This window comes from Methylobacterium dankookense (assembly GCF_902141855.1).
GTDB classification, from domain to species: domain Bacteria; phylum Pseudomonadota; class Alphaproteobacteria; order Rhizobiales; family Beijerinckiaceae; genus Methylobacterium; species Methylobacterium dankookense.
The window spans coordinates 1-43,404 of sequence record NZ_CABFVH010000046.1 but is presented as its reverse complement, the minus strand read 5'-3'; the positions used below and the strand labels follow the sequence as shown (position 1 = coordinate 43,404).

The 43,404-nt window shown below is 67.3% G+C and carries 59 protein-coding genes and 2 pseudogenes; 18 read left to right on the top strand and 43 right to left on the bottom strand.

All coding sequences use genetic code 11. From position 1 onward, the window contains the following. Positions 1–256: 256 nt before the first annotated feature. Both MTDSW087_RS24210 and MTDSW087_RS24205 read left to right on the top strand, forming a co-directional pair. Positions 257–529, top strand: coding sequence for a hypothetical protein (locus MTDSW087_RS24210; RefSeq protein WP_144767424.1), 273 nt, complete (start codon positions 257–259; stop codon positions 527–529). Positions 530–694: 165 nt separating this feature from the next. Next, on the top strand, positions 695–916 hold the full coding sequence (locus MTDSW087_RS24205; protein ID WP_144767423.1) for a hypothetical protein: 222 nt from the start codon (positions 695–697) through the stop codon (positions 914–916). Between the two features lie 84 nt (positions 917–1,000). On the opposite strand, the gene MTDSW087_RS24200 is transcribed toward MTDSW087_RS24205, so the two are convergent. From MTDSW087_RS24200 to MTDSW087_RS24005, 41 genes are all read right to left on the bottom strand, one after another. Continuing rightward, on the bottom strand, positions 1,001–1,720 hold the full coding sequence (locus MTDSW087_RS24200) for a sulfotransferase domain-containing protein (RefSeq protein ID WP_144767422.1): 720 nt from the start codon (positions 1,718–1,720) through the stop codon (positions 1,001–1,003). A 94-nt stretch (positions 1,721–1,814) separates the two neighbouring features. Further along, a complete protein-coding gene (locus tag MTDSW087_RS24195; RefSeq protein WP_144767421.1) occupies positions 1,815–3,086 on the bottom strand; it encodes an FkbM family methyltransferase in 1,272 nt (423 codons plus the stop codon). 546 nt (positions 3,087–3,632) lie between these two features. Continuing rightward, a complete protein-coding gene (locus MTDSW087_RS24190; RefSeq protein WP_186383982.1) occupies positions 3,633–4,004 on the bottom strand; it encodes a hypothetical protein in 372 nt (123 codons plus the stop codon). After that, positions 4,004–4,507 (bottom strand): hypothetical protein, encoded by a 504-nt coding sequence (locus tag MTDSW087_RS24185; protein ID WP_144767420.1) that lies wholly within the window; start codon positions 4,505–4,507, stop codon positions 4,004–4,006. The genes MTDSW087_RS24190 and MTDSW087_RS24185 overlap by 1 nt, the downstream gene beginning before the upstream one ends. 65 nt (positions 4,508–4,572) lie before the next feature. Further along, entirely contained in the window at positions 4,573–5,100 is a 528-nt protein-coding gene (locus MTDSW087_RS24180; protein WP_144767419.1) for a hypothetical protein, read from the bottom strand. A gap of 65 nt (positions 5,101–5,165) precedes the next feature. Beyond that, positions 5,166–5,864, bottom strand: a complete 699-nt coding sequence (locus MTDSW087_RS24175) for a lysozyme (protein WP_144767418.1) — start codon at positions 5,862–5,864, stop codon at positions 5,166–5,168. A 106-nt stretch (positions 5,865–5,970) separates the two neighbouring features. Further along, positions 5,971–7,989 (bottom strand): hypothetical protein, encoded by a 2,019-nt coding sequence (locus tag MTDSW087_RS24170; RefSeq protein WP_144767417.1) that lies wholly within the window; start codon positions 7,987–7,989, stop codon positions 5,971–5,973. Between the two features lie 7 nt (positions 7,990–7,996). Further along, positions 7,997–8,788 (bottom strand): hypothetical protein, encoded by a 792-nt coding sequence (locus MTDSW087_RS24165; RefSeq protein WP_144767416.1) that lies wholly within the window; start codon positions 8,786–8,788, stop codon positions 7,997–7,999. A 96-nt stretch (positions 8,789–8,884) separates the two neighbouring features. Beyond that, positions 8,885–9,115, bottom strand: a complete 231-nt coding sequence (locus MTDSW087_RS24160; RefSeq protein ID WP_144767415.1) for a hypothetical protein — start codon at positions 9,113–9,115, stop codon at positions 8,885–8,887. Continuing rightward, positions 9,108–9,410 carry a hypothetical protein gene (locus tag MTDSW087_RS24155; RefSeq protein ID WP_144767414.1) on the bottom strand — a complete coding sequence of 101 codons (303 nt, stop codon included), beginning with the start codon at positions 9,408–9,410 and terminating at the stop codon, positions 9,108–9,110. The genes MTDSW087_RS24160 and MTDSW087_RS24155 overlap by 8 nt, the downstream gene beginning before the upstream one ends. Positions 9,411–9,439: 29 nt before the next feature. Next, positions 9,440–13,378 carry a host specificity factor TipJ family phage tail protein gene (locus MTDSW087_RS24150; RefSeq protein WP_186383981.1) on the bottom strand — a complete coding sequence of 1,313 codons (3,939 nt, stop codon included), beginning with the start codon at positions 13,376–13,378 and terminating at the stop codon, positions 9,440–9,442. Then, a complete protein-coding gene (locus tag MTDSW087_RS24145; RefSeq protein WP_144767413.1) occupies positions 13,375–13,779 on the bottom strand; it encodes a glycoside hydrolase in 405 nt (134 codons plus the stop codon). The genes MTDSW087_RS24150 and MTDSW087_RS24145 overlap by 4 nt, the downstream gene beginning before the upstream one ends. After that, positions 13,776–14,324 (bottom strand): DUF1833 family protein, encoded by a 549-nt coding sequence (locus tag MTDSW087_RS24140; protein ID WP_144767412.1) that lies wholly within the window; start codon positions 14,322–14,324, stop codon positions 13,776–13,778. Before MTDSW087_RS24140 ends, MTDSW087_RS24145 begins: the two co-directional genes overlap by 4 nt. Before the next feature lie 4 nt (positions 14,325–14,328). Then, positions 14,329–14,700, bottom strand: coding sequence for a hypothetical protein (locus MTDSW087_RS24135; RefSeq protein WP_144767411.1), 372 nt, complete (start codon positions 14,698–14,700; stop codon positions 14,329–14,331). Between the two features lie 3 nt (positions 14,701–14,703). Then, positions 14,704–16,875 (bottom strand): coiled-coil domain-containing protein, encoded by a 2,172-nt coding sequence (locus tag MTDSW087_RS24130; protein ID WP_144767410.1) that lies wholly within the window; start codon positions 16,873–16,875, stop codon positions 14,704–14,706. A 5-nt stretch (positions 16,876–16,880) separates the two neighbouring features. Next, entirely contained in the window at positions 16,881–17,276 is a 396-nt protein-coding gene (locus tag MTDSW087_RS24125) for an HK97-gp10 family putative phage morphogenesis protein (protein ID WP_144767409.1), read from the bottom strand. Further along, positions 17,273–17,641, bottom strand: a complete 369-nt coding sequence (locus MTDSW087_RS24120; RefSeq protein ID WP_144767408.1) for a GTA-gp10 family protein — start codon at positions 17,639–17,641, stop codon at positions 17,273–17,275. Before MTDSW087_RS24120 ends, MTDSW087_RS24125 begins: the two co-directional genes overlap by 4 nt. 15 nt (positions 17,642–17,656) lie before the next feature. Continuing rightward, positions 17,657–17,806, bottom strand: coding sequence for a hypothetical protein (locus MTDSW087_RS30405; RefSeq protein ID WP_186383980.1), 150 nt, complete (start codon positions 17,804–17,806; stop codon positions 17,657–17,659). Between the two features lie 17 nt (positions 17,807–17,823). Further along, entirely contained in the window at positions 17,824–18,261 is a 438-nt protein-coding gene (locus MTDSW087_RS24115) for a gene transfer agent family protein (RefSeq protein WP_144767407.1), read from the bottom strand. Next, positions 18,258–18,710, bottom strand: a complete 453-nt coding sequence (locus tag MTDSW087_RS24110) for a phage tail tube protein (RefSeq protein ID WP_144767406.1) — start codon at positions 18,708–18,710, stop codon at positions 18,258–18,260. The genes MTDSW087_RS24115 and MTDSW087_RS24110 overlap by 4 nt, the downstream gene beginning before the upstream one ends. Before the next feature lie 23 nt (positions 18,711–18,733). Beyond that, a complete protein-coding gene (locus tag MTDSW087_RS24105) occupies positions 18,734–19,102 on the bottom strand; it encodes a DUF3168 domain-containing protein (protein ID WP_186383979.1) in 369 nt (122 codons plus the stop codon). Between the two features lie 29 nt (positions 19,103–19,131). Then, entirely contained in the window at positions 19,132–19,476 is a 345-nt protein-coding gene (locus MTDSW087_RS24100; protein WP_144767404.1) for a phage head closure protein, read from the bottom strand. Between the two features lie 3 nt (positions 19,477–19,479). After that, positions 19,480–19,971 carry a head-tail connector protein gene (locus tag MTDSW087_RS24095; protein ID WP_144767403.1) on the bottom strand — a complete coding sequence of 164 codons (492 nt, stop codon included), beginning with the start codon at positions 19,969–19,971 and terminating at the stop codon, positions 19,480–19,482. A gap of 3 nt (positions 19,972–19,974) precedes the next feature. Next, a complete protein-coding gene (locus MTDSW087_RS24090; RefSeq protein WP_144767402.1) occupies positions 19,975–20,604 on the bottom strand; it encodes a hypothetical protein in 630 nt (209 codons plus the stop codon). 64 nt (positions 20,605–20,668) lie between these two features. After that, positions 20,669–21,061, bottom strand: a complete 393-nt coding sequence (locus MTDSW087_RS24085; RefSeq protein ID WP_144767401.1) for a hypothetical protein — start codon at positions 21,059–21,061, stop codon at positions 20,669–20,671. A gap of 68 nt (positions 21,062–21,129) precedes the next feature. After that, positions 21,130–22,560, bottom strand: a complete 1,431-nt coding sequence (locus MTDSW087_RS24080) for a phage major capsid protein (RefSeq protein WP_144767400.1) — start codon at positions 22,558–22,560, stop codon at positions 21,130–21,132. 90 nt (positions 22,561–22,650) lie between these two features. After that, positions 22,651–23,562: a S49 family peptidase gene (locus tag MTDSW087_RS24075; RefSeq protein ID WP_144767399.1), complete on the bottom strand. Its 912-nt coding sequence runs from the start codon at positions 23,560–23,562 to the stop codon at positions 22,651–22,653. Next, positions 23,559–24,884, bottom strand: a complete 1,326-nt coding sequence (locus MTDSW087_RS24070; protein WP_144767398.1) for a phage portal protein — start codon at positions 24,882–24,884, stop codon at positions 23,559–23,561. Before MTDSW087_RS24070 ends, MTDSW087_RS24075 begins: the two co-directional genes overlap by 4 nt. Positions 24,885–24,886: 2 nt before the next feature. Next, positions 24,887–26,608, bottom strand: a complete 1,722-nt coding sequence (locus tag MTDSW087_RS24065; RefSeq protein ID WP_144767397.1) for a terminase large subunit — start codon at positions 26,606–26,608, stop codon at positions 24,887–24,889. Then, the gene (locus tag MTDSW087_RS24060) at positions 26,605–27,222 is read right to left on the bottom strand and encodes a phage terminase small subunit P27 family (RefSeq protein ID WP_144767396.1); all 618 of its coding nucleotides are present in this window, start codon (positions 27,220–27,222) and stop codon (positions 26,605–26,607) included. The genes MTDSW087_RS24065 and MTDSW087_RS24060 overlap by 4 nt, the downstream gene beginning before the upstream one ends. A 573-nt stretch (positions 27,223–27,795) precedes the next feature. Then, entirely contained in the window at positions 27,796–28,536 is a 741-nt protein-coding gene (gene nusG, locus MTDSW087_RS24050) for a transcription termination/antitermination protein NusG (RefSeq protein WP_144767395.1), read from the bottom strand. A gap of 444 nt (positions 28,537–28,980) precedes the next feature. Next, entirely contained in the window at positions 28,981–29,235 is a 255-nt protein-coding gene (locus MTDSW087_RS24045) for a hypothetical protein (RefSeq protein WP_144767394.1), read from the bottom strand. Between the two features lie 70 nt (positions 29,236–29,305). Beyond that, positions 29,306–31,057, bottom strand: coding sequence for a DNA primase family protein (locus MTDSW087_RS24040; RefSeq protein WP_144767393.1), 1,752 nt, complete (start codon positions 31,055–31,057; stop codon positions 29,306–29,308). A 5-nt stretch (positions 31,058–31,062) separates the two neighbouring features. Beyond that, the gene (locus tag MTDSW087_RS24035) at positions 31,063–31,734 is read right to left on the bottom strand and encodes a hypothetical protein (RefSeq protein ID WP_238179364.1); all 672 of its coding nucleotides are present in this window, start codon (positions 31,732–31,734) and stop codon (positions 31,063–31,065) included. Continuing rightward, positions 31,731–31,928: a hypothetical protein gene (locus MTDSW087_RS24030; protein ID WP_144767392.1), complete on the bottom strand. Its 198-nt coding sequence runs from the start codon at positions 31,926–31,928 to the stop codon at positions 31,731–31,733. Before MTDSW087_RS24030 ends, MTDSW087_RS24035 begins: the two co-directional genes overlap by 4 nt. A 56-nt stretch (positions 31,929–31,984) precedes the next feature. Next, entirely contained in the window at positions 31,985–32,950 is a 966-nt protein-coding gene (locus MTDSW087_RS24025) for a DUF2303 family protein (RefSeq protein ID WP_144767391.1), read from the bottom strand. Positions 32,951–32,986: 36 nt separating this feature from the next. Further along, positions 32,987–33,340: a hypothetical protein gene (locus MTDSW087_RS24020; protein WP_144767390.1), complete on the bottom strand. Its 354-nt coding sequence runs from the start codon at positions 33,338–33,340 to the stop codon at positions 32,987–32,989. Further along, complete coding sequence (locus tag MTDSW087_RS24015) at positions 33,309–34,601, bottom strand: DUF7146 domain-containing protein (RefSeq protein ID WP_238179362.1); 1,293 nt, start codon at positions 34,599–34,601, stop codon at positions 33,309–33,311. The genes MTDSW087_RS24020 and MTDSW087_RS24015 overlap by 32 nt, the downstream gene beginning before the upstream one ends. A 44-nt stretch (positions 34,602–34,645) precedes the next feature. Further along, positions 34,646–34,849 carry a hypothetical protein gene (locus MTDSW087_RS24010; protein WP_144767388.1) on the bottom strand — a complete coding sequence of 68 codons (204 nt, stop codon included), beginning with the start codon at positions 34,847–34,849 and terminating at the stop codon, positions 34,646–34,648. After that, entirely contained in the window at positions 34,846–35,004 is a 159-nt protein-coding gene (locus MTDSW087_RS30400) for a hypothetical protein (protein WP_186383978.1), read from the bottom strand. Before MTDSW087_RS30400 ends, MTDSW087_RS24010 begins: the two co-directional genes overlap by 4 nt. Further along, positions 35,001–35,684 carry a hypothetical protein gene (locus MTDSW087_RS24005; protein ID WP_144767387.1) on the bottom strand — a complete coding sequence of 228 codons (684 nt, stop codon included), beginning with the start codon at positions 35,682–35,684 and terminating at the stop codon, positions 35,001–35,003. Before MTDSW087_RS24005 ends, MTDSW087_RS30400 begins: the two co-directional genes overlap by 4 nt. 91 nt (positions 35,685–35,775) lie before the next feature. Between MTDSW087_RS24005 and MTDSW087_RS24000 the strand changes: the two genes are divergently transcribed. Then, positions 35,776–36,015, top strand: a complete 240-nt coding sequence (locus MTDSW087_RS24000; RefSeq protein ID WP_144767386.1) for a hypothetical protein — start codon at positions 35,776–35,778, stop codon at positions 36,013–36,015. A gap of 2 nt (positions 36,016–36,017) precedes the next feature. On the opposite strand, the gene MTDSW087_RS23995 is transcribed toward MTDSW087_RS24000, so the two are convergent. After that, positions 36,018–36,254 (bottom strand): helix-turn-helix domain-containing protein, encoded by a 237-nt coding sequence (locus MTDSW087_RS23995; protein WP_144767385.1) that lies wholly within the window; start codon positions 36,252–36,254, stop codon positions 36,018–36,020. A gap of 30 nt (positions 36,255–36,284) precedes the next feature. Between MTDSW087_RS23995 and MTDSW087_RS31480 the strand changes: the two are divergent. Then, positions 36,285–36,560: pseudogene (locus tag MTDSW087_RS31480) on the top strand (helix-turn-helix domain-containing protein); the annotation flags it as partial. Positions 36,561–36,657: 97 nt separating this feature from the next. Here MTDSW087_RS31480 and MTDSW087_RS31000 read toward each other — a convergent pair. Continuing rightward, positions 36,658–36,972, bottom strand: coding sequence for a hypothetical protein (locus MTDSW087_RS31000; RefSeq protein ID WP_238179801.1), 315 nt, complete (start codon positions 36,970–36,972; stop codon positions 36,658–36,660). A gap of 318 nt (positions 36,973–37,290) precedes the next feature. On the opposite strand from MTDSW087_RS31000, the gene MTDSW087_RS23985 reads away from it, so the two are divergent. The 14 genes and pseudogenes from MTDSW087_RS23985 to MTDSW087_RS23925 all read left to right on the top strand — a co-directional run bounded on the left by MTDSW087_RS23985 (position 37,291) and on the right by MTDSW087_RS23925 (position 43,356). After that, positions 37,291–37,521: a hypothetical protein gene (locus MTDSW087_RS23985; RefSeq protein ID WP_144767383.1), complete on the top strand. Its 231-nt coding sequence runs from the start codon at positions 37,291–37,293 to the stop codon at positions 37,519–37,521. A 1-nt stretch (position 37,522) separates the two neighbouring features. Continuing rightward, positions 37,523–37,840: a hypothetical protein gene (locus MTDSW087_RS23980; protein WP_144767382.1), complete on the top strand. Its 318-nt coding sequence runs from the start codon at positions 37,523–37,525 to the stop codon at positions 37,838–37,840. Further along, on the top strand, positions 37,840–38,145 hold the full coding sequence (locus MTDSW087_RS23975; protein ID WP_144767381.1) for a hypothetical protein: 306 nt from the start codon (positions 37,840–37,842) through the stop codon (positions 38,143–38,145). Before MTDSW087_RS23980 ends, MTDSW087_RS23975 begins: the two co-directional genes overlap by 1 nt. Beyond that, positions 38,145–38,537 (top strand): hypothetical protein, encoded by a 393-nt coding sequence (locus MTDSW087_RS23970; RefSeq protein ID WP_238179800.1) that lies wholly within the window; start codon positions 38,145–38,147, stop codon positions 38,535–38,537. The genes MTDSW087_RS23975 and MTDSW087_RS23970 overlap by 1 nt, the downstream gene beginning before the upstream one ends. 10 nt (positions 38,538–38,547) lie before the next feature. After that, the gene (locus tag MTDSW087_RS23965; protein ID WP_144767380.1) at positions 38,548–38,901 is read left to right on the top strand and encodes a hypothetical protein; all 354 of its coding nucleotides are present in this window, start codon (positions 38,548–38,550) and stop codon (positions 38,899–38,901) included. A gap of 1 nt (position 38,902) precedes the next feature. Next, the gene (locus MTDSW087_RS23960) at positions 38,903–39,391 is read left to right on the top strand and encodes a hypothetical protein (RefSeq protein WP_144767379.1); all 489 of its coding nucleotides are present in this window, start codon (positions 38,903–38,905) and stop codon (positions 39,389–39,391) included. Next, complete coding sequence (locus MTDSW087_RS23955) at positions 39,388–39,654, top strand: hypothetical protein (RefSeq protein ID WP_144767378.1); 267 nt, start codon at positions 39,388–39,390, stop codon at positions 39,652–39,654. The genes MTDSW087_RS23960 and MTDSW087_RS23955 overlap by 4 nt, the downstream gene beginning before the upstream one ends. Then, positions 39,647–40,750: a DUF5131 family protein gene (locus MTDSW087_RS23950; RefSeq protein ID WP_144767377.1), complete on the top strand. Its 1,104-nt coding sequence runs from the start codon at positions 39,647–39,649 to the stop codon at positions 40,748–40,750. Before MTDSW087_RS23955 ends, MTDSW087_RS23950 begins: the two co-directional genes overlap by 8 nt. Further along, positions 40,743–41,033 carry a hypothetical protein gene (locus MTDSW087_RS23945; RefSeq protein ID WP_144767376.1) on the top strand — a complete coding sequence of 97 codons (291 nt, stop codon included), beginning with the start codon at positions 40,743–40,745 and terminating at the stop codon, positions 41,031–41,033. Before MTDSW087_RS23950 ends, MTDSW087_RS23945 begins: the two co-directional genes overlap by 8 nt. Further along, positions 41,030–41,404, top strand: coding sequence for a DUF4031 domain-containing protein (locus tag MTDSW087_RS23940; RefSeq protein WP_144767375.1), 375 nt, complete (start codon positions 41,030–41,032; stop codon positions 41,402–41,404). The genes MTDSW087_RS23945 and MTDSW087_RS23940 overlap by 4 nt, the downstream gene beginning before the upstream one ends. Further along, complete coding sequence (locus MTDSW087_RS23935; RefSeq protein ID WP_144767374.1) at positions 41,404–41,853, top strand: ASCH domain-containing protein; 450 nt, start codon at positions 41,404–41,406, stop codon at positions 41,851–41,853. The genes MTDSW087_RS23940 and MTDSW087_RS23935 overlap by 1 nt, the downstream gene beginning before the upstream one ends. Beyond that, entirely contained in the window at positions 41,850–42,005 is a 156-nt protein-coding gene (locus MTDSW087_RS30395; protein ID WP_186383976.1) for a hypothetical protein, read from the top strand. Before MTDSW087_RS23935 ends, MTDSW087_RS30395 begins: the two co-directional genes overlap by 4 nt. Then, positions 42,002–42,166 (top strand): annotated as a pseudogene (locus MTDSW087_RS31475) (helix-turn-helix domain-containing protein); the annotation flags it as partial. The gene MTDSW087_RS30395 and the pseudogene MTDSW087_RS31475, both read left to right, overlap by 4 nt. Positions 42,167–42,186: 20 nt before the next feature. After that, the gene (locus MTDSW087_RS23925; protein WP_144767373.1) at positions 42,187–43,356 is read left to right on the top strand and encodes a tyrosine-type recombinase/integrase; all 1,170 of its coding nucleotides are present in this window, start codon (positions 42,187–42,189) and stop codon (positions 43,354–43,356) included. Positions 43,357–43,404: the final 48 nt, after the last annotated feature.

Genomic DNA, 43,404 nt, shown 5'->3' with positions numbered 1-43,404 from the left:
TCCCAAACCAGGTGCGCTACCAGACTGCGCTACACCCCGACTGCCCGTTACGGCCTCGATCTCCTACCGTTTTGCCCTTTGAGGCGCAAGGATCACGGGCCGCCAAACCGGAACGCAAGGGAAACCGGATGCACCCGTCGGGACCGTGAGTCCCGACAAAAGTCCCGACGCTGTGCATGGTCCGTTCGCTACGCTATGACGCCTTATCGTCGACGATGATCCGAACCGCGATCCGGCTGGCCCGGCCAGTGCCCGCATGACCGGCTTCGTCTGGTCGCGCACCTTCCCCGACAGCCATTACGACTTTCTGGCGCGCGACGCGGACGGCTACCTCGTCGGCCGGATCCTGCGCCACCACGGCGGACCGCAGGGCGGGAAGTGGGCATGGCACGCCAACGGGATCAACGCCGCGCCCAGCACGGTCGGATGCGACCTGAACGGGATGGCCGACACGCGGGACGAAGCGATTGAGCGCCTGCACGCCGCCTGGGCGAAGTGGATGGAGATGGGCGGGCACCGGGTGCTTTAGCCTTGAACAGAAAGATGCTCGGCCGAAACCACTCCCTCAATATGACAGGTTGCAAGCCTCCCCTGTCGGCTGGCATGTACCCTCATGCGCCGCCCTCGCAGCTTCAAGCGCCGCCTATGGCAAATGAAAGCACGGAAGGGCATTTCAGAATTGATGGAACCAATTATGAGCAAGGTCCGGTATAAGCGACTCACGGTCGATGGCGAGACGCTTGTCGAGGCAAGCGCAGAAATCGGCGCGCTCATTTTCTCCGACCGCGGTTTAACCCCCACCGAAGCGCGAGCGAAGCTGATGCATCGACTTGAGGCATACCGAGCAAGTGTCGTGCGTGCCGTTGAAGAGGCTCGCGCATGCGCCATCCCGGCCGATGACTCTTTGGTGGCATGAGGCGAAGCCCAAACCCATGGCAATGCAAAGAGCGAACACGCTCTTTGCATTGCTTGGCGTGCTATGCGAATTTGTTGCTAAGTCTTACTGATATGAAAAGCGTTCGCAATACTCCGCTGTATCATCCTTAATTGATGCTATCTGTGCGTCTGTAAGCAAAGCTGAGAAAGCGCCCACGGTGCCATCACCTACATGGCGCGGATGCCATTGGGTTTCGGCATGAACCTGCTCAGTTGGAGAGCGTTCGTCAAAATATTTAGTTTCATTTAGGTCTTCAATGAACCGCTTCACATTGTTTGGTGACAGATCAAAAGCGATTTGAGATAGAAATTCCTCACTTGCCGGCACATCAAGATAATCTGCAATGATCCGAACTGTCTTCGCGCTTCTTCCGCCTGTGTCTTCATAGCGGAGCAGGAGTGGATTGCTTCGCTTTGAGATCGCAACAACAGCGCTCGCACTGTCTTTTATTAAAATTCGGGACTCTTCATATGACATGTAAAACTGTCGCATGAGAGAGGCTACGCAATCCAGCGGGTTTCTTACAGTTATTATTAATTTCGGATTGCAGAGATAAATCATCAAACGCAGAGCATCGTCCGGCTTATGCATCTTAACAAGAGCAGCCTCGCCCATACTTGGCGCTACAGCGGTCAATTCGCAGGTATGATCAGCATATAATTTCAGCAGATCGAATTTGCTCGACAATATCCTCGAAGATACGTTGTATGCCCATGTTGAAGCACTGCGATAGACGCCCAGTGTAATTGCCAGGTACGGCGGTTCGTAGATTTTATGTTTCATAAGTTTATGGGCTTTCAGCAAACTTGTGCGGGCGATCCATACAAGACTGTCTCGCCCGCGCTCTTGATTGCCTTCGCTTGTAGGTCGATGAGCCTTAAAGCGTAGCCTCAAAATCAGGAAGATTGAGCCTAACTCCAATTTGCCGCTGGTCGCCCGGGTTGCCGAAATAGTCAGCGGAGTGAAGGACACTATCAGTTTCAACAAACAGATGCGTTACACCTGCCGGTAAGTGCAGATCCAGAGAAACGCTTCGATCCAAAACATCGACACAATATTCACGATCTCCGACCACCAGAATTGCCACACAAGACGAAAGTCGGCTTGCTTTTGAGTTTACAGAATTCAGCTCCACACGGAGGCTGGCAGGCTTAGAAAGGCTTACTACGTAGCTTGAGCGCGTTCCAGAGGAGTGCGGAGATGGAAATGACCACCCGTCACTTCCGCGATTATACGCAACCACGATACCATTCCCATCAGTCGGGATTATCCCCGTCTCGGGAATAATCGGGGACATAATAAAGTTAGGGGAGATCAGATCCTTGATTGAAGACGGAACGATATGGCAGCATAGAAGATCTTCTACTGGGTATCCGGCCAGCATCATAAATCGCAACTGGGCATAGTCTTTAACAGGATACAGTTTTTCGTCACGGCCAATAAGGAAAATGTATTTAAATGCTGTCTTCAGCTTAAGGAAGAAGCTCACATCGCGAGGCGTCTCGCGATCTTTGCGCGGGCGGGCTTGGCGTTGCGGCTCAATGCCAAACTCAAAAATGGATACAGTTCTTTCGTCACCAAAGAATGCCTTCTGGCCACCTTCGATAACTTCAAGCTCAAAACCTTCAACATCGACTTTAATTAGATCGGCCCGCTTTATATTATTCTCAGACATCCACGTGTCTAGCGGCTGCATTTTGAACGTTTCATTGTAGTGAAGTTCATCCGATGCAGCGGTTGCATCGTCTACGCGGCGAGCGTTACCGAGCAGAGATCGATCAACACGAATCGTCGCCTCTCCGACCTCATTCGAGATTCCAATGTTCGATGGAGTAACATTTTCTACCTTGTTGTTCCTTAAATTCAGCGATAAAATCGAAAAAGTTCTCTTGACAGGCTCAAAGGTATACACGTGCCCATTCTGGGCATAATGTGCCATTGCTATTGCACTGGTGCCGATATTTCCCCCAACATCCAAGCATATTGAGTCCGCGTGCACGAGCCTCGCGTATAGTTTGAGCTGCCAGGGCTCCCAGGTGTTCTCATCCCCCAAACTTCCAGCTAGCAAGCTATCGGCAGCATCGTTTGAAATAGAAAAATGCTTGTCCCCAACGATAAAAGTATGCTCTTTTAGTTGTAGATCCGACATATTATGCTCCAAGTGATGCTTTGATGTGAGGCAACACTAAATATCTGGCCGAACGCCGTCATGTGCTGGTGATGTAACACTGCTGGTTATTAATCACCGATTTCCTCGGGGCGGGGACGGGGCCTTCGGCTCAGCGCCGCGGCTATGATGGGCAGTCTCGACCTATGCGCCTTGCCGTCACCGAAAGAAGCCCTCACGCTTGTCCCCACCCGGGTGCCCTAATCTGACGGCAGCCTGCGCGCCCTTATCGCCGCTGCACCGCTGCGCTGGCAATGGGCAGGAGCCAACTCTGCGAGTCGCAAATGCTCCAACGCGGAATGGCCGGCGCTGCGGCGGTCCGATTGCCTGAGGCGACAAGGGAAGCTGAAAAACGAAAAGCCCCGCGCGGCGGATGCCGGCGGGGCTGAAGGGTCGAGCGGGGCGTGGGTCATTCTGGGCGCTGGCGGTCCTCGCGCGCGCCGAGCCACCTGCCGACAATCAGGCAGACGAGGCCGGCGATGATCGCCCAGATGGCGCACAGGTCCTGGCCTTCAGGCGGGCAGGCCATCACCCGCCCCGAGCGTGCGACCGGTTCTCCAGCGCCTGCTCCCGCTCGATCCTGTCGAGGATGTCCGTCTGCCGCTGGGCGTGGTCCCGCATGATCCGGACGCACTCGCGGATCTTGCCGGCATCCTCGGCGACCCGGCGCAGGTAATCCCTGCTCTCGCGCATCAGGTCCACGGTCTCGCGCGGGCCCTGGGCGAAGGGTAGCGGCACGTCCGCGATGGTCTGAGGTGCCGGAGGCGGCAGGGCCTCCCGATCGCCGCGCGCCCGGGTCACCATCCAGCCGATGAGGAGCATCGTACAGCCACCGACGAAGACCTGTAGCAGCGCCTGGTTGGTGATGAGGTCTTTGAGGAATGTCAGCCACTCCACCATCAGCCCAGGACCCTCTCAAGGTCGACCACGGCTCTGCCGAGCCTGCTCTTGCGGGAGACGCCGTCCAGCACGGCGATATAGACGGACAGCGCCTCGAAGCCGGCCAGCGTCCCGAAGACGGCGATGTTCAGGCTCGGGGCGTTGGCCACCATCAGCGCATCGTAGACCAGGGCGAAGGTGAACTGCGCCATGATCAGGCAGCCGATCCCAGCCCCGGCCGCCCTCGCATAGGCCCCTTTGGGTCCGACGAGCGCGTTGTTGATGAAGCCGTTCAGGAACAGCGCGCAGATGCGCACCGCCCCAACCGAGGCGAAGGCGGTGGCCATGTTAGGCTCGCTGAAGCCCATCTCGGCGATCGGCTTGAGGGCAGCCCGTTCCATCGTGTCGCCGGGCAGCGCGAGGGTGAAGGCCATGAGGACCATCATCGTGGCCATGCACCACTCGAACAGGCGGTAGGTGCTGTAAGGGCCGGCCGGGTGCATCGGCAGAAGGGGCTTGCGCATCGGCTGCTCCGCGGGATCGGACGGGGCCGACCCGCGCCGAGGCGCAGGCCGGAACAGCGGGCCGCTCACTTCGTCTGGATCGCGGCCTGGGCGGGCGCCAGCGTGTTGGCCGCGGTCGCCTCGGGGACGAGGTCGAGCTTGCGGAACACGATCTCGGCGATGCCGTTCGGGCCGCCGGCCGCCGCGACCACCTTCGCCGGCACCACGTCGATCGCGCGTTGCACCGCCTTGGCGATGACGGCCGAGCCGACGGGAACAGTGAGCTGCTGGCCCTTGGCGATGCCGCCGACCGCGTTCAGGGCGTAGTCGGTCACGGCCTGCGCCATCTGCTCAATACGCTTTTGCGTCAGGAACAGCATGGCCCAGGGTGCGACCTGGTAGACGGCCTTGCTGATCAGGCCGACGAGCACGGGCAGCAGCACGGCGGTGGCGGCTTGGCCGATGGCCACGACCCAGTCGCCCCAGGGCAGCACGACGGCGGTGGGTGCGGCCGGGGCGGTGACGACCTCGGCGGCGAAGGCTGCGAGCGGTACGACAAGCGAGAAGACGACGCAGGCGAGCGCCAGCGCCGCGAGGAGAACCTTGCGGGTCATGTCGGGTCTTTCGGTTGCGGTGAAGGGTTGCGCGGCTCAGCCCGGCCGGCGGCGGGATCTCGGGATCAGGCGGACCGACGAACGGTCGGTGCGGCGTTGTCGTTGGCCGTGGTAGTCGAGCCCGCCCCGAAGGTGTCGTCGATCCAGCGGCCGAGCCGGGCCAGCCAGTTCGGCGCTGCGACGACACTCGGGGGCGGCACGATCGGCACGATGACGGGCGTGGCGACCTCCAGATGCACCGCCTCGATCACGGGCGCGGCCAGCTTGATCGGCTTGGCGGTCGTGGTCGGCCGCGGCAGGACGGCGAGGTAGGGCGTCAGGAACTGCTCCGCCTCGGCCTTGCGCCGCGTGATGATGCTGGCCGGCTTCTGCCACATCAGGATCGCGTCGCGCGCGCCGGCCATGTCGCCCGCGTTGATGCGCTTCAGGAAGGTCGAGCCGAGGAAGCCGGTGCTCTGGCCGGCCTTCGGGTTCGGCGTGCCGATGCCGATGTTGTAGCAGACGCTCACCAGGGCATCGAAGGCGTGCTGGCCGACCGGCACCTTCAGGCCTCGGTTCACGGCCGCGACGTAGCGGGCCACCGTCACCTCGAACAGCGCATCGCACTGCGCGGCGGTGATCGTCATGCCCTTGCGCACGGGCTTGCCGTCGATGTCGGTCACGCCGATGCCGATGGTCCAGACGCCGACCGTGTCCTGGTAGGCGGTCAGGCGTCGGCCCTCGCGCGCGATCAGAACGGCCTCGCCGATGGGGCTGAGCTCCATGGTGGTCCTCACGATGTCAGGGGGTCGAAAGGCTCGGGCCGGGCGGTGCGCCTACCGCATCGTCAGCCGGCGCACGGTGGCGACCCAGCGCAAGGCGCTGGCGCCGTCACTGCTTGGTGTAGGTGAGCGAGCCGACGAGCGTGGAAGTCGCGGTGAAATTGGTGTCGGCGAGGTTGGCGGTGCCCGTAGCGCCCTGCTGCATCAGGTATGCCTGCTTGGTACCGTTCTGCACCTGAGCTATTGGGACACTGGTCAGGCCAGACATGCCCGTGATGCCGGGCACCGGACTGGTGGCGCCATAGCCCGGCGCTCCGCCCCTGGTTAAGAACGGCAGTCCAGTGATCTGAGCCACGCCTGTGGCTGTCCCCTTACTGCTCAGCGTGGTGAGAAACTGAGCGCGTACGGTAGTCCCGACCACCTCGAAGGAGCAGCCATTGGCTGCATAAGTGATCCCGGTCGAGGCCCCACCGAAGGTCAGGCCCAGAGTGCAAGGCGCCACGCCCAGACCATAGACCCGGTTTCGGTAGGAGTTCGCATCCTCTACGTAGCCGTTATAACCGACCACTGGCTGAGCAGTGTACGTCGTCACGTTGAAGACGTTGTCAACTGAACTGGCCAAGCTGATCGCGGGCTTGCTCTGGTTGGAGATATTGTAGTTCTTGATCGTGCCGTGGATATTGATGCGGGCGCTGTTATTCAGGGCGACCGCGGTCACGGTTCGCACGGCCAACAAGCTACTAATCGGGATATCCTGGCCACCGTCGATGCTCAGCCCAATGCCGGCGGCAGCATCGTAGATATTGCCGGTCCACATATTGCCGAAGAATAACTCGCTCATCTCTGACGCGTTGCCCTGGCGGAGCAAGAAACCGTATTGCGGAGCCGTGTCGGCGAGCACGTTATCGAAGTGCCCCCACTGGCAAGGCTTGTTGCCGGTCGGTGGGTCGCAGAGATACCAGTTGGAGAGACCGGCGCCACCACCCTCGACGCCGCTGAACTTCGAGCCCTGAAAGTTGATCAGACGATAGTTATACTGTGCTTGGCTGTTCATGACCACATCGGAGGCGTTCACGGCATTGTTGATCACAGGGTTCGCCGGATCAGCTACGCCCATATACAGGCCGATGTTGCTCTGATCTGCCCCTACACCGTCACCGCGGACCCGGGTCATGTTGACCTGCCAGGAGTTCGACAGGTCAATCGCGTGATTGCAGGCATACACGAAGAGATCGTGAAGCTTGCCATTGTAAGAATAATTCCACTGCACACCGTGCGCGTTGGCGTTGTCTTTGCCAGAACACCGGATCTTCATGTTGCCGAGTTCGACCTCGGCTGTGCCGGTGGTCGAGGTGCCGGCATCCTTGAACACTGAGAAATTCCCGGTGCCGCGCACTTCGGTGACGTTCATGCCGCCGCCGAGGATGCGCAGGCCGTGCTTGCCGTTCGTGTCGATAGAGCCGCTGACCGTGTACAGCGCGCCTGTCAGATCGATCTGCCCGCCGCTCGGGCCGCCGGTGTTCTGGTACTGAAACACCGACATCGCTGCGTTGATGGCAGCCAGGTCGTCTTGGCCATCACCGGGGAACCCGCCGAACATCTCGGGCCGCAGCGGTCGCGTGATGATCGCCCACCACCGACCGTCGGCCGACTGGAATTTTCCCTGGTGGACTGGCTGCGTAGCGACCGCTGCGTAGCGTGCCGCTCCCCCGTCGCCGGCTGCGGCGTAGCCGTCGAGGTTGACTGCCGTCACAGTGGAAGGAATGCGGGCCGCAGTAGCAGCAGCACGCGTCGGGTAAGACACCACGCGCGACTGGAGCGAGGACAGAACCTCCGTCACGCCTCCGGTTGTGACGGTCAGATCCTCGGCCCGCCCCTGCTCCACGGCCTTGCGGCCGGCCGGGAGCGCGTTGAGAAGCGTGGTGACGCTGGGATTATTGGACGGGTCGCAGATCGTGAGCGTGCGGTCGGCCCGGTTGAACTCGATGTTCTTCGGATCGGCGCAGAGTGGGTTGCCGGCGGGCGAGCCACGCCCGGCCACGGCCGAGGAGCGGATATCGAGCGCCTGGACCGGGTGAGGGCCGAACAGGGCGAGAAGGGCAAGGGCCTGCGGGGTCAGACGGCGCATGGGAGCCTCAGGCATCGAGATCGGTGGAGGTGACGAAGGGAAGGGCCTGCAAGGCGCCGCCGATATTGGCGATCACCGCGAGTTGCCCGTTCAATATGGCCACGCCGAAATTGCCCTGTGGGGTCGCGGTGAGCGCTTCGGCTGGGGTGGCAAAGCTCCTGACGGCGGTATCGGCTTCCAGTGCCCAAGGCGTGCCGGGCCAAGCACCGCCGACCTTCGGGCCATACATCAGGCGGCGCAGCCCGGCCGCCGAGCGATCCTGGATCCAGAAGTCGCCATCGACACCGTCCGCCGGGACCGGGGCACGATCTCCGCTCAGCACCGAGTTGCCGCGCACGCCCTGGCGGCCGGCAATGGCCAGAGGGGTGATGATCGGCTGCTGTCGGGCCGCGAAGGTGACCGCTGCGCCGATGAACCGCGACAGGTAGGAGAGCAGGCCGGAGGGCTCACTGTAACGGATGCGGACCGGCAGGAAGAGGTGGCGCTCGCCGTCGACCACTTCGAGCACGTCCGCGGTGTAGTCCTGGCGCGCGAAGGTGCGCGCGATGTCACGCGGGACGCGGAACACCAGGGTGCCGTCCGTGCCGTCCGTCTTAAAGGACAGGCCGCCGCCCTGCACCATCGTCAGGGTTCGGACCGGGTCGATCAACTGGCTGCCCTGCTGGCTCGGCGTGATCGGCATCTCGAAGGCGCGTCCGGCCAAGGAGACCGGTGGGTTGCCCGCCTCGGCCGACTGGATGACGAGCTCGCCGTACCAGTCCTCCTGTGTCGTGAAGGCGTAGAGGGGAAAGTCCGCCATGTCGGTTCACCCTGCGGGCGCGTGCGACAGCAGGCCGGCGCGCGCGGGGCGCTCCTGGGCTGGCGTCACGGAATAAGGATCGGTGTGGGGCGCCGCTCAATGGGCGGCGGAGGATCCGGCCTGAGCGGAGAGCAGGCCCTGAAGGCGCTCGACCTCGGCCTTCAGGGTCTTGATGAGGTCCAGGGCCTCCGCCTTCTCTCCGGAGAGGATGACGCACTGCGCCTGGGCCACGTCGCGCTGCCGCGTCAGTTCGTTGAGGCGACCGTTGATCTGATGCACGGTCAGCTGGCGCGAGGGCGCGGCCTCCGGGACGGGCGCCTCACTCACCTGCGACCTCTGCCTGGGCGAGGTTGTCGCTCGGGACCTGCACGACGATCTCGCGGCCCGAGGAATGCAGCACCATGACGTGCGAGAAGGGATTGCCGGGGGCGTCATAGACCATGATCCCCACGCCGCCGATCGCCAACTCGGGCGGCACGCCCGCGCTGGATCGGAAGGAAACTCGCTCGCCGGGCTGGAAGCGGGCCTTGGCGGCGTGGTCGGCGTAGCGGGCCGCCAGGTAAGCCCCGATCTCCTCCGGGGTCTCAAGTGTCCGCTGCGTCTGTTCCGTCACCGTAATCATTTCAATGCTCCGCAAGAAAGTGTGTCGGGTCAGGCTGCCAATTCCTCGTATTTATAAGAAATCGGCCCCTGATTGCCTGTATGCGTTATCGTGTAAGTGTGAGATCCAGCGCCGGGAATATCTACGACAAACGCCGTTGTCTCTAGCGTGTATGCGCCGAGGTTTTCGTTGTTGCCCGCGATATAGAAATTGATCGGGACATCTCGGATAATCGTACCATCGCGCGAGATCTGGAACCGGCCGGCAGACCCGATCGGGCGACCAATCTGGGGTGCCCCGTCAAACTGCGCCGTCACAGAAATTCGGCTGTTGGCTCGCGCATTCACGGTGAAGCTGATCGTGGAGTTCGTCGTGAAGTCCCAACCCGACTGAGAGACAGAATTGGGGAGCATGACACTGTTCGTCACGCGCAAGCTTGGGATCGTCAACGTGAACCCATCGAAGGACAGCATAGGAACTGGCGATCCGCCGGACGTGATGTAGAAGGCGTTTGCGTCGACCACGAAACGCGTCTGCCCATTGTCGAGCAGATCGAGGTAGTAGCTCGCCCCATAGGTCTGCCCCCCACGCGTGGCGGCAATCAGCGCCTGGATACGGGCCGTCACGCCTGCGGGGCCGGATGCTACCTGCATCGAGAACCGGCCGACCGCCGTCCCCGCATCCGAGCGGGCGTAGAGATCCGTAATCTGCGAGGCGGAGGCACCGGCCGCGTCGGCGAGCGCCTGCGTCGAGGACAGGAGATAGGCGCGGTCGCTGTTCGTCTGCGCGATCAGCGCATCCGTGCGCGAGGCCTGGACGCTATCCCCATCCGCGCGCGCCTGCTGCTCGGAGATGATGGCCGCGGTATTGCTGCCGACCGTCGCGCTGAGGGCGTCGAGGCGGGTCGAGAGGGCCTGATCTCCGTCAATCAGCGCGTTGGTGGTCGACAGGAAGTAGGCCCGGTCGTTGTTCGTCTGAACGATGAGGAGATCGGTTCGCGTCGCCTGGGCACTGTCGCCGTCGATGCGGGCCGTGCGCTCCGTCGCGACCGCCGCCTCAGTGTCGCCGACACGCACGACCACAGCGGAGAGGTCGCTCGCCAGTGCCTGATCCCCTTGGAGCCGCGTCTGGCTCTCCGAGATGATCGAGGCGGTATTGGCATCGCCGACCGCGGCAGCGGCCAGGACGCGCGCCAGCAGGTCGGCCGCCTTCGCGTTCGCCTCGGCCTCCACGTCGAGGATATGGGCGATACGGGCCTGCACGTCGGCCGTCAGGCCGGCATAGTCGATTGGCGGCAAGCGCACGATCTCGGTCTGGTCACCGTCGACGAGGGGCGCCACCGTGGTAAACGTCGTCTGGATCCAGTTGCCCGGCAGCCCGGTCCGTCCGTAGGCGCGGGCGCGCACCGTCACAGGTTGGTCGGATTGCCGCATCTGAGCCCGCCCACTGGATGCAGGGCTCAGTGCGGAGAGGGTGTCCCACGACTGACCGGCATCGTAGGAGATTTCGGCCTCGTAGGCGCGGGCGCCGCGGGTCGTGGAGACGCCCCACACCACCTCAATCCCGGTCTCGACACGTTGGCAGCGCGCGTGCAGCACAGCGATCTGCGGCACCAGCGGCTCGGCCAGAGGGTCGGTGTTGACCGGAGCTGGCGCGATTACCTGCTCGTCGAGCAACTGCCAGACGCGCGGATCGTCGGCCACCATCTCGATTTGGACGTGGTCGGCATCGCTCGGCAGCGCCGCGCGGGCCACGTAGGTCTCCTGCAGCTCAACGAGATCGCCGAGCACCACCGTCGTCGGGTCCTGCGTATCCCGCGCCAGCACCGCCGACAGGCTGATCCCTGTCTGCCCAGCGAGCGCGGCCACGTCCGCGGCGTGAAGCTCGAGCCCCCGCGGGCCGGCCCCGCGCATGCGCAGGATGCCCCATTCGCGGCCCTGCCGTGTGCGGACCGAGCCGTAGCCCCACTCGGCCGAGAGATCGGCCGCGGTGTCGAGCTGCAGCAGGTTGCCCGACGCGGACGCCACTCCGAACGTCTGCTTGCCTTCCAGATACCAGAGGTCGGAGAGGATGTGATCGCCCGGCACCACGAGCCGGCCGTCCCATTCGGTGGTGATCTTGCGCTCGTTCCCCCGGAACACGGCGACTGCGGCCAGCCAGGTCGCATGCTTCAGAGCATGGAGGCCGTCGCGGATGCCGTTGACGCGGTAGCGCTTCGGCGTGCGGGTCGGTGGCCCGTAGCTGAAGCGGGCCTCATCCGGCCGGGCCGGATCGCCGTCGCGGTCGAACTCCACGATGACATCGCCGCCCTCGACCTTGGTCTTGAAGGTGGCGCCCGTGCTGTCCCGGACGATCTGTCGACGGGTGAGCACGTGACGGGGCTCGGCCCGGCTCTCGTCCCGGACAAAGGAATGGGTCGGCCCAATCTTGACGGGATCGGCCCGCAGCGGGAGCAGGATCTCGCCAGCCGCCTCCCAGAATGAGGCGACCTCGGGCAGGACACCGTCGAAGGTGTCATTGGCCGCGAGCAGGTTGGCGTAGTAGCGCGCCTTGTCCGCGTCGAAGCCGGAGGGCAGCGCCAGGCCGTGCTCGGCCCGCACGAGGTCGGCGAAGGCCCACACCGCCTTGCTGGTCGGCTGCTCGACCCAGGCCGCACCCGTCCAGACCGGGACGATGCGGGTGGCGTCCACCCAGATCTCCGAGAATGCGGTGACGGTCAGGCCCTTCCCGGCCCGCACGCGCATGACGATCTCGGTGGTGGCGGGCCGCACCCGGGTGTCGTCCTTGAAGGCCGTCATCCCGTCCCAGGACGCGGTGTTCTTCTGATCGAAGCCGACCGCGTCCTGGTACATGTTCTGCCCGCGGACCCGGTAGCGGGCGTCCTTCGGCAGCCGGAAGTAGGCGCCGCGCCGCAGGGGCGAGGTGGTCAGCGCGTTCGTGCCCTCGCTGGAGCGCCACATCTCGAATTCGGGCCCGATCGGGTCGCCCGTGTTCGGGTCAATCTCCTGCCCCTGGAAGACGACGCCCGCCACCGTGCCGACCTGCCGACCGGCCGAGGACACCCGGTAGATCTGCGGGTAGGTCCAAGCCATCTGCGCGGCGTCGGCCGTGACGCCCGGCGGGGTGAGGCTGAACCATGGCGTCCATTCCGGGTTGCCGCCCGGCCGCGGGAACTCCTGCCCGCCGACCGAGGGCGAGGTGATGGCGTCGCCGGGGGAGATCGTCGAGGGCTGCTCGTACAGGAACTCGATCTGCGTCCCGAGCGGGCCGCCGGTGGCCGTGAACGGCGCTTGGTAGCCGCCTTCCTCATCCCAGAAGGCCGCCTCGCCGACGCGCACGGCGTGGATCTGGAATTTGCCGATCCCGAGCGTCATGCGCTTGACGAGGACCATCGAGTCCCCGTCGTAGTGGAAATAATCCTTCTGGCTGAGCGGCGGCGACGACCAGCAGCGCCCGTAGATGAGCGGGCGGCGCGCACCGGGCTTCGGCAGGTTGCCGCCCCCCGTGACGCTATAGAGCTCGCGATCGGTCTTCTTCTTGGCAGCCGCCGAGGCCTGAGCGGCGAAGGAGAGCGCGATGCCGCCGACGACGAGGCCGGCCTGGACCACACCGGCCGAGACGGCAAGGCCCGCCCCGGTCAGGCCGGCGGCGATGGCTGGCGCGGCATAGGGCGCGATGGCGATGAGCGCGATCGAGGCGATGGCGAGCCCGATCGAGGCGATACCGCGGCCGAGCGGCACCACCGTGATCAGCACCACGTCGTGGGGGCCGACCAGCGTCCGGCGCCACGCGGCCCGCAGGCGCACCGAGCGGTCGCAGGGCCGCACGAACTGCTCGCCGCGGCGGTGCACCGAGACGACGAAGCGCCGGCCGGGCGGAGGCCGATGTCGGGCGACGATCGTGGAGAGCCGGCGACGCCGCCGATCGGGCAGCCGCACGGGCTCGCCGCGGGCCTGCCCGGCGATGTTCGCGGTGACGATGAGGGTCATTGCGCCTTCGGAACGAGATATGTCAGCCGCCAGCGCCGGGCCGCGGCCAGTTCCAGCGGGGGGTCGAGCACCACTCCGTGGCGCTCATCGGTGTGCAGGATCAGGCCGCCGTCATCGGCGAGCCACACCCCGCAATGGGTCTCCGCGCCGGCCACCCGGCCCATCAAGACGAAGGCGCCATCGCTGGGCTGGGCGACCTCGCGCCAGTCCAGGCGAGCGGGATGCTCGGCCAGGACACGGGCCCGCGCGCGGAGATCGCCGACCAGGGCCGGATCCGCCGCCGGCAGCGCCCGGCCGAACAGCTCGGCCTGCGCCAGCGCCGCGATGTGCCAGCAGTTCAGGCGCTCGCGGTCGTAGGGCCGCCCGCGCAGGCCGGCGAGGAAGGCGCGACGGTCGCTCACGAGAACAGGGCCGGGTACTGGTCGCGATCGAAGAAGGCGTTCGGGCCCGAAGGCACGTTCTGCTGTCGCCCGTCCGGCCATGCGATCGTGCCCTCGGCGCGCTCGGCCGAGAGGTCCACCGTGGTCATCTCCAGCCCATCGAAGCTGTCGTCGTCTGGACCGGTCACGGCGTCGATCTGGCCGGGCAGCACCCGATAGAACCGGATCGTGACCCGGATCGCCTCGTTGTAGCCGATCACGCCCTTGAGCAGCCCATGGATCAGGTGCGAGACGGCGTCGATCCGGATCCTGCCCTCGGTTGGCCCGTCGCTGTCGGCGCCGGGCGCCACCACGTCGAAGGCACAGAGCAGGTGCGGCAGGCGCGCGCCGCCCGCCTCGACCGGCAGCGCCAGGGTATCGCCGGGCTGGCCGAGCTGGCTGTCCACGTTGCGCACGAGCCGAATGGCGGCGTCGAGCGAGGCGTGATCAATCTCCAACGTCTCGATCACCACGCCCTCGGTATCGCCGGAGGCATAGGCCTCCCGCAGGGCGGCAGTCACGGTCATCGGCTCACCAGTCCTGAACCACCAGGGTGAAAGAGACGATCGAGGTCCGCCCCTGATCCTGCTCGGAGACCGCACCGCGGATCCGACAGATCCGCGTTCCCAACCTGCCGTCCGGCGCGCGCACGTTGGCCTGGAAGCGCTTGGCGCCCATGCCGAGGTCGTTACGCACGAAGTTCAGGAAGACCACGAGTTGCCGCCGGGTGAGGGTCAGCACGATCTTGCGCGGCGTCTCGTCGTAGAGCCGGCGGCGCCGGACACGGTCCGGACCGTCATCGAACTGCGTCTCCTGCGGCGGTTCGTAGAGCTGATCGGTGCCAAGCGTCCCGACCTGACCCACGAGACGCGGAAGATCGAAGGGCCAAGTGGGCAGCGCCATGTATCACCCGATCCGGGAGCCGGCGCCGCCCGCGACGCCGCGGAAGGGCCCCTGACTGTTGAAGGCGCGCTTGCCGAGTTCGCCCTCCATGCCGCGGATGAGCACGTTGAGGCCACCATCCGAGCGACGCTGCGCCACGGGCGCGATGTCGGGCGATCCGGCCGGGCGCTGATCAATGAAGTTGATCGGTGCGGCACCCACGAGCGCGGGCCTGACGCTGGGAACGGCACCCACGGGGCCGCCCGCCGCATAGCCGGGCAGACCACGGCGCACCGCCTCGACGGCAGCAACCCCGCCCAGGCGCCGCACATCGGCCTGCGAGAACACGACCTCGCCCGCATGCACGACGCCCCGCGGCGTGTCGCGCCCTCCGTCGCCGGTATAACCGCCCCCGGCGAAGCGCGGGATCGGACTGACGCTTCCGGTCAGGAACCCGAAGATCTCAGACAGACCGGTCCCGCCGCCGCTGCCCGAGGAGCCGAACAAGCCTCCCAAGAGCCCGCCTTGCGTGCTGCCGCTTTTCCCGAACAGCATTTCCGTCAGCGTATTCACGCCTTGATCGGCAAGGCGATCGAGGAGGCGGTTGACCGCGTTCGTCAGGACATTGAGCGCGGAAGCCCCGTTCCGGGCATCCGACACGATGCCGCTCAGAACGTTGCGCCCCGTCGAGCGCTGGTTTTCAAGCGTCTCGCGCACGTCCTCCAGCTTGTCACGATACTCGGCCGTCGCGGCAGAGGTCTCCCGGATGCGCCGGACCTCATCGGCCGTGAGTTCCCGGTTCTGCTGCCGGGCCAGCTCTTCGGCCCGCTGCAGGTTGATCGCGATCTGGCGCTCACTGTTGCTCTTGCCGATCGCGTCGACCTCGCCGCGCAGAGCCGCCGTCGAGCGCTCCAGGCCGTTGATGTACGTCTCGATCGCGTCGAGGCTTTCGGAGGATGAGGACGAGCGCGGAGAGCGAGTCGTCTGGATCGGCTTCGTCAGATCCTTACGGAAGCCATCGGTCAGGGCGCGCGAGGCGTCCTGCGCCTGCCGGACGAGGGTCTGATTGCCGAGGTTGCCGCGCAGGCGGTTCATCGCGTCCTGCATCTCGCGCTGCTCCTGCGTCGGCTGGGGCTGCCCGCCGCGCGTCGCCACCGCGCCCAGCTCGCCGCCAAGGCTGGGCGGCCCTCCCGACGAGAGCCCGGCGCCACGGTTGTATTCCTCGCCCGCGCGTCGGACCGCCTGCATGATGGCGACAGCGGCGCGCGCACCTCTCGCCATCAGCTCCGTCCAGGCGACGGCGTCCTCTTTGAGCCGCGCTCCGGCATCCGCGAGCTGCCTGTTGAACGCTGCGCCGGCATCCGCGAGCTGTCGATTCGCCTCCTCCTGACGGCGCTGCAGCTCTTGCGCCCGCGCAATCTGCTGCGGATCGTCAAGCCGCAGTTCGGGGTTGCGGATGTTGTCGAGGTTCTGCCGGAAGCGGTCGATCTCGAACGTGCCCTGCCGGATCCGGTCGACGATCTCCGGCGGGAAGATCTTGGCCGCAAGATCGAGTGCTGCGAGCTGGCGGCCCTTGGCGATCAGCTCAGCGATCAGGTCGAGCGCCACGCGCTCCTGCTGCTCGAAACCGATCGCGCCATCAAACCGGGCCACCTGCGCCGCGGTCAGGTTCCCGGCAGCCCGCTGCTGGCGGAGGCGCGCCGCAAAAGAGCTGTCGTTGCGGGCATCCTCGCCGCCGTCGCCCTGGCGCAGGGTGAAGGCGTTTCGGGCCATCTGGAGCGACTTCGTCAGTTCGTCGACCTCGACGCGGAAGGCGCGCGCCTGCCCCTGGTAGGTTTGCAGGAAGGTGGTGGAGACGCCGAGCCGTTCGGCATCGGCCCCGACCTTCGCGAGCCGGTCGACCTCGGCCGTGGCAGCCGAAGCGGCGGCGGTCACGGCCTCGATCGCGAGCTTGGCCCCCTCGAATGCCACGAAGGCGAGCACCGTGGCCTGCGCCGCCTGCTTGATCGTGTTGAGCGCGCCGGGGATGCGGTTGAGGCTGGCGACGCCCGCCAAGGCCACGTCGATCCCGCGGGCCGCGCCCTGGAAGGAAGTCAGCATGTCGGCCGAGCGCTTCGCCGCGAGATCTCGCACCCGGCTCATGGCGCTCTCGAACGCCGTGATGTTCGCGCCGACGCTATAAGTCAGGCCTGCCATCAGCCTCAGTCCTCCATCGCGCTAGCGACAGCGTCCGTCCCCGCGCGCTCGAAATCGTCCTCATGCGCGCGAATCGCCGGCCAGAAGAATGGCCGCGGCGCTTGCTTGACCGTGCCGTATTCGGTCAGCAAAGCCTCATCGTAGGTGATGCCGTTCGAGGACGGCCGCTCCGTCGCCGGGACGCCGCCGGCCTCGATCGTCACCTGCAGCTTGCCGGGGTTCTGCTCGACCCGGACGCTCTCGCGCAGCGTGCCGCTCTCCTCGGGCGCAGCCTCGCGAATTTCGTCTGCCACCGGCTCGGCCACCTCCGCCAGATGCTCGACGATGCGTCGTTTCAGCCGGGCCTTGCGGGTCAGGCTGAGACCGAGAGAGGCGATCCCCTCAACCCCGAGCGTAATCACGCGGCAGCCCCGTAAGCATCGCGCTCGTCGAAGGTCGCATCTCGCGGGTCGATCCCGAACAGGTACGCCTCAAGGATGCGCAAGACGAGCACGGCATAGGTGCCGGCCGGGCGACGCTCCAGCACGTCGTCGACCTCCGGCACCTGCATCGCTGCGCGCAGCGGCGCGCCGACATAGGCGAGCTTGAGCACGGCAGCGATCTCGGCCGGCGACCACTGGCCGGCGATGGCCCGGTGCTGGAGCGCCAGGGGCGGCCCGAGCCACGCCGTGATGATCTCGGACCAGTGCGCGCCCGGCTCCAGGCGGAACGTCACCGACCGGCCGCCGAACACGGCGGTGATCTCGCTGCAATCTCTGTCAGACATGCGGGTTCCTGCCGATCACCGCTCGCCGGCCACAAAGGCGGCATTGCGCTCCAGCATCGCGTCGAACTCGTCGAAGCCGAGTTCCGGCGGCTCCTCCTCTGCCCCCTGCGCACGGTTGTATCCGTCGATCGCGGCGGCGAGCTGCCACAGGCTGGCCTCGTCCACGTCGGCTACCGACCAGCCTATGGCTGCGCCGTTGCCGTAGAGGCGGGAGAAGACGAGGCGGCTGTCCCCTCTGTCGCGGTCTCCCCCGCCAGCGGTTTTCCCCCGGCGGGATCCTCCGGCACGCCGATCAGGGCGGCGAGCAGGATGCCCCGCGCGAGCGGGATCGATTCCCGAGGCGGCCGGACATCGACGTAGCGCGTGGTCAGGATCAGGGCGCGGGCCGGGGTCGCCCCGCCGCCGATCAGGCCGAGGCGGATCGTTTCGCGCAGATCGTCGACCCACCATTCACCTGATCCCAGCCCGGCCAGGATCTGCGCAGGACCGACCGACGCCGTCCCAGCCCGAGCACGCGGCAGGTTGACCGCCTCCTGCAGCTCGCGGAGCTGGCCGATCGCCAGCCGGAAGCGATGCTCACCGTCCGCGAACGGCAGCGTGATCGAGCCGTCTGCGCTCATGCCGAGGCCGCCACCCAGGTCACGGGCCCGTCGTTCTGCAGCTCGACGGCATCCAGGCGGATCTTGTTGCCGATCTCGCCCACGATGCCGAAGCGCGTCAGGATGAACCGGCCCTGGAAATAGCCGCCATTATTGGCCGCCGGCACGTCGAGCTTGACCCGGCAGTTCCGCGCCAAGCCACTGAAGAAATAGCCCTGCCAATCGTCCAGGCTTTCCAGGGCGAGCACGCCGCTGCCGTTGATCGTGCTCGACAGCGCCCGGATCACGCGCTCGGTCCAGGCGGGCAGATCGGGATCGTCGCAGTCGGGCACGGTCACGTCGTTCGATTCGGCCGCGAAGTTGATGCCCTTGGTGGTGAGGCCGCAGGGCGCGGCGAAGGTGCCGGCCGTGGTGGTGCTCTCCAACAGGACGAGCAGCTTCGACGCCGACGCGGTGACGGGCTTTGCCATGACAGGCCTCCGGTTGTGGCCGTTCAGTCGGCCGGTTCGATGAGGGTCTGAAGGGTGAGGACGGCGCGCGAAGTCAGGCCGTCCGCGTCGCGCAGAAAGCGCGTGTCCGTCACGGCGATCGACACGATGCGATAGCCGGGCACGGCCATGTCGTCGTCGATCGCCGCCTCGACGGCCGCGGCGAGGCGCTTGATCTCCGGATAGCCGACCGCGCGCGACCACAGGTAAAGGGTCGAGCGCACGTCCTCGCCGTCGTAGCAATCGGCGCCGTCCGGAAGCACCTGGTCCTCGCCCAGGCTGACATAGGGGAAGGCCGCTTCAGCCGGCACGGCGTCGAACACGCGCCCGCCGACGATCACCGTTACGTCCGCATCGGCCTTCAGCCGGGCCACGAGGGCACCCTGCAGGGCGAGGGACGTGCTCACTGCGCCGCCCCGGCGAGGCAGACCAGCGTCCACCATTGCCGCTTGCGCTCCATGTCCGCGGCGGCCTGGATCGCATAGACCACGCCCGTGCGCTTATCGATCGCCCGCCAAGCCGGCGTGATCGTGCACGTCTGGCTGTCAAAGCGGACGATCATCGTCACGGGCTGCTGCCCCTCCAGGCGCGCAGCGGTCACGGCCTCGCTGCCGGGCCTCATGAGGAACTGCGCGGCTCGCTCGAATCGCGAGGTCCAAGCGCCCGTGACGGTATTGCCGTAGCCGTCATCGGTGGCGGCGCGGGACTGGAACACCACGCGCTCGCGGAGATCACCGGCCTGCGGCATTGCTCAGCCGAAGACCCGGAGGGGGGAGAGGAGTGCACTGACGCCGAAAGGCAGCTCTTCCGGCTTGGCCGGCAGCGCACTGACCGCCTCGCGGTTGCTGTAGAGATGGCCGACCATCAGCAGGATGGCGTGACGGATCGGAGCCGGCACGGTGGTCTTGCGATCCGCTCCCGTGCCGGTCGACGGGTAGCCGGCCCGATATCGCACCGTCACGGTCCGCGTGATCACATCCGGGATCTCGCTGACGATGCCCAGGAAGGGCGGGCACGGATACCGGCGCAGCGTCGGATCGAGGTCGGCCGGAAACGCAGTCTCAAGCACCTGTTCGCCAAGGCAGCGGCCGAGCCAGCCATCCGGCCCGTCGAGCCAGCCAGTCGCGACCTCGACAAGGTCGGCGATATAGACGTCGTCGTCACCGTGCTCGACGCGCAGATGACGCTTCGCCTGCGCGAGCGACACAATTGGCTCGGGCGGGGTGGCGACGACGGCAGGCATGGATCAGACCGCCTGCGCGCGGTGCGCCCGGATGGCAACCGCCATCTCAGCCTTCGAGTTGGCATCGCCGAGATCGACGCCCTCGGCCCTCGCCAGCTCGCGCAGCTTTGCGGTGCTCAGCTCGCCGAGATCGTCGGCCACGGTCTGCTGAGCGTTCGGCGCTTGGCTCGCGCTGGCGGCGGCCGGGTCGTTGCCGGCATGCTGCCGCACGGCTTCGTCGGCCTGCCGACCCTCGTCGGTATCGGTGGCGATGCCGTTCGGATTGTTCCGATAGGCGGCCTCGATCTCCTCACGGGCCGACACGAGCGCACCCGTCCGCTCCTCGATCGATAGTCCCCGCCACGCATCGGGGCTGAGGTTCAGCTTCCGGCCGAGCAAGAGGGCGAGCACGGCTTCCGAGGCCTCGGCATAGGCGAGCTGCCGCGGGTCCGATGCCGTCACGGCAGAACCCTGGAGCGGCGGGAGATCCTGGCGGCGCACGTCCCGGTTCGCGGTGGCGTCCTGCTCGACGCAACCGGCGACCGAGAGGCGCGTGAGCTGGGACGCGGTCAGGGTCACCACCTGACCGGCGGCGATGGGCTTGCCGTCCAGTTTGAACGGCGTTTTGGCGGTGCGTTCGAACAGTTGGGACACTTGCGCCTCCTACGGCACTACGATGCTGGCGGGAGTGGCCGCCGCCCGGAGGCGGCGCGCCGGGTCAGGGGTTGAAGCGGTTGTCGCCGAGGATGAGCATGGCCGAGCCGTTGACGGCCGAGCCGTTGTCGCTGGACAGGACGACAGCGACGAAGGCGCAGTCGTCGTCCAGATCCTCCACCTTCACCTCGGCGATGAGGTCGAGCGCGGCGCCGCCGGCCGGGGCCACCTTTTCGACCGCCGAGCCGAGGTTCCGGGCGCCCGTGCCGGCGGCGTCCGTCGCCTGCCGGAACTGCACAGTGACCTTCTTCGTGGCCGCCACCGTCGCGACCGTCACCGCGGCCAGAACGCGGCCCGCACCGGACACGTCGAGGAAGGGGCTGGTCCGCGCCGCGCTGATGTCCTGCGGCGTCACGGCGGCGCGCACGCGCAGGTTCGAGGAGAGCTTTCGGCTCATGGCCTGATCCCTTGTGGTGAGAGGACTGGGGAGAGGAGCCGCCGGCCTCGGGCCGCCGGCCGCGAGGATCAGGCGCCCGGAATGTCCAGGGCCACGAAGGGAGAGACGGTGTAGCCGTTCTCCAACTGGAACGGCGCGGTGAGCCAGGGCGCACCGTCGACGTTCCAGAAGATCTTGATCACCGTCTTGTTCTGCCGGAACAGGACGTGCTCGGAGGCGGCGACGAAGGGGCCGGAGCCATCCTTGATCAGGTACTGGCCGAGATCGGCGTACCAGATGTCACCCTTCTGCCCGAGCTGCGGGTTGCGGTCGGACATGATGGCGGGGCGGCCGAGCAGCGTGCCGGGCTCGCCCTCCCGCGCCGATTGCGTCCAGATGTAGTGCCCTTCCGGATCCCGCATCTTCATGAGCTGCGGCAGGACCGAGCGGCTGTAGACGAAGACGCCGTTGCCGTAGCCGCGGGCGACCATCTCCACCAGATCGTCGTAGGTGACGGCGTTGGCCGTGGTGCGGTGGACGAGATAAGTCGCCGACGCCATCAGCAAGCCGAGCGGCTTGCCGATGCCGTTGCCGCGCAGGAAACCGTAATCCTCGGCCTGCCCGACCGCGCCGCGGAGCTGCTGCTCGAGCAGGGACGAGGCGGCCTGCCAGTTGCGCAGCAGCTTGTCCGTGACGGTGATCGTGCCGGCGACCTCGTGCGGGGTCAGCGTGATCTCGCGCAGCTTGAGATCGGTCTCCGGCTTGGTGTCGCCCTCGCCGATCCAGCGGACCTCGACGCCGCCGAACATGTTGCCGGGCGCGGCGCCGGACTGGTCCAGGGCCGGCATGGTCACGGGCGCGTCCGGCGGCGAGCCGGCCGGGATGACCTGCGCCCGCGGACGGATGATCGCCTGCTGCGGGGTCAGCCGCAGCAGGGTGTCCCGGAACTGCGGCGGGATGGCGAAGCCGCCGGAGGGGCCGTCGTCGGTGCGCAGCTCGCTGCGCAGGTCGTCGGCATTCGCGCCCGCGTTCTCCACGAAGTTGAGGCGCTGGTCGTTCGGGCGGAAGCGCACGGCGTGCATGAACTCGCCCAGGCTCTCGAACTGCGTGCGGGCCTCGCCCGGCGCGCGCTCGATGCCCTGGCGGCGCGCAGCGCCGGGCTGGACCTGATCCAGCGCGGCCTCGCGACCTGCATGCTCCTGCAGGCGAGCGATTCGGCCCTTGAGGCCTTCGTGCTGCACCTTCAGCGCGTCGTAGGAGGCCGCCTCCTCTTCGGTGAGGTCGCGGTCCTCGGCCTCGGCCTTCTCGATGATGGCCCGCATCTGGGCGACGAGGCCGCCAGCCTTCTCCTGCAGGGCCCGGAGCGATTCCGCACCCGCCGCGAAGGGTACGGCGAGCAGGGGCGACAGGTGCTTGAGCGTGTCGGCGTCGGCATGGCCGCCGAGGAGGAAGACGAGGACGCAGGCGGTGGTCAGCAGGGCGGCCACGGCGAGCGGGACCGCGTATCGGGGTTTGAACATGGTCGCGATTCCTCTCGCGGTTGATCCGGGACATGACTGGAGACCCCGCCGGCCCGGATCCGGCAGGGCATCCGGCGCGGGTGGCCGGGTTCAGGGAAGGTCGAGAGCGCGGCGCTCGCGGCGCAACGCCGAGGCGCGCCGGGTCGGCTGCGGCGGCGCGCCGTAGAGGGAGGCGCCGAAGCGGTTCAGGGTGCCTTCGAGCGTGCCGACCCGGTCGGCCATGCCCTGCGACACGGCCGCGGCGGCATCGACCATGTCGCCCTCGCCGAAGCCGTCGCGCACGCTCGCCACCGGCACGTCGCGGTTGCGGGCCACGGCTTTGACGAAACGGTCATAGCTCGCGTCGACCCGCGCCTGGATCCGGCCGCGGCTCTCGTCGCCCAGCGGCTCGAACGGGTTGCCGTCGACCTTGAGGCGGCCGGCGCTGACGAGCGTGCGCTGCACCCCGGCCTTCTCCAGGGCGCCGCCGACATGGTCGTGGACGGCGAACACGCCGATCGACCCGACCGCGCCGGAGGGCGTCACCACGACCTCGTCGGCCGCGCTCGCAATCCAGTAGGCGGCGCTGGCCGCGGTGGCGTTGACCTGCGCCACGATCGGCTTGCCGCCGCGGGCCGCATGGATCATCGCGCCGAGCTCGTCCGTGCCGCTCACCGCGCCGCCGGGCGAATCCACGTCGAGCACGATGGCCTTCACGCCGTCGTCGCGGAGCGCCGACTGGAACATGCGCCCGAACCCCTCGTTCGAGGTGCCGCCGGAGATGTCGGACATCAGGTTCATGCGGTTGGCGATGACGCCACGCAGGGGCAGGATCGCCACCGCGCCCTCGCGCCGGGCGACGGCCGAGGCCTGCGCCCCGGAGATCTTCGCCTCGATCTCCTCCGCGCTGAGCTTCACGCCCGCCGCCTGCCCCCGCAGGAAGTCGAGCATGGCCTGGAGCTTTGCCTGCTCGATCGCCCACAGCTCCCCGGCGACGGCGGCCATGACGTGCGCGTACCTCACGGCGTCTCCTCCCGATTCTGCGGCGCGTCGGGGTTGGGCGGCGCAGAGACCGTCCGGCCGACATTCGCGATGGCGTTCTCGATCGTCGAATAGTTCGTGGGCACGAAGTGGTGGTCACCCATCGGCCCGATCGGATCGAAATCTTCCAGCGTGAGGATCTGATTGGGCGACATGCCGCCGACTGAGAACATCTCGCGGTAGAACTTCGAGCGCGACGCACTGTCACCGCGCAGCAGGGCGTTCATGTTGAACTTGACGAAGTAACCCTGCCGCCGCTCTTCTTCGGTGAAGAGCTTCCAGTTCATTTCCTGCTCCCAGGCGCCGACCCACGGGTCGATCGTCTGGCGGACGAAGCCGATCATCAACTGTTCGATGCCCGTCCCCCAGGACGTGCTCTTCTCGTGGCTCTGCAGCAGGATCAGCGGCACGTCGTACATGCGCGCGATCTCGGCAATCTGGAACTCGCGCGTCGACAGGAACTGCGCATCCTCCGGCGGGATCGTCGTCTGGATGAACTTCATGCCCTCTTCGAGCACCTTGACCCGGTGCGCGTTGTCGAGGCCGCCCTGACGATCGAGCAGCGCACCGGCATCCGTGCGCTGATCCTTCCCCGCGCGCTCGCCCTTCGGCTTGGCAAGGTTGCCCTGCGCATTCGCGCTGAGCTTGCCCGGATGCATCAGGAAGCCGCCGGACTTCATGTCGTTGGCGAAGAACTTCGCCCCGAACTGCTCCAGCGCCAGCGCCATGCCGAGCGCTTCGCGGGCGAGGAATACCGGCGAGCGTCCAATATAGCCGTCCTGGCTCACGTCCATGACGTGCAGCACGTCGTCGTGCGGGATCTCGAACTGTGTTCCGTCGATCCGGGTCCGGTAGAAGAACCGGTCGGCCTGCCGCACCGGATTGGTGTTCCAGGGCAGGAGCGGCCACAGGTTCACGGCCTGCCCGCGGCCGTTCCGCTCGATCTCGACGTAGCCGTTGCCCCAGGTGAGCGCGTGGCCCTGGACCGTCTTGCGCAGGGTGCGCGAGGACATCAGGTCGTTGGGCCGGGCGCCGAGGCGGCGCGAGAGCGGATGGTCCGTGACCTCCTCGACGCCGCCGCCGGCCTTCGGCCGCATGATCTTGATCGGAAAGCGGGCGATCGGGTTGGCGATCCGGTTGATGCAGGCATAGACCACCGGCAGCATCATCGCGTTGTGCTCGGACACGGCGGTGCCCGCATGCGTCTTGCCGCCGTTCACCGCCCGGATGAGCCACCCGTTCGGATCGCCGGCCGAGGCCGTGTCACCGAACAGGACCGCGCCAAGGCGCGCCCACAGACCCATGGTCAGAACTCGATCCCGATCATGTCGACCTCAACGATTCCGCGTTCTTCGTAGACGGACGGCTCTTCCGGCTCCTCGCCGATCGCCACGCCCAACCCCATGATCCCGGCCACCACGCCGTCGATCTTCTCGGCCGACCGTTCCTTGGTCGGCTTGATGTTGCCGGCATCGTCGGTCTTGATCGCGATGTGCCCGATCATCCAGCGCAGTGCCGGGTGGCCGCCGTGGTCGAGGAGCCCGGCGAGCACCAGGCGCTCCCATTCCTTCGACGGGGCGCTCATCGACGCGAAGCCCTGACCGAACATCACGACGGGGCAGCCATCGGCCTTCAGGCGAACGGCCGTACCTGTCGCGTTCCAGCGGTCGATCGCGAGGCCCTGGACGTCGAAGATCTCGGCATCGTCCGTCACCTGCCGCTCGATCGCGTCGTAGTCGACCGTGTTGCCATCCGTGGAGATGATTGCCCCGGCCTTCGCCCACAGATCGTAGTCGACCCGGTCCCGGCGCGCCCGCAGCGCGATCGATTCCGCCGGACACCACAGCCGCACGACGAGTTTCCAGCGCTCGCCCTCGCCCTCCGGCGGGAACACCCAGACCAGCGCCGTGAGGTCCGAGGTCGAGGAGAGGTCGAGGCCGCCGAAACAGCGCCGCCCCCGCAGATCGTCGGGATACCGCTTCCAGGCCTGCGGGTCAGGCGCCCCCGCATCCCAGCGGGCGAGCGGCAGCCAACGGACCACGTTCTCGGTCCATTGGTTCAGGTGGTAGCGCTTGAAGTCGTTCTCCAGCCGCGGGTTGTCCTGCGCCTTGGCGCATTCCGCGCGGAGATAGTCGAGCTTCGGCGAGATCCCGAGATTCGGGTTCGCCTTCCGCCACACCGCCTCGTCCGTCCAATCGTCCTCAGGCGCCGCGGCGAAGATCACCACCAGCGTCGTCGGATCGGCCAGCGTGCCCGCGATGATCGACAGGCATTCCTGCCAGAGGTTCCAGCCGTAGTTCCGGCCCCGGAACCCGGCCGTCGAGCCGTACAACTCGATCGGCTGCTCTCGCGCCGCGATCGACTGGTGCAGCGTGGTGTAGAGCGTGCCGTCCGGCCATTCGTGCATCTCGTCGCCGACGATGACGGAGGCGGAGAGGCCGTGCTTGCCCTCGGCCTTGCCGGACAGCACCACGAAGCCCGCTCGCAGCTCCGGCACGTAGAGCGATTTCTTGAAGGGCTGGACCCGGTCCCGGAAGGCCGGCGAGAGGCCGACCATCGTCTTGGCCTTGTCGAAGACGATGCGGGCCTGATTCTCATTGCGGGCCATGGCGTAGGCCTGCCCGCCCATCTCCCGGTCGCACACGAAGAACAGGATGGAGAGTGCGGCCAGCAGCTCCGTCTTGCCGTTCTTGCGGCCGACCCAGAGGAACAGGCGCCGGAACAACCGGAACCCCTCAGGCCCCTTCCACCCGACGAGGAGCCGAACCGTCGCCGCCTGCCACGGCAGCAGGTGGAAGGGCTTGCCGGCCCATCGGCCTTCCGTGTGCCGGAACCATGTCGGCCACGCCGCCACCACCGCCTCGGCAAGGTCCGCATCGAACCACGCGCCGGGCACCTCGGCCGCCCGCTGCCAGTGACGGGCGACGAAGGCGAAGGCGGGATCGTCCCCGAAGCCCCGCACCCACTCGGGCAGCTCGGCGAGCGCCGAGGCGCCCTCCGGAGCCTCGGCCACCATGCCGGCGGTCAACTCAGACGCGTGCCCGGCGGCGGGGTCGAGCGATCGGCGAGGAAGCCGACCGGGTCCACACTCAACGAAGGCGGTGGCGCGGCGGGCTGGTCGCTCGCCTCGTCCTCGCGATCGAACAGGCCGCCGAGCGGCGCGGCGGCCTGATCCCGCATCACCTTGTAGCGGTCGGCCGGCGTGAGGCCGTAGGCCTCCTCCAGCTTGCCCATCGCCAGCTCGACGCGGTCGCGATGCGCGGCGGCCGGGTGCCGGCGGGGCATCTCGTCGCCGCTCACCGTGGCGACGATCCGCGTCATGCCCTCGCGGGCGATCGTCCGCGTCGCCTCGATCCACTCGGCCTGATAGACGCACCACCGCGCGAAGGCGTAGCGGTCCATCTTGTCGAGCAGGTTGCGCTTGCGGAGCTGCGGCGCCAGCTCGCTCCAGATGCGCAGGGCCACGTCGTAACCCTTGTCGTCGTGGGCCTTCAGCTCGCGCAGGAACTTCGGCGGGCTCAGCGGATCGTTCGCGGCGAGGCGCGTGGTGCGAACCCCCATCCGCTTGGCGAGGGCGCGCTTGCCGGGACTACCCTTCGCCGTCTGTAGAGCCGGGCTATCCGGCTTGCGTCCGCGCGTCATGGGGATCCAGCCAAGCGATCCCTTGGCTCCTCTCTCGAAAAAAAATCGCCGCCAATTTCGCGGAAATAAAGAGGGGGTTGAACAACCGGTCTAGCTCGAATTTCTCCGAACTTTTGGACCCCCTACCCCCTATCCGACTGCTCGCGTTCTTCCGCCTGCTTGCGGCTGTTGTGGTGCGAGGCGCAGAGCGACTGCAACGCACCGTTCCAGAACGCGTGAACGTCACCACGATGGGGCTCAACGTGGTCCGCGACGGTGGCGACGCACACGATACCCTCGGCGAGGCACATCCGGCACAGCGGTTCGAGCCGGAGCTGATGCGCCCGGCGAGCCTGCCATCGGGCTGTGCCGTAGAGGGCGCGGGTCGCGCTCTCGTTCCGTCGCCGCCGGTCATAGGTCGCACGGGCAGCGCGCCGGTCGGCCTCGGATCCGCGCCCCTGCTTGGGGCGGAAGGTCGGCGGGCGGCTGGGCATACCCTGGACAAGCAAAAGCCCCGGACGCGGGGCGCCGGGGCTGTCACCATAGCTGCCGCACGAACCGTGGTTGCAGTTCTGCAACACACGTCCGTGCGTGTCACTTCGGTAACATGCGCTTTTGGATCCAGGCAAGAGGCGTCGTGAGGAGTTCCACATCCGCCAACTGCATCGGCATCGTCATCTCCCGGCCGAAGATCTTCATGCGGATGCCGATACGCTCATCCGGCAGGAGCCCATCGACCCGCCCGAGGAACGACACCCAAGGCCCACCAACGATCCTGACCACCACCCCCGGCAGGAACACCTTGGCCGCCTCTGCCGCGCGCTTGGCCGCTTCCTCTGCGCTCTCGGCCGCCCGGAGCGCCGCCGCCCGCTGCGCCGTGAAGTCGAACACTCCCACAGCCTCTTGCTCGCGCAGCCCGTCTACGATCTCGCCTTTCAGCAGGGCGAGCGCCTGCCCCGTGGTGCGCACCAATCCCTCCAGGCCGGGCGTCTGCCGCAAGCCATAGGTGCCCTGCCCAGCCGCATCCCGCACGAAGACGTAGCGAGGGAGAAGCGGCCGACGCACGTCCGACCGGCTCCGGGTCACCGTCATGGCAGGCACATACGTCTCGAACCGGCGGCGCGTCAGGGTGCGGGCCACGTCATCCTCGCGGCGCGGATCGGTGTAGGCGACGAGCCAGCCATCGGCCTCGCCCTCTGCGGGAACAGCCCCAGCAGCAGCCGGGCTGGACGAACCGGCCTCGATCCAGCCGGCGAGCTGTTCGGGCGCAAAGTCGGCCGGCGAGAGCCGGCGCAGCGGAGACGGGGAGGACGGCTGCGAAGCGCCGTTCATCATGGCAGAAACCTCCGAGCGAGAGTTGCGAGGGTTGGGCGACAAGGAAAATCAAACCGTCGCCGTAAATTTCTGAAACGCTTTCAATTATATAGACCTGTCTGTCGACACTAGCGACAGATATCCCACGTAGTGGGTATGTATTTTCTGTTTCTAACCGGAACCCAGATATATATACGTGCGCGCAAACTGTCGCCACTACCGCCGTTTGGCCGCAAGCCATTGGAATGGCTTCACAAAATGATGGCGACAGAAGATTTGGAAGTGCCGCTATACTGTCGCCAGTGTCGCCTCGCCTGTTAGGGTTTCGCGTTTAAACGGAGCGCGCAGGATGGCCTGCGGCTCAGGTGAGGCCCGTCGCGCATGGCTCGGGAAACGGAAAGGCCGCCATCGGCCTACGGAGGCGCGACAGCGGATCGCGTTCGAGGGATGCCCCGTCCGCCATGTTCAGCCGAACATGTATCCGACCTTACGGTCGATCTGCTCGGCCTTCCCGTGATCCTCGGGGTGCACGAACAGGTCGCTTCCCCCGTCCTTGTGCTTCACCTTGCGGTAGCGAATGCCGGCCGCTCGATAGGCCGCGACGATCTCGGCAGTGGGATCGCAATGACGTTGCGGCCAACGGACGCCGTTGATCGTGCGCCAGCATTCGGCGGCCGCCTTGAAGCCGTTGTAGTGCCTCGGGCCGGTTGGCTGCCCCATCACACTCCCTCCTCTCGCATGGCGGATTGCCCCTCTGCCGTCCCAATGACGGCGAGGCCTATGAAGCCCGTCAGTGCCCCCCATGAGGTTGCGGAGCCTCAGGCCGGGCCGGGACGTCGTGCAAGTCGCAGTTCATGTAGAACAGGCGCCCACCGATCTCCTTGCGCTCGAAGCTGGCTTTCACGCGCTTGCCGAACCGGGTTTGACTGACGGCCCGCTTCGCATTGGCCATCGACCACGACTCGTAAGCCTGAAACATCGTGTGTGCCTGGACCCGTTGCGTGGGATCGTCTTTCACGCAGGCGCGCAGGAACTCGCCGACCGGGTCCATATCGTCCCGGTATTCCTTCGTGTCGTTGCGGACGGCGTCGGCGATCACCAGCCCGTTCACGAGGTAGTCCAGCACGCCCTCGATCATCCAGTTGAGGATGCCGGCGCCCTCCTCGCGCACGAAGCGGCTCACCACCTCCTCGAAGTCGCCGCGTTCCTCCTCCGGGATGGTCTGATCCCAGTGCACGACGAGGATGCGCCGCCAGATGCCGTTGTCCTGGCCGTCCACACGCGGGAAGTCGTTCCCGCTCATGTGCGCCTTGGCGAAATTCTGGAACTCGAAATAGCCCTTGTAGAGCGCGCGGACGCTGATCATCTCGCCGCCGGTGAGGCGCTTGATCATGTCCTCCTGCAGGGCTTGGTTGCCCGCCACTTCGATGATGCGGACGAAGCGCTTGCCGAACAGCCGGGCGATGTCCGGCGAGGCGCCGCCGGAGCCGCGCTCCGTACCGCCGACAATGGATTCGCGCGGCAGGCCGACCGCGAGGCTGGGGCCGAGCACGCGAGAGACGGTCTCCAAGAACACGCTCTTGCCGTTCGCCCCGAGCCCGTAGTGGAACATGAGGTGCTGGATCGGGATGCCGAGCAGGCCGAGGCCGGTGAATTGCTGGACCGTGCGCCGCTTGGCTTCGTCCACCAGCATGTCCGCGAGGAACTTGCGCCACCGCGGCGCCGTCGCCGTCTTGTCGTAGGGTTGCGGGACCACGGCCGTGATCCAGTCCTCGCGCCTATGCCCTTCCTTGGCATCGCACTCGGCGATCCAGCGCACGGCGTCGGGATCGGGGCACTCCGGGTCCGGCTTCCGCGAGAACACCAGCGTGTGCGTCAGGCAGGCAATCCGGTGCGTGTCGACGTTGAAGCGGTCGGGAGACCGGCGCAGACGCGGCGCGGCACAGTCCAGCGCCGCATCCATGCGGGCCTTGTTCTTGGACGTGATCGCGAAGGCCCGCCGCCGCTGCCGGCGCTTCGCCAGCGCCGCCTCGGCCGCCTCGCCGGCCCCTAACACAGACTTCTGATCGTCGTTCAGCTCCGAGCGCTTGCGGCCGACAAGGGCCTCTGCCGCCTCGATCTGCCGCTTTTCCTGCGGCGTCGCCTCCAGATAGGCCGCCTCCATCATGATCCGGCTGCCGAGGCGCTGCGCCGTCACCTTCGCCAAGGCGAAGCCGTTCGCGAGATCCCAATGCGTGCCGGTCCACGACAGCCACGCCCCGGCGGAAACCTCATCCTGCGCCATCACGACGAGGTCGCTGCCGAAGTGCTTCAGCAGGCGAACGCCGTTGTCGGTGTCCGAATGGTCCAGCCCGGCGCAGAACTTGACTACGTCGGGATTGGCCTTGTCGCCGTCGCCACCCTCGCCACCGTCGCCCGCGGGCGGTTCCGGAGGGCCATCGCCCCCACCCTCTTCGCTATAGTCCCAATCGTCCCCATCGTGCCCGGCCGGCTGCGCCTCGTCGACCAGACGCGCGATGGTCGCAAGCTTGTCGTCGCTCATGGTCCTTACTCCACCGAAGGTACGAACAGCGGGATCTCAGCCGCCTGCGCGAAGCGCGGGGCATCGGTTGGCTTGGTCAGGGTGCGCCTGCAGCCGGGCGGGATCCGGAAGACGGGAAGGGGCGCAGCACCGCGGACCCACACGAACCACGCATAGGCGGTGGCCGTGGAGGCGGTCGGATCCCACCGCCCGCGCAGCATCGGCACACGCTCGACGAAGGGGGCGAACAGGGTCTCCGGCCGGTCGCGGAACAGGCGCTGATAGCGCTCCTCGCCCTCGATCCAGGCCGTGCGCAGCAACAGGGCGACGGCGCCGGCCTGTTCCAAGGCGCGCTCGGCGAACTCGACGGCCACGTTGAACGGCGGATTGGTCGCGATCAGGTCGACCGGCGGCGTCATGCGCGTGGCCGGGTCGAGGAAATCCGCGACCGCGTAGCCCCGGCCGTAATCGAACACGTCGGAGCCGCGCACGAGGGCAATATCCTCGGCGAGCACTTCCGCCATGTGGCCCTCGCCACAGGCCGGGTCCCAGGCCGATGCGATATGCCAACCGCCCAGCGCCATCGGCAGCACATGGCGCAGCAACGCCCGCGTCGCCCAGGGCGGAGTCGGGAAGAAATCCAGGCTGTTCGGCGGCTCGCGCCGCGACGCCATGACGGCGGTGCTGCCACGGGTCACGGCTGCTTCCCACCCATATCCTCAGCCGTCACCAGCCGACCGTTCTCGAACACCTGCGCCCGGCCGCCGATCGGCGGCAGCGTCACGGGCGTGCGCTGCGCACAGCGGGACGCCGCACCGCGCCGGCCGGCGACCGAATCGCCGTTCCACAGCTCGGACGGGCGAGAGCGCCACGTCGTCTTCCGCGTCGTCATGAGGAGCTTTCCGCGAAGGGGCGGGCGGCGCGCCGAGGCCGCCCGCCGAGGACAGGTCAGCGGCCTTCCGGCGCGCCCTCGAAAGTCGGCAGGCCGGTATCCGTGCCGGCCTTCATGAGGTCCTGGCTCACGCGCTCGCGCAGCTCGTCCTCCCACCGGTAGAGGGCGAAGAACCACAGGATGGATCCGCCCTGGACGCGGTAGCGCAGGCGAACCGGGATGCGGACCGGCTCGCCGTCCACGAAGGCCCGCAGGGCGATCATGAAGATGCCCGGCACGGTGATCGGGTCGCCCTTCGTGTTTGTGTGCTCCTCCACAAACACCAGCTCGCCCTCGCCGGACTGATGCCGGACGTGGTTCGCGACCTTCTGGCCCACGCGGATCTCCAGGCCACGCGAGAGGTCGATCAGCTCGTTCGGCGTCGCGAACTTCGCCTTGAACAGCGGCTCGAATTGGTTGACCTCGGCGTCATAGGGCGCCGCCAGCTCGGCCGCGTGCTCCTCCAAGAAGAGCGCGAAGTCGGATTGTTCGAGCTTCTTCCCGTTGGCGTTGATCCAGGCCTGGAACTCGGGCGTCACCGGGAAGGCATAGTGGATCCGGTGCTCCCCGTGCCGAGGTGCGTTCTTGTCGTCGTGATAGTCGATCACGGCCGTGAGGGCGGGGCTCGGCCAGCTCGTCTTCGCGAAGATCGCCGAGCCCTCGTCCTTATGCCGGGCCACCAGATCCACGAAGGCCTTCAGCGTCGTGACCTCGGCCGTGCCGCGCCGCCGCTCCGGGCCGATCCGGTACTGTTCGAGCGTGGCCTTGATGCTCTCCAGCGGGCGATCGTCGCCGGCCTTCATCAGCACCGGCACCGTCTCCGGCAGCCCGTGCCCGAGCCCCTTGGTGCTGATCTGGATGATCTCGCCCTTCAGACCGGCGCGGGTCAGGGCAGCGATGGCCTCAATCGCGTCGGCCTCGCCCGTGATGCCGTTCTTGGGCGCGGGGATCACGCCGCTGCCCGTCTTCGGTGTCGCTACCATGGTCTATCTCCCGTTCTGCACGCTGCGGAGTGGTGATCAGGCCGAGCCGGCACCGCGCGCGGACTCCGGTGCCGCGCGGGGGCCGCCGAACATGTCGGCTTGACTGGGGTGCTGGACGGAGAAGCCGCCATCGACGCTCCAGAACGGCGTCCCGGCGAAGCCCTTCTCCTCGGGCAGCTTGCTCTTGATCGCGGGCTTCACCTCGATCCGCCCGTCTTGGTAGGCGACGGTCAGCGTCATGGTGATCGTCGCCGTGCCGCCCTTCTCGTCGGGCAGCGCTTCCAAGTGTTCGAGGGCGTGCGTCAGGTGCTCGTTGCACTTCTCGATGAAGCGACCACGGCTCAAGATCGGCAGCAGCTCAAGAAACGTGCGAATAGGTCGCGTGCTCATAAGTCCGTCCTCCTCCCTCCAGCGGGATGCACTGCGCGATCGTTGACCCGGCTTCCGCCGCGGCCGTCCGCAACACGTCGTTGAAATCCTGGCCCTCCGGCGCCCAGGCCACGCGCACGTCGAGCCAGGGCCGCCCGGCCCGGAAGCGGCGGGCGGCGCGCTCCAGCGCCATCTCCGTCATGGTGCGGTCGCTATCCCCGTCCCCGAGGAGCCACACGCGCTCGACGCTCGGCGGGATGATCAGGCCCGGCCGGGCGAGATCGGGCACGGGGCCGCCGACCCGGCGCGCACGCTCGCGCCCCGCCCGGTCGATCAGGCGCTCTGTCGGATGCGCCACCGTCTTCGTGGCCGGGCCGGCGATGTTGTGAAGGCTGTAGGCCGACCAGTAGGCGGCATCGGCCAGATACGGCCACCGGCAGGCGACATGCGCCCGCCAGACGGTCAGCACGGTTTCGATCCCTTCCCCGACAACCAGGTCTTTCGGGGCCGGATGCGGGACGAGGGGGATGTGGCCGCCGCCGGCCGACCCGCGAACCTTCTTCGCCGGCAGCAGCTCGCCCGTCTCCGGGTCGCCGATCTCCACCTTGCCGCCCGAGCGGCCGAGGTCGATCCACGTCGCATGCAGGCCTGCGAACTTGCCGGCCGGGCCGACGATCGCCGCCACCATCGCCGGGCCGGTGTGCACCACGGCCGCGCCGGCCTTCCCGTCTGCGAAGAACGGATGCTCGAGCACGCATTTCAGCGCCGCCCGCTCCGGAACGATCAGGCCGCGCAGCGCCAGATAGGCCTCGGCCGGCGACCCCACGACGGGAACGGCCGCCTGCCACGCATCCCAGCACCACCGCCGCTCGCGCTCGCGGAATCGCTCGCTCTCGCGCGCCTTCGCCTCGTCGTATTTCGCGCGCTGGGCCTCGCGCTTCGCCACGATGGCCTGACGGGCTGTCCGTTCTTCCGGTGTCTCCGAGGAGTTCCGGCCGGGCGGCGGGCGCCCGGTCAGGATCTCGCAGGCCACCTTGAAGTCGCAGGCTTCCAGATACCGGGTCAGCGCGATGACATCGCCGGCCTCGCCCGAGCCCCGGCACAGAAAGATCCCCTTGCTTCGGTTCACGTTGAACCGGCGATGGCCGCCGCAGACCGGGCACGGGCCGACCAGCTCGGGCCCCTGCTTGCGCAGGCGCACGCGGGCCCGCTCCAGCGCCGCCTCGATCGGCACGGCGCGGGCTTCGGCAACCCAATCGGCAAAGGACGACGACGCGGGCACGAAGGGCCTCGATCGGTGGACAAGACAGGTGAGAGGCTGGCGCCTCAGTTCCGCATCCGGCGGAAAGCTTCGCGGGCTCGGTTGATCGCATCCTTGATGCTGCGGTTCGATGTGCCGAAGACCAGCATGCTGATCACCAGCCATTCGAGGCCCTGAAGATGCAGATCATCGATCGCATCTTGATCCATGTCGGGGAGCATATGCTTCCGGAACACGGCCTTGAGGTCGTTAAGCAGCGCGTCGTTCATGATCGCGCCTCATCATCGCTTTCGCCGCCCTGCGCCCGCTCCTCGCAATACTGCGCAAAGTCGAGCAGGGACGCGGTGCCCCAGAGATACCAGTCGGCCAGCCAGCGGGCGCTCGAACCGGCCGCCGCCCAGAGAATGCGCGCCGCGCCGCTCATGCCGACCTCGCGAGCTTCGCCTGGAGCGCCGCCAGCTCGGCTTCGAGCCGCGCCTGTTCCGCCGCTCGTGCCGTCTCGACGAGCCAGCCCGGCGGGGTGCGCAGCAGCGCCACCAGAACCTCCGGGCCGTAGACGCAGGCCAGGACGAGCACGGCCTTGCCGTTCGGCGCCGCGACGAGGGCGAGCCACTTTTTCACCGTGTCGATCGGCAGCCGCGTGTCCGCGGCCACGTTAGGCGCCGTCTTGTCGGGGTAGCGCGCGCGCAGAAAGCGCACGAGGCCGCCCATATCGATCTCGTCGGACCAATCATGGTCCGTGTTCGAGAAGAACAGATCCCAGCTCAGACCAGATTTTCCCACCGTGCTCCCCCATTCTGACGGGGTTGCAGCGGTCGCGGACACGGCCGGCGCAGCGGAAGACGCAACGAATGCTAGGTGAGGCACAGCCGCTTCGGGGTTGGATCCGAAGGGCCAGCGAACGGAGGAAAGATCGGACAACCACGACAGATCGAGGGCGGGCCGTTCGATGCGCTGGAACGCATCGGCGGCCCGTGCCGAGATCGAAGCCCCCAGGCCGGACACGGCCTGCGCGCCAGCGCCGAGGCGGGCACGCGCCCCCTCGACGGCGCCGCCGAGCGCGGGCAGCGTGGGACGGGAGAACCGGGCAAGCCGCTCACGCATCGCGCACGCCCGTCGTCTCTGTGACCAGCGGCACATGCCAGCGCGGTTTACCGATTTCGAGGAACAGCACCCGATGCGCCGAGGAGGGACAATGCAGGGCGACGATCCACTCATCCCCGAAGTGTCGGAGGTTGAGGCCACGAACGGCTTCCAGCTTCAGCTTGGTCCGGATGGCCGCTGCCGGATCGTGCTCCTCGGCAAGGGCCATGCGCCCATCGCCTGCTTGGAGCTCGACGCCGCGAACGCCGATCGGCTGGCGGAGGAGTTGGCGGAGCGCCGCCGCACCTATGAGCAGGGCAAGGCCCGCGAGAAGGGTCGAGCGCCGCACTGACATTACTGCGCCCCCATCTCGGCCAGGGGACACTCGGGCGCGGCCTCTTCCGCATCGGTCACGTAGTCGACGGCGGTCACCGCGCCGCCGGTCACACGCTGAATCGCCGCGGCAACGTCGACAGACGGCTTGGCCTCGCCGTTCTTGACGCGGGTCAGGAATGAACGGTCACGGCCCACCTGCTCGGCGAGCCACGCCACCGTTTTCCCATTCTGCTTGAGCCAGTCGGAAAGTCGCATGGGTGGTAACGTGCTTTAGAAGCACGTTGCATGTCAAGCACGTTTGGTCGTGCCATGCCATGGCTATTCCGGGCCGCTCTGAGACACTTGAGCATGCCCCGAACCGCCAAGCCCTCCCGCGAGCGCAGGAAACATTACCTCCGCGAATGGCGCTTGTTCAGAAGCTACAGCCAGGAACAAGCGGCCGAGCGCGCCGAGATGTCCCGCGAAAATCTGAGCAAGATCGAGTCTGGCAAAATCCCCTACACGCAAGATACTCTTGAAGTTCTAGCCGAGGTTTACAACTGCGAAGTAGCAGATTTGTTGATGAGAGACCCCAGCGAGCCAAATAGCATTTGGACAATCTGGGATCATGCCAAGGCCGCAGAACGGGTCACGATTGTGAACGTCGCGCAGGCAGTCCTCAACTCGCATACTGAAGATGGGCCTCACGCCGCAGCCGAGGAAGCTGACAGCTCTCCTCCTCAATCCCCAGTGCAAGCGCCACGTAGACGGGTATCACGCCGACGTGCCGCAGGAGGCTGATACGGCCGGTTTCGCCGTTCCTCTCATCCCCGACCCACTTGTAGGCGACCGCGCCAGCTCGCCGCGGAGCTAAGCGCTCCACCTCGTCGATGGCTTCCCCAGGCGTCATGAACCGCAACGGCTCGTCCGCGCGCATCAGCCCGTCGTCGAGCCGGGTGTAACCTTGCGCCATGAAGCGTGTCAGCGAGGGCATCGGGCCTCCTTTGTTGAGGCGAACGTGGCGCACCCTTGAGAACAAAACAAGATCAAAACAACTTCTGATGAGGAATCGACGCCTTTCAGGGACTTACCCTGTGGAAAGGTGTGGATGGCGGATCCGCTCGCTTACGTGCCTCTGAAGCACGTTAGGGATTGACGGCTTAAGGTGCTTGTGATGCACTTTAGGCTCGCATTAGCGAGAGGGTCGAGCGGTGTCCGACGCACAGGTCTTCGGTTTCATCATGTTGGCGGTCTTCACGGCGATCGGCTCGATGCCGCTCGTCGGCCGCTCTCTGGGCTGGGGGGGCGAGTGATGGCCGCCCGTCCCGATTACGAGCGCGCCGCATCCATCAGCGTCGCCGGCTGCGAAGCCTGCGCCTGCGGCAACATTCATGTCCGGCTGCATGATCAAGACGGCGAGGTGTTCGCCGTCGCGCCCATGCCGGTGCCGACCGCCGTCGAGGTGTTCAATCAGCTCAAGGAACACCTGATCGCGGCAACCCGCGATGGCCTGTCGGCCATGCGCTGCGAAGGGGTCGCCTGACATGGCCGCCCTCGCCGCCGACCTCACCGCCGCCGAGCACGCCCTGTGCACCCGCGGCCTCGCGCCTCGCATCCCGGCGGGCATGTCCCGCCTGGAGAGGGGCAGCCGGGACGCCTGGACCTCGCTCCTGCTCATCCGGCTCGCACTCCGGCAGCTCGACGCGGTCGGGGCGCGCCTCCTGACCGCGCATTTGTCGGCCTTCGCCGATCGCGCGCCCGGCCCGGTCGCCCGGCGCCTGCGCCGCGAGCTGCGGGATCTCGCCGGGCCGCTCGCCGTCGCCGCCGCTCTCTCCGCCCTCGTCGAGGAACACGCCCGCTGATGGTCGCCCCGTCCAAGCTCCACGCGGCGCGCACCGCCCGCGACCGCAAGACGCGCATCCGCCTCATGGCCGAGACGATGCGCCACCACGCCTCCGGCCCGGAGGACGCGTGCACCCTGCGCCACCTGTACGCCGCCGGGTTCACGGAAGCCGAGATCGAGACCTATCGCGACGACGCCCGCGCCATGATGCGGGCGACGCCGCCCGTCGTGGTCGCCGCCTCGGCCGCCCGGATGGAAGGACAGCGCCTCGTCCAGCTCGCGCGGAAGATTCGCAAGCGGGCCGAGGCCGGAGGGCGGGCGTGATGCTGCGCTGCGCCTGCGAGGCCGACAACAGCGGCGCCCCGAGGCGCACCGTCCAGCCGGAGCGCGCCTGCCTCGAATGCGGTGTGCCCTTCGCCAGCGGCGTGGCCGGGGCGGAGTTCTGCGGGAACGCCTGCCGCATGGCCTTCAACAACCGCCGGTCCAAGCGCGGGGCCGAGATCTACGACTTGCTGATGGCGCTGCGCCACGATCGGCACACCGCCACCGTACTGAAGGTCTGGACCCTGCTCAGCCGCTGCGCCGCGATCTACCGCGAGGAGGATCGCGCCGAGCGCGACGGCCGCCGTTCCTGGCGGCATCCGTCCGAGATCCTGGCGCGCCGCCCGTACCTGAAGGCCGAGATCCTGCGCCCCAGCCGGCGCAAGGCCGACTGAGGGCGCGCCGATGCTGCCGCACGAGCGCATCGCCGCCGAGCTGGCCGCCGAGCGGGCCCGCGGCATCGCCGAGCACGGCTACGGGCCGGAGCACGACGATGCGCTGCCGGACGATGCGCTCGGCCGTGCCGCGGCCACCCTCGCCTTCTGCAGCACCCATTCCCCCGAGCGTCAGAGGGACCTCGTCCCATCGAACGCCTGGGGCCTGATGATCGCCCTGTGGCCGAAGGGCTGGGGCGCCCGCTTCAAATCCGAGGGCCAGCGCCAGGACCTTCTCCGCGCCGGAGCCCTGCTCATAGCCGCCATCGAGCGGCTGGACCGCGCCGCTGCAGCCGATGCCGCGGCCTCAACCCCGGAGAGCTGACATGTCCCTGGAGCCGCGAAAGAACCGCGAGTGGTGGCCGAGCGAGGCCATCGACGAGATCCCGCCGACCGGGCGCGAGACGCCCAACGATTGGCTTCTGACCCTGGACGACGGCGCGCCGGGCTACGGCAGCCGAATCGAGGGCGACGGGTTCGAGCCCCGCGTGATCACCGAGGGGCAGATCGTCCCCTTCGCCTGCTGTGACACGCTGGAAGACGCCGTGCTCACCTTCGGGCCCGGCGGCAGCTTCGAGATCGAGCCGCCCGTGCCGGCCGGCGCCATGCTTATGGTGGACGGCGACACGGACACCGTCTCCGAGGATGCCGATCAGCTCGTCGAGATCCTGCGCGAAGCCGGCGAGGCCGACGAGGGCACGAAGCACGACCTGACCGTCTACCGCTGGAGCGACGACATCCCGCTGCGCTTCACCGCGCAGGGAGGCCCGCCGCGCTTCGAGATCGCCACCGAGGGCACGGGGGCGAGCGCGTGACCGAGCAGGGCCCCAACATCACGGATCCCGACGCCCGCGCCTGTCTGGCCGCGGCGTCGGCTGCCACGACGGCGATCGACCTCCTGCTCTGCGCCGTCCGCGATGGCGAGGCGCCGAACCGGGAGGAGATCGTCACGGCGCTCGCGGACGCGGTGAACGTGTTCCTGCGCCGCTATCCAGGGGACGACATGGAGACGGAAACGCTCCACGGCGCCGCCTGCGATTTCCTCGGCCTCGATCGCCCGGAGCCGCGCCATGGGTGACCGCAGCCTGATCGAGTGGACGGACGCGACGTGGAACCCGATCACCGGCTGTTCCGTCGTCTCGCCCGGCTGCACCAACTGCTACGCGATGCAGCTCGCCGGCACCCGACTGGCGCACCTGCCGTCCCGCCGGAATCTCACCACCGCCAGCAAGAGCAAGCCCGTCTGGAACGGTCGGGTCCGATTCAATGAGGAGTATCTGACGCTCCCCATGCGCTGGCGCCGGCCGCGTAAGATCTTCGTCTGCGCCCACGGCGACCTGTTCGCCGAGAACGTGCCTGACGAATGGATTGACCGCGTCTTCGCCGTCATGGCCCTCGCGCCTTGGCACACCTATCAGGTGCTCACCAAGCGCGCCGACCGGATGCGCGCCTGGGCGACGGAGACGTGGCAGCCAGCGCCGGCCATGCGCCTCTCGCTGGGCTTTTCCGGCCGCGGAGGCCATGTCGTCGACGTACCGGCTGAGACGACGCCGACCACGCGCTGGCACCGGGTCAACGAAGCCCTCGACACGATCGACGTGCCGAACGGTTCGGCCTTCTGGACACCGCAGGGCAGCCTGAAGGCGCAGGCCTTCGATTTCCCGATGCCGCATGTGTGGCTCGGCGTCTCGGCCGAAGATCAGCACCGGTTCGATGAGCGCGTTGCAGATCTCTACAACACGCCCTCGGCCGTGCGGTATTTCTCGTTCGAGCCGTTGCTTGGGCCGATCGACGCCGCGGGCCCCTTCAGCACGGGCGCCTTTCATTGGGCGATCGTCGGCGGCGAGAGCGGTCCGGACGCGCGGCCAATGCATCCGGATTGGGCTCGCCAGATCCGCGACACCTGCGCCGCGACAGGGGTCGCCTTCCACTTCAAGCAGCACGGCGCGTGGCTCAGCGTTCTCGATCGTGACACGGAGGACTCGGATTGGCGTGCGGACTACCGCAACGCCTTCTCCGACGATCGCGCCGATACCGCGTGGCTCAACCTCGACGGCGGCCGAGGCTTCCACGGCGCACGCTTTCAGGTGATGCGCCGGGTCGGGAAGCGGGCCGCCGGCCGGCTCCTCGACGGCCGCACGCACGACGCCTTCCCGGAGGCGCACCATGGGTGAGCAGAAGCGCCGCGCAGCCGCCGGACACGTCCCGCCTGAAGGCATGGTCAACGTCTCCGGCCGGCACGTCGTCGAGCTGGCCCGCGGGATCATGGACCTGCTCGACAAGCCGTTCGACGAGGGCATGCAGGCCGACGTTGCCGCCCATGTCCTCGTCACCACAGCCGTCGACCTCTGGCGGGTCAACTACGGCGATTCGCAGGTTGCGGAAGCGCTCAAGCGATCCATCGACCGCCGGCTGGAGAAGCCCGCGTCCTACTGGGGGGCAGGCGAAACGCGATGAGCTGCTACGTCGACCAAGCCGCCTTCCCCTTCGGCCGGATGATCATGTGCCACCTGTGGGCCGACAGCCTGGAGGAGCTGCTGGCGATGGTCGACCGGATCGGCGTCGAGCGGAAGTGGATCCAGGGCCACCCGACGCTGTCCCAGCCGCGATTCCGCAGGGCGTCGTGGGTCCACTTTGACATCGCGAAGTGCAAGCGGGCGGCGGCGATCGAGGCCGGCGCCCTGGAAACCGACCGCTACGGGGCCGCCTATTTCGACGCGCAGCAGCGCGGCCGGCCGGCGATGGTCAAGCGGATCGAGGCCAAGCGGCGGGCCGCCGGCCAGCCTGCGGACGGCATCGTGCGCGCCGCGCAGGGGGCGCTCATCTGATGGTCGCCTACAGCTTCAAGAAACAGTTCGCTGCCCCGATCCTCTCGGGCACGAAGGCCCAGACGATCCGGGCCGAGCGAGCGGGGAAGGGCCGGCACGCCCGGCCGGGCGAGCACGTGCAGCTCTACACCGGCATGCGGACGAAGCACTGCCGGCGGATCGGCGAGGCGCCGTGCATAGCGGTTGAACGGGTTCGGATCATCCTGCCCGCCCGCCGGCAGCCGCCGAGCATCGTCGTGAACACGCTCGAAGGCGCCTTCGTGCGGGGCGCAACGTGGGGCGTGACCCTGGACGAGTTCGCCCGACAGGACGGCTTCCGCGACTTCGACGAGATGGTCGCCTTTTGGCGTGAGAATCATCCGGGGCAGGACGTGTTCAGCGGCGTGCTGATCCGCTGGAAGCCGCTCGCACCGGCCGATCCGCTCGATATCGCGGGAGCGGCGCCGTGAGCGAGCGCACGCCCTTCAGCACCTATGGCGGAATCGCTCTGCTCATCCTCGCTGTCACGCTCGGCCCTGGCGGCTGCGTCTACCTCGCGAAGTCGAGTGAAGCCCAACGCGTCGCGGCCGAAGCTGCGCGAGCCTGCGGGGCCCGGCCGTGACCGCCCTCCTCACCCCCCAGGAGGCCGCCGACCGCCTCGGCATCTGCACCCGCACGCTCCGGAAGCACGTCGATGCGGGCGAACTGGACTACATCGCCACCGGCCGCGGCTCGACACGCCAGCACCGGATGTATCACCCTGCGGACCTCGACTCGTTCATTGAGGCGAGGAGGAAGCGCGAATGTCGACCTACCGTCCAAAAGGCCGAAAGATCTTCCTCTACGACTTCGAGCTGCAAGGTGTACGATTTCACGGCTCCACGCGCTGCACAAACAAGCGGGACGCCGACGCCTACGAAAAGGCCAAGCGCGTCGAAGAAGCCGATCAACTTAAGGAAGCTGCCCGGCTCGGCCGGGAGCCGCTGACTTTCGGGCTCGCCGCGAGCCGCTACTGGGATCAGGTCGGTCAGTTTGCCAAGACGCAGAACGACCTCTGGCGCGCCATCGGCTGGCTCCAGGCCGAGATCGGCAACGGCCGGCGCCTCGCCAAGATCGACAGCACCCTGGTCGCCACGCTGGTCACGAAGCGCCGCCAGGAAACCACCTTCCGGATCGAGGACGGCAAGCGCGTCGAGCGGCGCGTGAGCGCGGCCACCGTCAACCGCACGGTGACGGAGGTTCTGCGCGCCATCCTCACGCGGGCCGCGAAGGTGTGGCAGGAGCCGGTGGCGCCGATCGAGTGGCGCAAGCACATGCTCAAAGAGCCGCAGGAGCGCGTGCGCGAGCTGCGCGCTGACGAGGAGACCACGCTGTTCGCGGCCCTCCGGCCCGACTATCACGCCGTGGTCCGCTTCGCCCTGCTGACGGGCTGCCGTTTAAACGAATGCGTCACGTTGCGCTGGCGGGATGTGGACTGGGGCGGCCGGCAGGTGTGGGTCCTCGGCAAGGGCGACAAGCTGGCGTCGATCCCCATGCCGCCGACCGTCCGCGCCCTGCTCTGGCCGCTCCAGGGCGAGCACGATGAGTTCGTGTTCACCTATGTCGCCCAGCGCGCCAGCGGCGATCGGCGCCGCGGCCAGCGCTATCCCATCACCTATGAGGGCCTGAAGACGGCGTTCCGGCGCGACGTGAAGACCGAGCTGACGGACTACCGCTTCCACGACAACCGGCACACGGCGGCGACCCGCGTCCTTCGCGCCTGCGGAAACCTGAAGGTCGCCCAGCGGATGCTCCGGCACGCGGACATCACCACGACGGCCAAGTACGCCCACGTCATGCACGACGACGTGCTGGAAGCGATGGAGGCAGCCTCGAAGCGGGGCGCGGCGACGCGGAATCCCGACAAAAGTCCCGACACGGCAGAACCGGAAACGGCCATTCCGCTGTCGGCACAGGAGGTTAAGGGGGCTTAGCCCCGATGCTCCCAAACCAGGTGCGCTACCAGACTGCGCTACACCCCG

Bases quoted from the DNA above. Each gene is read 5' to 3' on its own strand.
- MTDSW087_RS24175 (WP_144767418.1), bottom strand. From the start codon at position 5,864: ATGGAGCTCAGCCCCATCGGCGAGGCCGTTCTGATCGCGCGCGAGGGC.
- MTDSW087_RS24110 (WP_144767406.1), bottom strand. From the start codon at position 18,710: ATGGCAAAGCCCGTCACCGCGTCGGCGTCGAAGCTGCTCGTCCTGTTG.
- MTDSW087_RS24000 (WP_144767386.1), top strand. From the start codon at position 35,776: ATGCAGGGCGACGATCCACTCATCCCCGAAGTGTCGGAGGTTGAGGCC.
- MTDSW087_RS24155 (WP_144767414.1), bottom strand. From the start codon at position 9,410: ATGATTACGGTGACGGAACAGACGCAGCGGACACTTGAGACCCCGGAG.
- MTDSW087_RS24210 (WP_144767424.1), top strand. From the start codon at position 257: ATGACCGGCTTCGTCTGGTCGCGCACCTTCCCCGACAGCCATTACGAC.
- MTDSW087_RS24025 (WP_144767391.1), bottom strand. From the start codon at position 32,950: ATGGTAGCGACACCGAAGACGGGCAGCGGCGTGATCCCCGCGCCCAAG.
- MTDSW087_RS24150 (WP_186383981.1), bottom strand. From the start codon at position 13,378: ATGACCCTCATCGTCACCGCGAACATCGCCGGGCAGGCCCGCGGCGAG.
- MTDSW087_RS23945 (WP_144767376.1), top strand. From the start codon at position 40,743: ATGGGTGAGCAGAAGCGCCGCGCAGCCGCCGGACACGTCCCGCCTGAA.
- MTDSW087_RS24120 (WP_144767408.1), bottom strand. From the start codon at position 17,641: ATGTCTGACAGAGATTGCAGCGAGATCACCGCCGTGTTCGGCGGCCGG.
- MTDSW087_RS24135 (WP_144767411.1), bottom strand. From the start codon at position 14,700: ATGGCGCTGCCCACTTGGCCCTTCGATCTTCCGCGTCTCGTGGGTCAG.
- MTDSW087_RS23975 (WP_144767381.1), top strand. From the start codon at position 37,840: ATGGTCGCCCCGTCCAAGCTCCACGCGGCGCGCACCGCCCGCGACCGC.
- MTDSW087_RS24205 (WP_144767423.1), top strand. From the start codon at position 695: ATGAGCAAGGTCCGGTATAAGCGACTCACGGTCGATGGCGAGACGCTT.
- MTDSW087_RS24080 (WP_144767400.1), bottom strand. From the start codon at position 22,560: ATGTTCAAACCCCGATACGCGGTCCCGCTCGCCGTGGCCGCCCTGCTG.
- MTDSW087_RS23960 (WP_144767379.1), top strand. From the start codon at position 38,903: ATGTCCCTGGAGCCGCGAAAGAACCGCGAGTGGTGGCCGAGCGAGGCC.
- MTDSW087_RS24010 (WP_144767388.1), bottom strand. From the start codon at position 34,849: ATGAACGACGCGCTGCTTAACGACCTCAAGGCCGTGTTCCGGAAGCAT.
- MTDSW087_RS24045 (WP_144767394.1), bottom strand. From the start codon at position 29,235: ATGGGGCAGCCAACCGGCCCGAGGCACTACAACGGCTTCAAGGCGGCC.
- MTDSW087_RS24060 (WP_144767396.1), bottom strand. From the start codon at position 27,222: ATGACGCGCGGACGCAAGCCGGATAGCCCGGCTCTACAGACGGCGAAG.
- MTDSW087_RS23965 (WP_144767380.1), top strand. From the start codon at position 38,548: ATGCTGCCGCACGAGCGCATCGCCGCCGAGCTGGCCGCCGAGCGGGCC.
- MTDSW087_RS23940 (WP_144767375.1), top strand. From the start codon at position 41,030: ATGAGCTGCTACGTCGACCAAGCCGCCTTCCCCTTCGGCCGGATGATC.
- MTDSW087_RS24070 (WP_144767398.1), bottom strand. From the start codon at position 24,884: ATGGGTCTGTGGGCGCGCCTTGGCGCGGTCCTGTTCGGTGACACGGCC.
- MTDSW087_RS24085 (WP_144767401.1), bottom strand. From the start codon at position 21,061: ATGAGCCGAAAGCTCTCCTCGAACCTGCGCGTGCGCGCCGCCGTGACG.
- MTDSW087_RS24165 (WP_144767416.1), bottom strand. From the start codon at position 8,788: ATGGCGGACTTTCCCCTCTACGCCTTCACGACACAGGAGGACTGGTAC.
- MTDSW087_RS23980 (WP_144767382.1), top strand. From the start codon at position 37,523: ATGGCCGCCCTCGCCGCCGACCTCACCGCCGCCGAGCACGCCCTGTGC.
- MTDSW087_RS30400 (WP_186383978.1), bottom strand. From the start codon at position 35,004: ATGAGCGGCGCGGCGCGCATTCTCTGGGCGGCGGCCGGTTCGAGCGCC.
- MTDSW087_RS23970 (WP_238179800.1), top strand. From the start codon at position 38,145: ATGCTGCGCTGCGCCTGCGAGGCCGACAACAGCGGCGCCCCGAGGCGC.
- MTDSW087_RS24095 (WP_144767403.1), bottom strand. From the start codon at position 19,971: ATGCCTGCCGTCGTCGCCACCCCGCCCGAGCCAATTGTGTCGCTCGCG.
- MTDSW087_RS24195 (WP_144767421.1), bottom strand. From the start codon at position 3,086: ATGTCGGATCTACAACTAAAAGAGCATACTTTTATCGTTGGGGACAAG.
- MTDSW087_RS24185 (WP_144767420.1), bottom strand. From the start codon at position 4,507: ATGCGCAAGCCCCTTCTGCCGATGCACCCGGCCGGCCCTTACAGCACC.
- nusG (WP_144767395.1), bottom strand. From the start codon at position 28,536: ATGATGAACGGCGCTTCGCAGCCGTCCTCCCCGTCTCCGCTGCGCCGG.
- MTDSW087_RS24100 (WP_144767404.1), bottom strand. From the start codon at position 19,476: ATGCCGCAGGCCGGTGATCTCCGCGAGCGCGTGGTGTTCCAGTCCCGC.
- MTDSW087_RS23925 (WP_144767373.1), top strand. From the start codon at position 42,187: ATGTCGACCTACCGTCCAAAAGGCCGAAAGATCTTCCTCTACGACTTC.
- MTDSW087_RS23995 (WP_144767385.1), bottom strand. From the start codon at position 36,254: ATGCGACTTTCCGACTGGCTCAAGCAGAATGGGAAAACGGTGGCGTGG.
- MTDSW087_RS24200 (WP_144767422.1), bottom strand. From the start codon at position 1,720: ATGAAACATAAAATCTACGAACCGCCGTACCTGGCAATTACACTGGGC.
- MTDSW087_RS24170 (WP_144767417.1), bottom strand. From the start codon at position 7,989: ATGCGCCGTCTGACCCCGCAGGCCCTTGCCCTTCTCGCCCTGTTCGGC.
- MTDSW087_RS24130 (WP_144767410.1), bottom strand. From the start codon at position 16,875: ATGGCAGGCCTGACTTATAGCGTCGGCGCGAACATCACGGCGTTCGAG.
- MTDSW087_RS23950 (WP_144767377.1), top strand. From the start codon at position 39,647: ATGGGTGACCGCAGCCTGATCGAGTGGACGGACGCGACGTGGAACCCG.
- MTDSW087_RS31000 (WP_238179801.1), bottom strand. From the start codon at position 36,972: ATGCCCTCGCTGACACGCTTCATGGCGCAAGGTTACACCCGGCTCGAC.
- MTDSW087_RS24180 (WP_144767419.1), bottom strand. From the start codon at position 5,100: ATGACCCGCAAGGTTCTCCTCGCGGCGCTGGCGCTCGCCTGCGTCGTC.
- MTDSW087_RS24020 (WP_144767390.1), bottom strand. From the start codon at position 33,340: ATGAGCACGCGACCTATTCGCACGTTTCTTGAGCTGCTGCCGATCTTG.
- MTDSW087_RS24190 (WP_186383982.1), bottom strand. From the start codon at position 4,004: ATGGTGGAGTGGCTGACATTCCTCAAAGACCTCATCACCAACCAGGCG.
- MTDSW087_RS24030 (WP_144767392.1), bottom strand. From the start codon at position 31,928: ATGACGACGCGGAAGACGACGTGGCGCTCTCGCCCGTCCGAGCTGTGG.
- MTDSW087_RS24115 (WP_144767407.1), bottom strand. From the start codon at position 18,261: ATGAGCGCAGACGGCTCGATCACGCTGCCGTTCGCGGACGGTGAGCAT.
- MTDSW087_RS24140 (WP_144767412.1), bottom strand. From the start codon at position 14,324: ATGACCGTGACTGCCGCCCTGCGGGAGGCCTATGCCTCCGGCGATACC.
- MTDSW087_RS23985 (WP_144767383.1), top strand. From the start codon at position 37,291: ATGGCCGCCCGTCCCGATTACGAGCGCGCCGCATCCATCAGCGTCGCC.
- MTDSW087_RS23935 (WP_144767374.1), top strand. From the start codon at position 41,404: ATGGTCGCCTACAGCTTCAAGAAACAGTTCGCTGCCCCGATCCTCTCG.
- MTDSW087_RS24005 (WP_144767387.1), bottom strand. From the start codon at position 35,684: ATGCGTGAGCGGCTTGCCCGGTTCTCCCGTCCCACGCTGCCCGCGCTC.
- MTDSW087_RS24040 (WP_144767393.1), bottom strand. From the start codon at position 31,057: ATGAGCGACGACAAGCTTGCGACCATCGCGCGTCTGGTCGACGAGGCG.